This window comes from Massilia sp. 9I (assembly GCF_902506415.1).
In the GTDB taxonomy this organism is placed as follows: domain Bacteria; phylum Pseudomonadota; class Gammaproteobacteria; order Burkholderiales; family Burkholderiaceae_D; genus Telluria.
Genome location: NZ_LR733275.1, coordinates 1,581,572 through 1,639,242, shown reverse-complemented (window position 1 = coordinate 1,639,242; position 57,671 = coordinate 1,581,572). Strand labels below are relative to the sequence as shown.

Annotated in this window: 47 protein-coding genes (2 of these 47 running past the window's edge); 28 read left to right on the top strand and 19 right to left on the bottom strand. The window is 65.7% G+C overall.

All coding sequences use genetic code 11. The features are described from left to right. The 3 genes in view from tssM to GV068_RS07450 are tightly spaced (at most 39 nt apart) and all read left to right on the top strand, a layout consistent with a single transcriptional unit that may run on beyond the window. Positions 1–763 carry the end of a type VI secretion system membrane subunit TssM gene (gene tssM / locus GV068_RS07460; protein ID WP_159696729.1) on the top strand. The gene continues 2,768 nt to the left of window position 1, outside the view, so 763 of the gene's 3,531 nt are visible here — the last part of the coding sequence; the start codon falls outside the window, past its left edge; the stop codon is at positions 761–763. Continuing rightward, entirely contained in the window at positions 760–1,398 is a 639-nt protein-coding gene (tagF, locus tag GV068_RS07455; protein WP_159696728.1) for a type VI secretion system-associated protein TagF, read from the top strand. Before tssM ends, tagF begins: the two co-directional genes overlap by 4 nt. Before the next feature lie 39 nt (positions 1,399–1,437). Beyond that, a complete protein-coding gene (locus GV068_RS07450) occupies positions 1,438–1,929 on the top strand; it encodes a hypothetical protein (protein WP_159696727.1) in 492 nt (163 codons plus the stop codon). A gap of 3 nt (positions 1,930–1,932) precedes the next feature. Here GV068_RS07450 and GV068_RS07445 read toward each other — a convergent pair whose 3' ends face one another. The 4 genes from GV068_RS07445 to GV068_RS07430 form a co-directional block, all read right to left on the bottom strand. Next, the gene (locus tag GV068_RS07445; protein ID WP_159696726.1) at positions 1,933–3,054 is read right to left on the bottom strand and encodes an aldose epimerase family protein; all 1,122 of its coding nucleotides are present in this window, start codon (positions 3,052–3,054) and stop codon (positions 1,933–1,935) included. Continuing rightward, positions 3,044–3,880, bottom strand: coding sequence for a PP2C family serine/threonine-protein phosphatase (locus GV068_RS07440; protein ID WP_159696725.1), 837 nt, complete (start codon positions 3,878–3,880; stop codon positions 3,044–3,046). Before GV068_RS07440 ends, GV068_RS07445 begins: the two co-directional genes overlap by 11 nt. A gap of 74 nt (positions 3,881–3,954) precedes the next feature. After that, positions 3,955–5,130 carry a GAF domain-containing protein gene (locus tag GV068_RS07435; protein WP_159696724.1) on the bottom strand — a complete coding sequence of 392 codons (1,176 nt, stop codon included), beginning with the start codon at positions 5,128–5,130 and terminating at the stop codon, positions 3,955–3,957. Next, entirely contained in the window at positions 5,127–6,131 is a 1,005-nt protein-coding gene (locus tag GV068_RS07430) for a serine/threonine-protein kinase (RefSeq protein WP_159696723.1), read from the bottom strand. Before GV068_RS07430 ends, GV068_RS07435 begins: the two co-directional genes overlap by 4 nt. Positions 6,132–6,269: 138 nt before the next feature. Here GV068_RS07430 and GV068_RS07425 point away from each other — a divergent pair, with 138 nt between their 5' ends. The 4 genes from GV068_RS07425 (at position 6,270) to GV068_RS07410 (ending at position 11,006) form a co-directional block, all read left to right on the top strand. Next, positions 6,270–6,833, top strand: a complete 564-nt coding sequence (locus GV068_RS07425) for a DNA-3-methyladenine glycosylase I (protein ID WP_159696722.1) — start codon at positions 6,270–6,272, stop codon at positions 6,831–6,833. Continuing rightward, positions 6,830–8,482 (top strand): FAD-dependent 5-carboxymethylaminomethyl-2-thiouridine(34) oxidoreductase MnmC, encoded by a 1,653-nt coding sequence (gene mnmC / locus GV068_RS07420; RefSeq protein WP_159696721.1) that lies wholly within the window; start codon positions 6,830–6,832, stop codon positions 8,480–8,482. Before GV068_RS07425 ends, mnmC begins: the two co-directional genes overlap by 4 nt. 116 nt (positions 8,483–8,598) lie before the next feature. After that, positions 8,599–9,300, top strand: a complete 702-nt coding sequence (locus tag GV068_RS07415; protein ID WP_159696720.1) for a sensor histidine kinase KdpD — start codon at positions 8,599–8,601, stop codon at positions 9,298–9,300. After that, positions 9,297–11,006 carry a response regulator gene (locus GV068_RS07410; protein ID WP_159696719.1) on the top strand — a complete coding sequence of 570 codons (1,710 nt, stop codon included), beginning with the start codon at positions 9,297–9,299 and terminating at the stop codon, positions 11,004–11,006. The genes GV068_RS07415 and GV068_RS07410 overlap by 4 nt, the downstream gene beginning before the upstream one ends. A gap of 4 nt (positions 11,007–11,010) precedes the next feature. On the opposite strand, the gene GV068_RS07405 is transcribed toward GV068_RS07410, so the two are convergent. After that, a complete protein-coding gene (locus tag GV068_RS07405; RefSeq protein WP_159696718.1) occupies positions 11,011–11,910 on the bottom strand; it encodes a LysR family transcriptional regulator in 900 nt (299 codons plus the stop codon). A 100-nt stretch (positions 11,911–12,010) separates the two neighbouring features. Here GV068_RS07405 and GV068_RS07400 point away from each other — a divergent pair, with 100 nt between their 5' ends. Continuing rightward, complete coding sequence (locus tag GV068_RS07400; RefSeq protein WP_159696717.1) at positions 12,011–12,886, top strand: aldo/keto reductase family oxidoreductase; 876 nt, start codon at positions 12,011–12,013, stop codon at positions 12,884–12,886. Here GV068_RS07400 and GV068_RS07395 read toward each other — a convergent pair. After that, positions 12,883–16,137: a patatin-like phospholipase family protein gene (locus GV068_RS07395; RefSeq protein ID WP_201303255.1), complete on the bottom strand. Its 3,255-nt coding sequence runs from the start codon at positions 16,135–16,137 to the stop codon at positions 12,883–12,885. The genes GV068_RS07400 and GV068_RS07395 overlap by 4 nt on opposite strands. A gap of 341 nt (positions 16,138–16,478) precedes the next feature. Between GV068_RS07395 and GV068_RS07390 the strand changes: the two genes are divergently transcribed. The 4 genes from GV068_RS07390 to GV068_RS07375 are packed head-to-tail and all read left to right on the top strand — an operon-like array spanning position 16,479 to position 23,401. Then, complete coding sequence (locus tag GV068_RS07390) at positions 16,479–17,477, top strand: hypothetical protein (protein WP_159696716.1); 999 nt, start codon at positions 16,479–16,481, stop codon at positions 17,475–17,477. Between the two features lies 1 nt (position 17,478). Next, positions 17,479–18,228: a M12 family metallopeptidase gene (locus GV068_RS07385; RefSeq protein WP_159696715.1), complete on the top strand. Its 750-nt coding sequence runs from the start codon at positions 17,479–17,481 to the stop codon at positions 18,226–18,228. Then, the gene (locus GV068_RS07380; protein WP_159696714.1) at positions 18,228–20,522 is read left to right on the top strand and encodes a caspase family protein; all 2,295 of its coding nucleotides are present in this window, start codon (positions 18,228–18,230) and stop codon (positions 20,520–20,522) included. The genes GV068_RS07385 and GV068_RS07380 overlap by 1 nt, the downstream gene beginning before the upstream one ends. Further along, a complete protein-coding gene (locus GV068_RS07375; protein ID WP_159696713.1) occupies positions 20,522–23,401 on the top strand; it encodes a CHAT domain-containing tetratricopeptide repeat protein in 2,880 nt (959 codons plus the stop codon). The genes GV068_RS07380 and GV068_RS07375 overlap by 1 nt, the downstream gene beginning before the upstream one ends. A gap of 218 nt (positions 23,402–23,619) precedes the next feature. Here GV068_RS07375 and GV068_RS07370 read toward each other — a convergent pair whose 3' ends face one another. Then, entirely contained in the window at positions 23,620–23,958 is a 339-nt protein-coding gene (locus tag GV068_RS07370) for a hypothetical protein (RefSeq protein WP_159696712.1), read from the bottom strand. Between the two features lie 105 nt (positions 23,959–24,063). On the opposite strand from GV068_RS07370, the gene GV068_RS07365 reads away from it, so the two are divergent. Continuing rightward, complete coding sequence (locus GV068_RS07365) at positions 24,064–24,582, top strand: hypothetical protein (RefSeq protein WP_159696711.1); 519 nt, start codon at positions 24,064–24,066, stop codon at positions 24,580–24,582. 9 nt (positions 24,583–24,591) lie between these two features. Here the strand turns inward: GV068_RS07365 and GV068_RS07360 are convergent, their stop codons facing one another. Together GV068_RS07360 and GV068_RS07355 are read right to left on the bottom strand one after the other, a co-directional pair. Continuing rightward, positions 24,592–24,990 (bottom strand): GFA family protein, encoded by a 399-nt coding sequence (locus tag GV068_RS07360; protein ID WP_159696710.1) that lies wholly within the window; start codon positions 24,988–24,990, stop codon positions 24,592–24,594. Positions 24,991–24,992: 2 nt separating this feature from the next. Next, positions 24,993–25,688 (bottom strand): PhaM family polyhydroxyalkanoate granule multifunctional regulatory protein, encoded by a 696-nt coding sequence (locus GV068_RS07355; protein ID WP_201303254.1) that lies wholly within the window; start codon positions 25,686–25,688, stop codon positions 24,993–24,995. A gap of 125 nt (positions 25,689–25,813) precedes the next feature. Between GV068_RS07355 and GV068_RS07350 the strand changes: the two genes are divergently transcribed. The 8 genes from GV068_RS07350 (at position 25,814) to GV068_RS07315 (ending at position 38,725) form a co-directional block, all read left to right on the top strand. Beyond that, complete coding sequence (locus tag GV068_RS07350; RefSeq protein WP_159696709.1) at positions 25,814–26,914, top strand: DUF3108 domain-containing protein; 1,101 nt, start codon at positions 25,814–25,816, stop codon at positions 26,912–26,914. 1 nt (position 26,915) lies between these two features. Continuing rightward, entirely contained in the window at positions 26,916–27,668 is a 753-nt protein-coding gene (locus tag GV068_RS07345) for a DUF3108 domain-containing protein (protein WP_159696708.1), read from the top strand. 166 nt (positions 27,669–27,834) lie between these two features. Next, a complete protein-coding gene (locus GV068_RS07340; protein ID WP_159696707.1) occupies positions 27,835–29,202 on the top strand; it encodes a hypothetical protein in 1,368 nt (455 codons plus the stop codon). After that, positions 29,195–29,902: a hypothetical protein gene (locus tag GV068_RS07335; RefSeq protein WP_159696706.1), complete on the top strand. Its 708-nt coding sequence runs from the start codon at positions 29,195–29,197 to the stop codon at positions 29,900–29,902. The genes GV068_RS07340 and GV068_RS07335 overlap by 8 nt, the downstream gene beginning before the upstream one ends. 9 nt (positions 29,903–29,911) lie before the next feature. Next, positions 29,912–32,734: an ATP-binding protein gene (locus tag GV068_RS07330; RefSeq protein ID WP_159696705.1), complete on the top strand. Its 2,823-nt coding sequence runs from the start codon at positions 29,912–29,914 to the stop codon at positions 32,732–32,734. Positions 32,735–33,027: 293 nt separating this feature from the next. Continuing rightward, on the top strand, positions 33,028–34,047 hold the full coding sequence (locus GV068_RS07325; protein ID WP_159696704.1) for a chemotaxis protein CheB: 1,020 nt from the start codon (positions 33,028–33,030) through the stop codon (positions 34,045–34,047). A 117-nt stretch (positions 34,048–34,164) separates the two neighbouring features. After that, positions 34,165–38,295 carry a CheR family methyltransferase gene (locus GV068_RS07320; protein ID WP_159696703.1) on the top strand — a complete coding sequence of 1,377 codons (4,131 nt, stop codon included), beginning with the start codon at positions 34,165–34,167 and terminating at the stop codon, positions 38,293–38,295. 175 nt (positions 38,296–38,470) lie between these two features. Beyond that, positions 38,471–38,725, top strand: a complete 255-nt coding sequence (locus tag GV068_RS07315) for a hypothetical protein (RefSeq protein WP_159696702.1) — start codon at positions 38,471–38,473, stop codon at positions 38,723–38,725. Between the two features lie 221 nt (positions 38,726–38,946). Here the strand turns inward: GV068_RS07315 and GV068_RS07310 are convergent, their stop codons facing one another. Further along, positions 38,947–39,468, bottom strand: coding sequence for a hypothetical protein (locus tag GV068_RS07310; protein ID WP_159696701.1), 522 nt, complete (start codon positions 39,466–39,468; stop codon positions 38,947–38,949). Between the two features lie 152 nt (positions 39,469–39,620). Here GV068_RS07310 and GV068_RS07305 point away from each other — a divergent pair, with 152 nt between their 5' ends. Further along, positions 39,621–39,776, top strand: a complete 156-nt coding sequence (locus GV068_RS07305) for a hypothetical protein (RefSeq protein ID WP_229463864.1) — start codon at positions 39,621–39,623, stop codon at positions 39,774–39,776. 70 nt (positions 39,777–39,846) lie between these two features. On the opposite strand, the gene GV068_RS07300 is transcribed toward GV068_RS07305, so the two are convergent. The 3 genes from GV068_RS07300 to GV068_RS07290 all read right to left on the bottom strand — a co-directional run bounded on the left by GV068_RS07300 (position 39,847) and on the right by GV068_RS07290 (position 47,110). Continuing rightward, a complete protein-coding gene (locus tag GV068_RS07300) occupies positions 39,847–40,704 on the bottom strand; it encodes a PEP-CTERM sorting domain-containing protein (protein WP_159696699.1) in 858 nt (285 codons plus the stop codon). Between the two features lie 194 nt (positions 40,705–40,898). Next, entirely contained in the window at positions 40,899–45,329 is a 4,431-nt protein-coding gene (locus GV068_RS07295) for a translocation/assembly module TamB domain-containing protein (protein ID WP_159696698.1), read from the bottom strand. Then, positions 45,329–47,110 (bottom strand): autotransporter assembly complex family protein, encoded by a 1,782-nt coding sequence (locus GV068_RS07290; protein WP_229463862.1) that lies wholly within the window; start codon positions 47,108–47,110, stop codon positions 45,329–45,331. Before GV068_RS07290 ends, GV068_RS07295 begins: the two co-directional genes overlap by 1 nt. Before the next feature lie 213 nt (positions 47,111–47,323). On the opposite strand from GV068_RS07290, the gene queC reads away from it, so the two are divergent. After that, on the top strand, positions 47,324–48,034 hold the full coding sequence (gene queC, locus GV068_RS07285) for a 7-cyano-7-deazaguanine synthase QueC (RefSeq protein WP_159696696.1): 711 nt from the start codon (positions 47,324–47,326) through the stop codon (positions 48,032–48,034). A gap of 4 nt (positions 48,035–48,038) precedes the next feature. On the opposite strand, the gene GV068_RS07280 is transcribed toward queC, so the two are convergent. Beyond that, the gene (locus GV068_RS07280) at positions 48,039–48,557 is read right to left on the bottom strand and encodes a hypothetical protein (RefSeq protein ID WP_159696695.1); all 519 of its coding nucleotides are present in this window, start codon (positions 48,555–48,557) and stop codon (positions 48,039–48,041) included. A 203-nt stretch (positions 48,558–48,760) separates the two neighbouring features. Between GV068_RS07280 and GV068_RS07275 the strand changes: the two genes are divergently transcribed. Continuing rightward, complete coding sequence (locus tag GV068_RS07275; protein ID WP_159696694.1) at positions 48,761–49,219, top strand: hypothetical protein; 459 nt, start codon at positions 48,761–48,763, stop codon at positions 49,217–49,219. 6 nt (positions 49,220–49,225) lie between these two features. On the opposite strand, the gene GV068_RS07270 is transcribed toward GV068_RS07275, so the two are convergent. Beyond that, entirely contained in the window at positions 49,226–49,627 is a 402-nt protein-coding gene (locus GV068_RS07270) for a RidA family protein (RefSeq protein ID WP_159696693.1), read from the bottom strand. Between the two features lie 114 nt (positions 49,628–49,741). Here GV068_RS07270 and GV068_RS07265 point away from each other — a divergent pair, with 114 nt between their 5' ends. Next, the gene (locus tag GV068_RS07265; RefSeq protein WP_159696692.1) at positions 49,742–50,659 is read left to right on the top strand and encodes a LysR family transcriptional regulator; all 918 of its coding nucleotides are present in this window, start codon (positions 49,742–49,744) and stop codon (positions 50,657–50,659) included. An 18-nt stretch (positions 50,660–50,677) separates the two neighbouring features. Here GV068_RS07265 and GV068_RS07260 read toward each other — a convergent pair whose 3' ends face one another. The 3 genes from GV068_RS07260 to GV068_RS07250 form a co-directional block, all read right to left on the bottom strand. After that, the gene (locus GV068_RS07260) at positions 50,678–50,929 is read right to left on the bottom strand and encodes a hypothetical protein (RefSeq protein ID WP_308637004.1); all 252 of its coding nucleotides are present in this window, start codon (positions 50,927–50,929) and stop codon (positions 50,678–50,680) included. 220 nt (positions 50,930–51,149) lie between these two features. Continuing rightward, a complete protein-coding gene (locus GV068_RS07255) occupies positions 51,150–53,786 on the bottom strand; it encodes an EAL domain-containing protein (RefSeq protein ID WP_159696691.1) in 2,637 nt (878 codons plus the stop codon). Between the two features lie 105 nt (positions 53,787–53,891). Next, complete coding sequence (locus GV068_RS07250; protein ID WP_159696690.1) at positions 53,892–54,269, bottom strand: hypothetical protein; 378 nt, start codon at positions 54,267–54,269, stop codon at positions 53,892–53,894. A 261-nt stretch (positions 54,270–54,530) separates the two neighbouring features. On the opposite strand from GV068_RS07250, the gene GV068_RS25160 reads away from it, so the two are divergent. From GV068_RS25160 to GV068_RS07240, 3 genes are all read left to right on the top strand, one after another. After that, positions 54,531–54,761, top strand: a complete 231-nt coding sequence (locus GV068_RS25160) for a hypothetical protein (protein ID WP_229463860.1) — start codon at positions 54,531–54,533, stop codon at positions 54,759–54,761. A 91-nt stretch (positions 54,762–54,852) separates the two neighbouring features. Further along, the gene (locus tag GV068_RS07245; protein WP_159696689.1) at positions 54,853–55,356 is read left to right on the top strand and encodes a hypothetical protein; all 504 of its coding nucleotides are present in this window, start codon (positions 54,853–54,855) and stop codon (positions 55,354–55,356) included. Positions 55,357–55,457: 101 nt separating this feature from the next. Next, positions 55,458–57,395 carry a GAF domain-containing protein gene (locus GV068_RS07240; protein ID WP_159696688.1) on the top strand — a complete coding sequence of 646 codons (1,938 nt, stop codon included), beginning with the start codon at positions 55,458–55,460 and terminating at the stop codon, positions 57,393–57,395. 186 nt (positions 57,396–57,581) lie between these two features. On the opposite strand, the gene GV068_RS07235 is transcribed toward GV068_RS07240, so the two are convergent. After that, positions 57,582–57,671: the final stretch of a response regulator gene (locus GV068_RS07235; RefSeq protein ID WP_159696687.1), read on the bottom strand. It continues 1,416 nt past the right edge of the window; the window shows 90 of its 1,506 coding nt (coding positions 1,417–1,506); its start codon lies beyond the right edge, outside the window; its stop codon occupies positions 57,582–57,584.

Sequence of the window (57,671 nt, the reverse complement as noted above, 5' to 3'; positions counted from 1 at the left end):
GGGCGGCATGCTGAAGTCGATCGACAGCGGCGGCGCGGGCCTGACCTCGGGCAGCGAACGCGAACGCCTGAACACGCTGTGGACCGCCGGCCCCGCCCAGTTCTGCCGCCAGGCCGTGGCCGGACGCTATCCGGTGGTCCGCACCTCAAGCCAGGACGTCACCGCCGACGACTTCGGCCGCCTGTTCGGACCGGGCGGCCTGATCGACGACTTCTTCCAGAAAAACCTCGCACAATACGTCGACATGGGCGGCTCCCGCTGGACCTGGCGCGCCACCGCCAACGACGGCTCGCTCGGCATCCCCCAGGGGACCCTCGACGAATTCCAGCGGGCGGCGCGTATCCGCGACGCCTTCTTTGCGAATGGCGGGCGCCAGGCCTCGATGCGTTTCGACCTGAAGCCGGTGGCGCTCGATCCGAATATCGCCAAGCTGGTGCTCGACATCGACGGCCAGGTCTTGACTGCCGCGCCGAGCGCGCTGGCGCCAGCCTCGTTCCAGCTCCCGAGCGGGAAGGGCGGCGGACAGGTGAAGCTGGACGTGACGCCGGCCAGTGCCCGTTCCAGCATGCACACGGAAGGTCCATGGGCCTGGTTCCGCATGCTCGATAAGGCGGTCGTCGAGCCGACGCCGCAGGGTGAGCGCTACAAGGTGACCTTCGACGTCGACGGCCGCAAGGCCGGGCTGGAGCTCACCGCGAACAGCGTCGTCAACCCGTTCCGCCGCGCCGTGCTGGAACAGTTCCGCTGCGTGGACAAGCTGTGACGGGTTACTTCGGCAAGGTCAGCACGCATGGGGACTTCGTCAGCCGGCGGCTGCCTGCGCATCTGGTGCAGGCGTGGGATGGGTGGCTGCAGGAGTGCATACAGGCCAGCCAGGTCAAACTTGGACCTGCGTGGCTGGAGCGGTATCTCAACAGTCCGGTGTGGCGCTTTGCGATTGCGCCGGGTGTGATTGGGCCTGAGGGCATTGGCGGTGTGATGATGCCTAGCGTGGATCGCGTCGGCCGTTATTTTCCGCTGATGCTGGCGGCGGTGGGGGCGCCGCCCTTGCTGGATTGGTTGCATGGGCAGGCCAGTTGGTATGATGCCATCGAAGATCTGGCACGCGAGTCACTTGATCCCGCCTTCACTCTCGAGCGGCTCGACAATGCGCCTCTTCCGGATCTGGTCGAAACGCCGGCGCCCGTTGAAAATGGAAGCGCATGGCGCTTGCCTCCGGGTGAGGACGTATCGGCAGCGATCGCCAATGTCGTCACGCAGGGTTACAGCTTGTGGTGGACCGAGGGCGGACCTTTTGTCGAGGAGTCGACGCTACTGTGTAGAGGGATGCCGACGAAACAAACATTCGCTGCAATGCTGGACGAAAAATGGAATATCTGGAGCCGTGCGCTGTGTTAGCCCGAAAATATGTAGACCGACCTCGTTCAAAGGAAGCGCATGCTGAAGCTGTACTGCTATCACGGTGGGAAGACGCGATATTGGGAGACCTGGAGGGACGAAGACGGAAGCTGGGTAGTGCACTGGGGCGAACTGGGCACGTTAGGCGAGTCGAAGAAGATCAAACGGGGATTGTGGCGCAATCCCAAGATTGCGATCGATAAAGAGATCAACCGTCTACTGTCAGAAGGCTTTGCACCAATCGATTCCGATGCGCATTCCGTCTTGATGGTTGAATATGCAGTTGAGGGAATGGGTTCGGCCGCGGACCTCGATAAGCGCCACCGGTTGGAAGAGCGGATGGGCGAAATACTGGGTTGGAGCGGGTTGGGCGAATGCGACGGTGGAAGTATCGGCAGCGGAACGATGGAAGTCTGCAGCTTCGTCGTCGATTTTGATCTTGCTAAGAAGGTGGTTGAAGAAGGCCTGGCCGGTTCAGAATTCTCAGACTTCACGCGTATCTATATGGAAGATCCGCAGAAAGCCACCTGATTGCTACTTTCCTAATTCCGTCGTAAACCGAAAGACCGTTGTGCTGTGCAAAGGCGACGCTTGTCGGACAACCGTGCTCGGAAAAGCAGGGATATTTGGACTGTTAGGAAAGTGTTGTGTCTCCAGTGCCAACCCGCCGCCCTTGAGCAAGGGGCGTCCTTCACCATCGCGCATGCTGCCAGTCCAGCCGTTGGCTGAAAAGACGACGAGTCCTGGTTCCGATGTGATCACGTCGAGGACGCGGCCCGAGGCCGGATCGGTCAGCGTTGCTGCATGTGACCCGGTGAGAACGAAGGTGTGATCCAGTCCGTTGTTCGCCTTGATCACCTCTTCGCTGGAATTGGCGACAGCGCCTAGCTTGCGTCCGATACGCAGGTCCATGGCGCCTGTAACCGCAGCGATCTCTCCAGTCGGCACGCGCTTGCTGTCCGTTGGCAGCCACCGATTCGCATTCACCTGCAGTACGTGGTCATAGACGTCCGGCGCGTCGGAGAGATTGAAGAAAGCGTGGTGGGTCAGGTTGACGACGGTCGGTTTGTCCGTCGCTACCGTGTAGTTGATGCGCAGGTCTGCATTCTCAACCAGGAACCCGGCTCTCACCTGAAGGTTCCCAGGGAAGCCATTCTCTCCATCGGGACTGGTCAAGGACAGGTCGACGCCGCAGTCGGCCGCGGAGGAGGTCCATTTGCGGCTGCCGAATCCGCCCGGTCCTCCGTGAACCGTCAGGCCATCCGGCCGCGCAACGAGGTCGTAGCGCTTTCCATCCAGCGTGAAGCCGCCGTTGTTGATCCGTCCTGCGAACCGCCCGATGATCTTCGAGAACGTGGCATTGCTCTCGTAATCGGACAGCTTCTCCAAAGTACGCACGACATTCCTGACCTTGCCCTCGCGGTCAGGCACTTTGATAGAGTGGATGATCCCGCCATAGTCCAGGATCGTGGCCTCGATGCGCTCGTTGCGGATGGTGTAGGCGGTAACCGCTTCGCCGGATGACAGCGTACCGAAGGGACGGGATTGAACGCTGCAGTTCGCCGCCGTCCTTGCCGGCGGGACGGCGCAAGCGGTCAATGCGGAGACAAGGAAAAGCGCGCCGGCTGTACGTACTGCTTTTGTATTAGTACCCATCCGCCAATGCTAACACCGCCGTGATGTTGTCCCGGCTCCCGTGCGCCTTGGCCAGCGCCACCAGCTCCTCGCAGCAGGCATCCAGCGACTGCGCCGAGGCGCGTCCCAGGACTTCCGCAATCGCCCCGTGCGGCGTGTTCCCGTACAGCCCATCGCTGCACAGCAGGTAGAGATCCCCGCGCTTCACCTCGCAAACCTTGACGTCCGGCGCCACTGCCGCCGTTGGGCCGATCGCCTGCAGCAGCAGGTTCCGCGGCGGCAGGTCGTCGCACACGCCGGCTTCCAGGGCCTGCTGGTACAGGGTCTGGTCGCGTGTCAGGATCGCCAGCTCGCCTTCGCGATAGCGGTAGATGCGGCTGTCGCCGACATGGAAGAGGGCCAGCGGGCCGTCCGGCATCCACTGCCAGAAGCCGCTCAGGGTGGTGCCCATGCCGGCGCCTTCGCCGTGGCCGCTCTCCAGGTTGGCGCCGTAGACTTGGTCGTTGGCGTGGTCGACCGCCTGGTGCACGGCCAGCACGGCGCACATGTGCTCGTCCTGCCAGGTGGCGTCCGGATCGAGCATGGTGCCGTGGGCGGGGAGGGCGCAGCGGAAAGGGTCGGCATTGAGCAAGGAAGCGCGCAGCGAGCTGAGAGCCAGGTGGGCGGCGACTTCGCCGCCGGCGTGGCCGCCCATGCCGTCGGCCACTGCGACGATGCGCAGTTCGGGATCGATCAGGAAGTTATCCTCGTTCGACTGGCGCACCAGGCCGACGTCGGTGAGTCCATAGGCCGAGCCGAAGGCAAGGCGGTGGTAGATGCTCGGGGTGAGCTGGGTCCAGGTACTCATCGGCTGGTCTTATGGTTGTATGCCCGGGTGAATGACGTCATCCTAACATGCGCTTTCGCTGAAAAATCCCCCCATCAAGGCAGTCGCATGACGCCGCTGACGGTGAAACGGATCTCGCCGGGACGTTCGCCCGGCGCGGTGTCGATGCGCAGGTCGGACAGGCCTTGCTGGTGGCTGCCGGCGACCAGGGCGGCGACTGCGTCCAGCAGCTGCGACTGCTGCGCCGCGCCGAGCGCACCGGCCGGCGTCGCCACGGTGGGTGGACCGAAGTAGTGATCGAGCATGGCGGCGAAATCGCGTCGCGTGGTCACGCAGAACACCGGGCGCGCGTCCGGGAATGCTGCGGCGATGCCGCCACCGAGCCTGGCCTGTTCCGGATCGACGCAGGCCACGTAGACGCCGCTGTCGTTGCGTGCGACCGGTAGCCATTGCTGATTCGCCGCCAGCGTGCGGTCGATCGCGGCCAGCAGCTCTTGTGGCACGCGCCGCTCCGGATGGTGGCTCAGGTAGGGCACGGCGAAGTGGTCGGCCAGAGCGCGTCCGACCACCGGCAGCTTGAGGCGGAAGTCGTCGATCAGAACGTCCTCGATGTCCTGCCCGCTGGCGCACGCGTGCTGCAGCGCCTGTTCCACCTGGCCGCGCGGCAGCACCGTCTCGCGGATGGCGTCGGCAAAGCCGCCGCGTTCGCGCACTTCTTCCTGGCTGCGCTGGGCGAAGGCCACGGCGAGGGTCTCGCACAGCGAGGTGGCGCCTTCGACCACGGTGTCGGAAAAGGCGCCGCCCAGCAGGTTGTTGATCAGCTGGAAAACGCCGATCACGGTGTCCTCGTGGAGGATCGGGATCACCAGCATCTCGCGCGTGCGGTAGCCGGTGCGGCGGTCCACGCCCTGCTGGAAGCGCAGGTCTGGGGCGTAGCGGTGCAGCTCGTCCTCGTCGTAGACATCAACCAGGTTCAGGGTACGGCGCGACAGGGCCGCATAGCCGGCCACGCTCATCGCGGAAATCGGCAGGCGCAGCTGGCGAAACGATGACAGGCCGGTCTTGACCTTCGAGACCAGGCTGGCCTTGTCCTCGCCGACCACGTAGATGCTCAGGCGGTCCGCGCCGAACAGGCTGCAGATGCCGCCCGAGACGTCGAGCATGATCTCATCGACGTTGCGGGTGGCGTGGATCTGGGTCGTCAGCTGCTGCAGCTGGCGGAAGAATGCGCCGCGCCTGCCGGGATCCGTTTCCCAGGCCTGGGCGCTCATGAGGCCAGGCGCGGCGCCAGCACGGTGGCGTCGGCGTCGGAGGTGGGGGCGTTGGCGGGAGCGAGGCGGGTCGCGTCCGGATCGGCGCCGTGACCGGCGTGCGCCGCCGTGGCCAGGTGCCACACCGGCAGCGCCGGCGCCGGCTGCGGCGCGATGCTCTCGCCGTTCAGGGCGCGCTGCAGGTCGTCGCGGAAGGCGGCGGCGCTGGGATAGCGGTCTTCCGGACGCTTGGCCAGCGCGCGCGCCACGATGCGGTCGAAAGCGGGGCTCAGCAGCGGATTGAGCACGCTGGGCGGCACCGGCTGGTCGTACAGGATCTTCTGCTGGACCGCGAACACCCCGCTGCCGCGGAACGGACGCTCGCTGGTCAGGAACTGGTAGAGGATGATCCCGGCCGCGAACAGGTCGGATTGCGGGCCGACCAGCTGGCCGGTGATCTGCTCGGGCGACATGAAACTGGGCGTGCCGACCATGCCGGCATCGGTCTGGTCGACGTTGACGGCGGCCATGCGCGCCACCCCGAAGTCGGTCAGCTTGACCCGCAGGTCGTGGCTCAGCATGACGTTGGCCGGCTTGACGTCACGGTGGATCACGCCGTGCTGGTGGGCGTAGCCGAGGGCTGCCAGGAGTTCGCACATCATGCGCACCCCGTCCTCGAGCGTGAAGTCGAGGTGGAAGTCCTGGGTCATGTCGAAGTAGGCGGCCAGCTCTTCGCCGCGCACGAGCTCCATCACCATGTAGGCGACGCCATTCTCTTCGCCGAAGTCGTAGAGCCCGACGATGTGCGGGTGGTTCAGGCGGGCGACCGCCTGGGCTTCCTGGATGAAGCGGGCCGAGTAGGAGGCGCGCAGTTCGCTGTCGGCCAGGGCCGCGGTGGAGATGACCTTGATCGCCACCTTGCGCTCCAGCCGCGGGTCCAGTCCCTCATACACCAGCCCCATGGCGCCGCGGCCGAGTACCCGCACTACCTGGTATCTGCCAAACTGGGTCGGTTCGTTCATGGGGCGGAAGGACGCAAAGCTTGCAATGGAGATAACGCGAGTGTAAAGCAATCGTCGCCGTCGGACACCGTCATCGGCCAAAAAATAATGCGAAATGCCACATTTTTGCCAAGGCGCGGCGCGGTTTATACTGACGCCATGAACCCGACCCGCTGCAGCTGGGCCAATATGGCCAATCCCCGCTACATCGCCTACCACGACCACGAGTGGGGCGTGCCCTGTCACGACGAGACCACGCTGTTCGAGATGCTGAACCTCGAAGGCGCGCAGGCCGGCCTGTCGTGGGAGACCATCCTGAACAAGCGCGAGACCTACCGCGCCGCCTTCGACAACTGGGATGCGAAGACCATCGCGGCCTACGACGAGGCCAAGGTGGCCGAGCTGCTGGCCAATCCCGGCATCGTGCGCAACCGGCTGAAGGTGGCGGCCGCGATCACGAACGCGAAAGCCTACCTGGCGATGCGCGAGCAGGGCCTCACGCTGGACGCTTACCTGTGGGGCTGGGTCGACGGCAAGCCGATCGTGAGCAGCTGGCCGGACGGCTCGCGCCCGGCCAAGACCGAACTGTCGGACCGCATCTCCAAGGACCTGTCCAAGCGCGGTTTCAAGTTCGTCGGCTCGACCATCATCTACGCCTACCTGCAGGGCATCGGCGTGGTGGACGACCATGACCGGGCGTGCTTCCGCCACGCCGGACGATGATTGATTCGGGCGCGCACTGGCGCGGCCGCGAACGCTACACGGTGTTCGACACGGCCCATGACGACGCCAAGGTGCGCAAGCTGCAGGACGCCTGGCGCGCCGACCCGGACCGGCCCGCGCGCCTGCACATCGTGGCGCTCGCCCCGGATCTGCAGCCGGGCTTCCACCGCATTCCCCAGGATGACCCGCGCCTTACCCTGACCCTGCTCGCCGCGCCGCTGGATAGCGCGCTGGCGCAGCTCGGCGCGCAGCCGGATGCCGTGTTCCTGCACGGCGTCGCGGGCACCGCCTTCGTGCGTCCGCTGGCGCGCATCGTGGCCGCCGACGCGCGCTTGGTTGCCTCCCCGCTCGACGCCGAACAGCGCACCGCCCTGCAAGCGCAGGGTTTTGTTTTCGACGGCGACACCGGGCAAGCCGTTTTCGCCAGCCGCAAGCCGCGCCTGCCAGTCGCGCCGCTCCCGGAGCGCCGCGCCATCGTCGTCGGCGCGGGACTGGCCGGCTCCGCCGCCTGCGCCAGCCTGTGCGCACGCGGCTGGCAAGTGAGCCTGGTCGAGCGTCATCCGGCTCCCGCGATGGAAGCCTCAGGCAACCTGGCCGGCATCTTCATGCCGCTGCTCTCGCGCGACGACAACATCCCGACCCGCCTGACGCGCGCCGCCTACCTGTTCGCGCTGCGCGCCTGGCGCCAGCTGGGCGGCATCGGCGCAGCCATCGAGGGACAAGCCTGCGGCGTGCTGCAGCTGGCGCGCGATGCGGAGCACGCCGCGGTCTCGCGCGCCATCGCGGCCGAAGCGCACTATCCGCCGGAATTCGCGCGCTGGCTCGAATCCGAAGAAGCCGAAGCCCTGCTCGGCCTGCCGGCCCCCAGCGGCGGCTGGCTGTTCCCGCAGGGCGGCTGGGCGCGTCCCGGCAGCGTGTGCGCGGCGATGCTGGATGCCTGTGGCGAACGTTTGACGCGCCGCTTTGGCGTCGGCAGCATCACCCTCGAGCGCGTTGGCGAGGAGTGGCTGGCGCGGGCGGACCACGGCAGCGTGGTAGCGGAGGCGCCGACCGTGGTGCTGGCCAATGGCGCCGGCGCCCGCAGCCTGGCGCAATCGCGCGAGCTGCCCCTTAGCGCGTTGCGCGGACAGGTGACCCATCTCGCCAGCGGCAGCGTGCCCGCCTTGCCGCTGGTGCTGTGCCGCGAGGCCTACCTGACGCCCGCTTCAGGCGGGATCACCTGCGCCGGCGCCACCTATGACCTTGACGCCGATCCACAGCTGCGCGCCTCCAGCCAGGAAGAGAACATCGAGCGTCTGCGCGGCCTGGTGTCCGACCCGGCCGCCGCAACGGGCGCGCCGCTGGCGGGCCGGGTGGGTTTTCGCTGCGTGGCGCCGGACCGCTTGCCGCTGGTCGGCCGCCTGCCGGACTTCGACGCCGCCGGCAGCACCGAGCGCCTGCGCGACGTGCCGCGCCATCCCGGCTTGCACGCGCTGCTCGGCTACGCCTCGCGCGGCCTGATCTGGGCGCCGCTGGCCGCCGAACTGCTGGCCGCCCAGCTGGAGGGCGAGCCGCTGCCGCTGGAGGCGGCGCTGGTCGATGCGCTCGACCCGGCGCGCTTCGTGCTGCGCTCACGCCGCACTCCACGCGGCCCCCAGGCCGCTGGCTAGGTTCCAGCGCATTGTTGCGTTTGCGCAATAAGTGACATTCCGACAGAAATCGTCAAATTTCCAGCGGTATAATTAACGTACAGTAACTTTTCTCGGCCAGCAGCCCGGCCAATCCGATGGAAGACCCACACTCGCAACTGTCCATGTTCCTCGCGTCGACTGCGCACGACATGAAGAATTCGATCAGCGTCCTGTCCGGCACGCTCGAGCGCCTGCTCGTCGACGCCTCGCCCGAGACCGAGAAGGCCTATCCGCAGATGGCGCAGATGCTGTACCAGACGCGCCGCCTGAACGACAACCTGATGCAGCTGCTGGCGTTGTACAAGCGCGTGGGCACGCTTGAATATCCGTTCGACGTCCAGCCGCTCGAAGTCGGCCAGCTGGCCGAGCAGGTGGTGGCGCTGGGGCGGGTGCTGCTGGAATCGCGCGGCATTGCGCTCGACCTCGACATCGATCCGGAGCTGGTGTGGCACTTCGACGAAGACCTGATCGTCGGCGTGGTCTCGCACGCGGTCAACAATGCGGTGCACTACACGCGCGACCGCATCCTCTTGTGCGCGCGCGAACGCGAAGGCTGGCTGGAGATCCGCGTCGAGGACAACGGCGCCGGCTACCCGGCGAGCCTCCTTGCGGCGGGCAGCGCGGCGATGGACGGCCTGGCGAGCGGCGTCAACTTCCTGACCAACAGCGCAGGCCTGGGCCTGCATTTCTCGCGCGAGGTCGCGCGCATGCACCGCCACCGCGAGCGCAGCGGCGCCGTGCGCCTGGAAAACGGCGGGCGGCTGGGCGGCGGCTGCTTCATCCTGACGCTGCCATGAACGCCCTCGTCAACGCCATGGCGCCCCAGGCCAGCGAGCAGGTCGACTGGGCGTCCAAGACCTACCTCGTGGTCGACGACTTCGTCGGCATACGCCAGCTGCTGCGCGAAGCCCTGCGCAGCCTGGGCGCGCGCAACATCGACCAGGCCTCCAGCGGCGGCGAGGCCATGGGCCTGCTGAACAAGACCCGCTACGACGTGGTGCTGTGCGACTTCAACCTGGGCGAAGGCAAGAACGGCCAGCAGGTGCTGGAAGAAGCGCGCATGCGCAACCTGCTGCTGCCCTCGAGCGTGTTCCTGATGGTGTCGGCCGAGAAGAGCGTCGAGTCGGTGATGGGCGCGGCCGAGCACCAGCCGGACGCCTACCTGGTCAAGCCGATCACGGAAGGCGTGCTCCTGAGCCGCCTGAACCGGGTCTGGCGCAAGAAGCAGGTGTTCAGCCTGATCGACCAGGCCTATGCCGAGAAGGACTACCTGCGCGCCGCGCGCCTGTGCGACGAGCAGATCGGGGTGAACAAGGCGCACGAGATCGACCTGCTGCGCATGAAGGCGCGCCTGATGGAGAAAAGCGGCGAGCCGGGCAAGGCGCGCGAGACCTACGAGCGCGTGCTGGCGCAGCGCGAGTACCAGTGGGCGCGTTCGGGCCTGGCCAAGATCCGCATGGCCGACGGCGAATACGAACAGGCGCGCCAGATGTTCCAGACCGTGATCGCCGAGAACCGCTACTACATCGACGCCTACGACCAGCTGGCCCTGAGCTACAAGAACATGGGCAAGCACGAGGAAGCGCTCGGCATCCTGGAGCGCGCCGCCAAGCTGTCGCCGAACTCGGTGCCGCGCCAGCGCAACCTGGGCCAGGCTTGCCTGAAGCTGGGGAACGTCGGCATGGCGGAAAAGGCCTTCCGCAAGTGCATCGCGATCGGCGAGTACTCGATCCGCAAGACGCCGGACGCCTACCTGGGCCTGGCGCGCGCGTGCGGCCTGAAGAACGACCCGAAGGAAGCGCTGCAGCTCCTGATCGCGGCCCAGCGAGAATTCGGCGCCGAGCACCCGGACATCGAGCTGCGCACCAAGATCACCGAGGGCCTGGTGTACCACGAGAGCGGCGACTACCGCCGCGCGCGCAAGGCCGGCGACGAACTGGAAGCGCTGCTGCAGGCGACACCGGAGCGCCCGGACGTGGCCACCTGCCTGGAGATGGCGACCCTGCTGTTCGCGGTGGGCGTCAAGGAAGCGCCGGTCGACCTGCTGTGCTACGTGATCCGCAATAACCACGACAACACGCTGCTGCAGGACGAGGTGCAGCAGATCTTCGAGAAGGCGCGCATGGGCGAGGAAGGCGAAAAGCTGATCCGCGGCGCGCGCAAGGAAGCGATCGACCTGATGAACCAGGGCGTGCTGCTGTGGAAGACCAACAAGCTGGCCGAAGCCGTGGAGTGGATGCGCAACGCACGCGCGGCGCTGCCGCACAACGTGCGCATCCTGTTTAACTCCGCGCAGATCCTGATCTCCTACATGCAGCAGCGCGGCTATAACGAGCAGCGGATGGAAGAGGCACAGAGCGTGCTGGCCCACGTCGACCGCGTCCAGCCGGGGCAGCAGCGCTTCGCGCAGCTGATGGAGCAGCTGATGCTGCTGGTGCCGAAGCCGGAGGCGCCGGCGGAGGAGCCGGCCAAGGACGCGGACGCCGAACCGGCCGCCGCCTGAAGCGTCACGCTTCGCTGCGAATGAAGTCCACGAAGGCGCGCAGCGGCGCCGGCAACAGCCGGCGTCCCGGGTAGTACAGGTAGGGGCCCGAAAATCTGGGCCACCATGGTTCCAGTACCGGCTCCAGCTCACCACGCTCCATGCAAGGGCGCAGCCAGTCCTCGAACAGATACACGATGCCGGCGCCGGCGCGCGCCACGTCGACCATCAGGTCGACCGCGCCGCCGACCTGCACCAGCAGCGGGCCACGCGGTTCGATCGTCACCATCTCGTCACCCTGCTGGAATTGCCAGTCGATCCGCGCGCCGCTGGGAAAGCGCGCACGCATGCAGGCGTGCTGCAGCAGCTCGCGCGGATGCACCGGTCTTCCGTGCCGGTCCAGGTAGGCAGGCGAGGCGGCGGCCGCGAAGCGCTGGCTGCGGGGACCGATCGGCACCGCCACCATGTCCTGTTCGAGCCGCTCCTCGTAGCGGATGCCCGCGTCGCAACCGGCGGCGATTACGTCGACGAAACTCTCCTCGGTGACGACCTCCACCTGGATCTCCGGATAGGCCGCCAGGAAGCGGGGCAGGATCGCCGGCAGCACCAGGCGCGCGGCGCTGACCGGCACGTTGATACGCAGCGTGCCCGCCGGGCGGTCGCGAAAACCGTTGACGACGTCGAGCGCGCTCTCCACTTCGCTGAACACCGGATCGAGCCGGGCCAGCAGGCTGCGCCCGGCCTCGGTCGGCACCACGCTGCGCGTGGTGCGGTGGAGCAGGCGCACGCCGAGGCGCGCTTCCAGGCGCCGGACCGCGTCGCTGAGGCCGGAGGCGCTGCTGTCGTTCAGGCGCGCCGCATCGCGAAAGCCGCCGGCGCGCGCCACCGCCACAAAAGCGGAAAGATCTCCCAGGTCGATTTTCATTGTTCGTTTTTCCGTACAGCCCATCCAGACTATACCGGATTGTCCGACAGCGCAGTCGCGATTACTGTGTCCGAACTGTCCATCAACCAGGAGAAACGACATGTCCCACCACGACAACAGCGGCACCTATCCTCTCGGCGGCCGCCAGGTGCGCCGCCTCGGCTACGGCGCCATGCAGCTGGCCGGACCGGGCGTGTTCGGCCCGCCGAAAGACCTCGATGCCGCCAGGGCCGTGCTGCGCGAAGCGCTGGCACTCGGCGTCGATCACATCGACACGTCGGATTTCTACGGCCCGCACGTCACCAACCGCCTGATCCGCGAAGCGCTCCACCCCTATCCGGAGGCGCTCACCATCGTGACCAAGATCGGTGCGCGCCGCGACGACAAGGGCGGCTGGCTGCTCGCGGCTTCAAACCAGGAACTGGAACAGGCGGTGCACGACAACCTGCGCAACCTAGGTCTCGAACAGCTCGAGGTCGTGAACTTTCGCAGCATGCTCGACGTGCACGGGCCCGCCGAAGGGTCGATCGAAGCGCCGCTCGCCGCGCTGGCCCGCCTGCGCGAGCGTGGACTGGTCCGCCACATCGGGCTGAGCAACGTAACGATGGCGCAGGTCGAGGAGGCGCAGCGCATCGTGCCGATCGCCTGCGTGCAAAACATGTACAACCTGGTGCACCGGAACGATGACGCCATGATCGATGCGCTGGCGGGAAAGGGGATCGCCTACGTGCCCTTCTTCCCGCTGGGCGGCTTCAGCCCGCTGCAATCGGACGCCCTGTCCCGGGTGGCGCAGCGGCTGGAAGCAACGCCGATGCAGGTGGCCATCGCATGGTTGCTGCAGCGTTCGCCGAACATCCTGCTGATCCCCGGGACCTCGTCGGTCGCGCACCTGCGTGAGAACCTGAAGGCGGGCGCGCTGCGCTTGGATACGGTGGCGCTGGCCGAGCTGGAGGCGATCGCCGGCGTCGCCGCCTAGCGGCACTGGCCGCGCACGTCAGTGCAGGGCGCAGGCGCCTGCGCGCCCTCATCTTCTCCGTGGCGCCGGCGCAGCTCCGCGCACAGGGTGTCCACATCCAGTCCGCCGTCGCGGCTGCGCGCGGCGTCCATGGCGCCGCCCAGCGCGCACTCGCCGATGTACTGGCCCAGCGCCCGGTAACTCTCGAACTGGGTCTCGTCGAACCACTGGTCGACCGAGCTTTCGTGCGGATAGGCCGGGTGCACCTTGCGGTAGTTGAGCAGGTCGGCGTTCTCGCGGCCGACGATGGCCGGCTTCACGTACAGCAGGGTGCCGTCGACGCCGCCCTGGTCGACCTGGCTGTAGCGCAGCGTGCCGACCGCGCAGCTGGCGCCGCACAGGCCTTCGCCGCCGCGCTGCGCCATCTTCGAGACATCCAGGTCGATGCGCACGTGCAGGTCGGTGCCGCACTTGCGGATCGCGTTGCCCAGGTCTTCGAAGGACAGGCGGCCGTCGCTGGCCCCGTCCACCGCGATGATCAGGCGGCAGCGCCGCCGCACCAGCTCGTAGATTCCAAGATTATCGAAATGTCCGCCGTCCGACAGGTAGACGTAGCTGGCGTCGGCATTGGTCAGGCCGAACAGCTCGGCCAGGAGGCTGAACAGCCCGACCGGCGGCGAGGACTGCTGCCAGGCGTCCTTGCGCGGGTTGGGGCACCAGCGCCCCAGGCGCACGTTAAACATCGTCATCAGGAAGTTCAGCGGCGGCGAGGAGTGCGCGCCCATGTTGGGGCTGGCCGCCGCACCCGAGACCGCGATCGCCATCCCGAGCCGCACGCCGGCATCGTCGTCGGCCCCGGCGCCCGAGCGCGAGCCGTAGGCGTCGGTGGGCCGGTAGCAGCCGCGCGCGGCGTCCGCCCCGGCCGCGCCGGCTGCCGTGCTGCCGGTCGAGCCGGGCGGCAGCTCGAAGCCGCAGTAGCGCGGCGTGAAGGTGAACGAGGCCGCCTTGCGGGTGCGCCAGGCCAGTTCCTCGCCGCCGACCAGGTTGAGCGAGGTGTTGATGATGTGGCAGGGGCGCTGCTGCTTCAGTTCCGCCAGCAGCGGGTCGTCGCCTGGATCGAAGCCGGTGAAGGGGTGAGGCTTGCGTGCACGGCTGCTGGCGCCGAAGTAGGCGCGCACCAGTCGGTTCCGGTACAGCATGTAGAGCGAAAACTTGTTGATGTCCACGCGCCAGCCGAGCAGCACGGCGGCGCCCAGGAAGAAGGCGAAGGCCCCGGCCAGATGGCTGCCGCTGGTGCCGAGGGTGGCCCTGGCGTGGGCGCCGTAGACGCAGGTGAAGGTGACCGGCTGCGGGCAGGCCACCAGCGGCGGCGCGACGGTGGCCTGCACCAGCGCGCTCAGGAGCGCGAACACGCCGGCCGTGAACACGTAGGGCGCGAGGCGCGCCAGCAGGTCGAGGCGCGAGTCGCTCGCGTGGATGCCGGTGATGCTGGTGCCCGTCTTGCTGCTGCTGCCGGCCTTCAGGCCGAACCAGGTCATGGCCAGCCAGCCGAGGGCGGTGGTGATGTGCGACCACGGGTTGTAGGTCAGCCAGGCCCAGTGCAGCAGCGGCGCCAGGAAGAAGGCGACGCCGAACATCGTCACCCAGGACAGCGCGAAGATCCAGGCCCAGGCGCCCTGGCGGCTCCACCATTCGCGGCTGGCGTCGCTGTACATGCGGCCGATCAGGCCGATCATCAGGGTCATGGTGCCGGCGAACAGCGCCATCATCAGCGGCATGCCAAAGCTGGTGAGGGCGATCGCGTTGTTCAGCACCGGATGCTTGCTGGGCTCGGGCAGCAGCGACAAGCCGCCCAGCAGCAGCACCGTGCCGATCGTGAGCGCACCGATGGCGCACAGCAGGTGCGCGATGCCTTCGACCAGCTCGGGGCTCGTCAGGTCGGCCGACGGTGGGCGCGGCTGCAGGCGCTGCAGCACGCCGAGGGCGATGGCCAGCAGCACCAGCACCGCGCACAGGGCCAGCAGGCCGTTGACCACGTGTTCGTAGGTAGCCGGCTCCACCAGGTGCAGCATCATCTCGGGTGCGAAGGCGCGCGCGGCGGCGCACAGCACCGCCATCACGGCCACGAAGGCCGCCGTGCACAAGGTGTAGCCGACGCGCCGGTAGACGCTGGTGCGGTCGTGCGCCACGTACCAGCCGCAGGCCCACACCACGAAGTAGACGAAGCCCGGCGCCAGCAGCCAGTACGCGCGCCCCTGCAGCTGGACCGGCAGCGTGCCCAGTTCCCAGAACGGCAGCTCGCCGCCATGGCGCCACAGGCCCACGCTGCCCAGTAAACCCGCCAGCAGCAGCGGCAGGTTGATCCACCAGAGCACCGCGCCCTGCGACAGCGGGAAGCGGCGCTGCCCGCGCGAGCCGGACGGCTTGCTGGAAATGGACAGGGCAATGCAGAACACCGCGAACAGGAACAGCAGCACGCCGGCCATCCAGGCCAGGTCGGCATACACGGCCCAGGGACCGCCGGGATCGACGATGCGGTGAACAGCCCAGACGGCGGCGCGCGGCAGCAGGAGCAGGGCGCACAGCCAGGCCACCAGCATGGTCAGGTTCAGGCCCGTGTTGCGGACGTAGGTGCCGATCAGGGTCCAGGTGTCGGCGCTGAACATGCCGCCGCGCGGCGACAGGTAATTGGTATACAGGCGCAGGAAGCGGATCTCCGGCGCTTCCGTGCTGCCGCTCTCGTTTGCCACCCTTTGGGCGAGCATGGCTTCGACCCGGCGCACGTCGCCGCCCTGTTCGTGGATGCACTTGGACAGCCAGCCGCCGATGAAGCCGCCGCCGGAGACGGTCGACAGGTAGTCGAGATGGCGCAGCATGCCGTGTTCCGCCATCGCCTGCAGCACGCCGAGCCCGAAGGTGGCGCTGCGCACGCCGCCGCCGGACAGGGCCAGCCCCACCATCCCGGCCTTGTGAGCGCGCGCCGGCAGCTCGGTATCGGGAGCGGAATCGGGATCGGGGCGCAGCAGGTCGAGTTCGTCGCGGAAGACGTCCTGGAAGGTGGCGCCGCTGACTTCGTTCAGGCGCTGCAGGGTGATGGCATCGAGCACGCCGCGGCCGGCGATGCCCTGGCGCCGGCGGAATTCCACGACCGCCTCCGACAGCTCGCCCAGCGTGCACGCATGCGCCGGCGGACGGCAACCGGCCGCCTCCAGTTTGCGGCGCAGATCGGCGATTTGCGCCGGCGCCAGGCTGGAAGGATCGAAGGTAGGCACGGGCACTCCTGCTGAAGACTGAGTCCAGTTCAGCACGCCAGGCACGCAGACGCTACCGAATGGATCAAGAGTGCGAAGTTATCTAAGTCTCGTAGTCTTGCTTATATTAAAAGCATCGACTCTGCATAGGGGCCCGCACATGCTGTCTCACCCGCCATGCCTGCATATCCCTGAGCAGGCGCCGCTCTGCCAATGGTCAGAGTAGATAGCATTTTTTGCAACGATATGCCGGATAAATTTTATTTATCCGACAACAAGACCTGTTTTACCAACAATTACAATGCTATATTTACAAGCGGCGGCAGAGTGGTCTGCTGACTTAACTAACGGGGGCGTTTTCGATGAAAAGTCTGATATATCTGGCCGCAGTCCTTGTAGTGCTCAGCGGTTGTTCACAAACACCGATTGCAAAAATCAGTTATTACCCGGCGAAATCGAGTTTAAGCGCAAGGTTAGTGCGGACGCTTGGCTGCGACAAAAACAACCTGCCCATCGTCGCGACCACCCCGACCGTGACAACCACTTTTTCAGCAGATACGAGCAAGCTCCTGTCGCTGGACCTGAAGGAGCTCGATGGGACGATCGCCAATAGCGACATCAAGCTCGAATTTTATGCCGACAGGCGCCTCAAGTCGGTCAATGCAACAACGACTGGTCAGGGAGAACCCATCATCAAGTCGGCCGTTTCCCTGCTGGCAGCAGCGGCGCTTGAGCAGAGCTACGATGCTTCAGTCGTCGAGAAATGTCAGGAATTTAAAAAGCACTTCGGCGAGCAGACGCTCACTCTGATTTACATAGCGGAACAGCCTTTCGATAATTTCGACGACGTTCGGTTTGCAGCGGATACCCAAAGCGCCCGCTACGCGAACCAATTCAAGAAGCTGGTCGGAGATGCTTGCTTCCGTGTCAAGGCTGCTACAGCAAGCGCGCCCGTCACCGCCGGGAGCGGGGGGCGCGTTGCCATGTTGGGGGCACGGCAGCCCGCAATGGTTCCGGCGGCGGTTTCGATTGGGCCTGTCGGTGCATGCGAGGTCAGCACCATCTGGAGCGGTTATGTGCCTGTCGGGCAAAAAGGCGCTGACTACATGATCCCGATCCCCTCCGCTGCCGTGTTTGGCAAGCAAGTATTCGCCGCCGCGTTCGACGAAGCTGGCGCATTGACCTCGGTTCAGTACGGGAAGGAGAGCGGCGCTGGCGCCGCTATCAACGCGGCCCAGTCTACCTTCGATGCGCTGCATACGACCGACACCGAAAAAACTGCCCAGCTAAAGGCCGAGGCCGATGTCATCGCGGCACAGCAGCGCCTTGTGAAGTGCAAGACCACGCCGATGAGTTGCTGATATGTGGTCCCCACCCGGGCGCCGTCTCGTTGCCCTGACACTGATCGTGGCAGGCGCATCTGGCGTGCTGTATGCCCAGGTCCGTCAGGACGTCCATCAGAACAAGGCTGATCTGGCAGCGGCGGCCGTACGGCTGCGGGGGGAGGTCCCGGGTGTGCAGCCGGTCTTGGGTACCAAGGGCTGGGCGAAGGTGTCAGCGAAATGGGGTTCGCCAGTCATCAACGTCTGTTGGGAGGCGATGGCCCCGGAACATGCCTCTGCGCGTGCTTGGGTTGCTGACGCGGTCAACGGCGCATGGCCCAAATCCTCGGCGGTGCGGTTTGTCGGGTGGGGAGCCTGTGTATCTGGAGCTTCCGGTATCCACATCGCCGAGGGAAATTATGTCGCGCTTACAATTGGCCTTGGAAAAGAGGTGAACCAAGTGAAAAATGGGCTGCGGCTCAACTTCACTTTCCAGGAATGGAATCAGTGGTGTGCGCGCGACGAAGCCACTAGACAGAAGTGTATTCGTGCCAACGCTGTGCATGAATTTGGGCACGCCCTAGGATTTGTTCACGAACACAATCGTCATGATCGCCCGGACAGTTGCACGGAAGTGCCTGACACCAGTGCGGGCGAAGAGATCCTTACCCCATGGGATCCGGAGTCTGTCATGAATTATTGCAATACGAATCGGATGCTGGCCGCCGGACGTTTGTCCGATGGCGATAAACATTCAGTCGCGGCCCTCTACCCGGGGCGGCCACTGTGATGTGCCCGCTTGCCGAGGGGCGCCACCTCGCCGCCTGGCCTCGCCATATCATCGCTCTGCACGCAGCGCTGCAACGATGCGGCCATCGTTTCCTCAACGCTTTGCTGATAGCAGTAATTGCTGGTTGCCTTGCATCGCCAGCCACCGCCGCAGAGACGCAGCGCCATGCGCTCATCGTGGGTGTGTCGGGCTATGCAAACCCCGTCGCACCACTTGCGGGACCTCGGAACGACGTTACACTGCTGGTCAACACCTTGGTCGAGGCCAAGTGGGCGAAACGCGACCATTTCCGGGTTCTGGCAGACGATCTGGCCGCTTCGTATTACCCGGATAAGGTAAGCGCGGATGGCTTGCCGACAATCGCTGAGATTCGCAAAGGGCTGGCCTGGCTGGTGAATATTGCCGCGCCGGGAGGCGAGCTGATCATCTACCTGTCGGGGCACGGTAGCTACGTTCCGGCCATGGGCTTGACGGGCGAGGCTGCCGAGTCCGACGGTGTGGACGAGATCTTTCTTCCGCTTGACATCGGCGAATGGAGCGACACGCTGCACGGGATCGAAAACCAGCTGACGGACAACGAGATCGGTGCCTACCTCGCGAAGATACGTGCGAAAGGCGCCAAGGTATGGCTAATCGCTGACTCATGCAATTCCGGCAGTCTGTCGCGCCAAGCCATCGCCGTTCGCAGTGTCGACCCGATCGCTCGGCTCGGCGTTTCTCCGCGCGCATTCAGGCGCGGAGCAAGAGCGCATGTCCCAAGGGTTCGCAAGCTGGCGCCGTCAGGGCCGGGGGACAACAGCTTCGTTGGCTTCTATGCCGCACAGCCGTCGCTTGATGCTATCGAGGCGCTGGTTCCGTTGTCCGGCAGCCAGCCGCAATCGCGCATCCACGGCGTGTTTACCTGGTATCTGGTCCGGGCTATTCGTGCCGGGCAAACTGCGAGCTTCGAGCGCATCGCCCAGACCATCATCTCGGGCTATTCGGAGTGGCAAGGCGCGGCGCCCATTCCAATGTTCGACGGCGACTTGCGCATTGCAACCGGCTTCGCGGGCCAAGCAGGCCGACTCTACTCCTTGGCCACGTCTGGTCCGCAGCTGATGGTGAAAGCAGGCATGCTCGACGGGATTGATGCGGGCACCCGTTTCAATCTTGTCGATCTGCGCGGCGATGTGCCGAAGACAGTCGCCGTCGGTCGCGCCACAAGCAGTGCTCCCGACCGCACGGTGATCGAGATACTTCGTGACGGGCAGTCCGGGAGCGAAATTGTAGTTAAAGAACTTCACAGCTTGCCACATGCGTTCGCGGCGCAGGTGACTTCGCTTGGGGTCTCGCTTGGATTGAGCGTCGCACTCGATCCTCTGTCGAACGGCTCAAATGCGCGGGATCACCAGCTGCACGAACGTACTGCGTCCGCCCTGGCGGCATTGCTGGCTGCACCGGCACAGAATCAGACGATCGCGCTGATGCCAGCTGTGACGCCCGCTGGCGCAGATGTCCGACTGATTGTGAAGGATGGCCGTGTGTGGCTGGCCCCCCCCAGCGGCGACACCGTGCTTCCAGATGGGGGCGAACCGCCGTCCCTGGCCGCGGCGGACATCAGTTCGACCAGTCTGGGCGGACTGCTCGCCCAGATCGGCCACGGTCGCAACCTCCTGAAGGCCGTGCATATTATCGAAAACACCCAGATCGCCCGTTCCGTGCAGGTGACCTTGCTCAGGGCAGCGCAAAAGCGCAGGCAGGGACGCTGTCCGGCCCGGGTGCCGGCGCCCGCCAAACCTCACGGTCTGAACGTGTTCGACAGCAAGGCGGCCAAGCACCAACCTGTGACACTTGCCGACTGCGATCTCGTGACCATCGTCGTCAAGAACCAGAATCGTGGTGCGATTGGCGTAACGCCACTCTATATCGATGCCTGGTCGCATATCGATTTCCTGTACAACTATGAAGGGTCGTCGCATAGCGCACTGATCATCGATCCCGCTCAGATTGGCGTCATCACGTACACCGAATCAGTGCCGACCGGGGCGCAAGCAAAGCGTTCGGGCCGCGGTAACATTGTGCTTTTGATGACGGTCGTTGACGGGGCAGAGCCTATCGCACCCGACTTTCGGTCTCTTGCCACCAACGCAGCGCCGCCCCTGCGCGCCGACGCTCTCGACTCCAGCGCTCCTGACTTCCTCTTGCTCGCGGCGGGTGCGGGCGGTGGCACCTTGCGCAGCGCCACCAAAGACTCCGATACCCAAGTGGGCGCTGTCACCGTTCCCCTGTATCTTGCTGCGCCCGGAAAGAAATGATGAGCGGCAAAGGCCTGCGGTCGCGTTTCGTCCTGCGCATGGTGCTTTTTCCGCTTGCGCTGTTGCTACCCATGGTGCCGGGGGGCGCCAGCGCGCAAGATGATGAGAAGCCATCAGATGCGAAACTGCTCGCCCAGTTTCGTGTGCTCTGCCCCGCGCAGGGCTTTGCTGCGCCGATATCGCAAAGTGAGGCGGGCGGGCGCGGCGCACCTGCCGCAAGTGCATCGGTCCTGGACGGTGACGAGGATTTCGATTTTGCTCTGAGCAATAGCAAATTGTCCCAGGCCCAGAACCTCATCGCCGAAGGGAGATGGGAAATGGCGACGTCCTTGCTCTGTGACGTATTGCGCACCCGTTATAACCGCCTTGGCCTGCTGGACCTGGGGACCCTCGCCGTACTCAATAATTTTGGCGTCTTTCTTAGAAAGAGCGGCCGCGGCGCCGATGCTCGCTTCTTGCTGGAGGAAGCCATCGCGTTGGCAAACGCCTTGACGGTGACGGGAAGCGGACCGCTCGGCGATCGCCTGACAGGCCCCCGCTTTAAAATGCGGCTGAATCTGGCACTATCGCTCTACGAACTGAGGCAATACGAGGCGGCGGCCGAAATTCTGACAGCGCTGGTAAAACAAGCGGTCGATCAGCCCTCTGTCGACGCAGAGAGCCGTAGTATTGCGGCAGCCAGTCTGGGCCAGACTTTGGGAGCGCTTGGCCGCTTGGTCGAGGCGGAAAGGTACTTGCGTGCTGCACTGGACATCCGCTTGGAGACAGCTCCTTACAGCCAAGGTGTGCCAGCGACGATGACTGAGCTGGGCGCAAATTTGTCGGCGCAGGGCAAATACAAGGCGGGCGAGATGCTGCTGCGACGGGCACGGCAATTGCGGGTCGCCATGTTTCAAGTTGATCATCTGAACACGGCCTTCAGCAATAAGCATTTGGCGAGCAACTTGATCGCGCAAGGCCGATATGCCGAGGCACTGCCGTTTGCCAAGCAGGCACTGGCGACGCAGCGGGCCAGGCTCCCGTCCTTGCATCCGGACCGCGTGCTCAGTCTTACCGTCCTCGGGAACGCGCGTCTGGGGCTTGGGGATGCCAAGGGCGCGCTTGCGGCTGCGCGCGAGGCAGCCAGCGCGCAGTTGTCGCGTTCCGCTTCCGAAACTGCCCAGGCGAAACCGGACCCTCTGATCTCACCATTACGGCGCTACCAGGATCCGCAGCGCCTATTGCTGCGCAGTGCTTGGGCATCCCTACCGGGCGGGCGACGCACATGGGAGAGTGCGTCCGTCCCTGAAGTTGTTGGCGAATCGTTTCTTGCAGCGCAGCGCCTGATCTGGTCCAGCGCAGGCGATGCCATTGCGAACGCGGCAGCGCGGCGGGTGGCGACCCAGCACGGCCTTGGTGAGTTGGCCGCACGCCTGGAAACGCTTCGTGATCGCGTCGAACAACTCGATGCCGCTGTGGGCGCGGCGGCCGCTTCGAACCTGCCAGCAGGCGCCGCCGCGCTGTTGTCCTTGCGCGAACAGCGTGAGCAGACGAACCAACAGCTCGGCGAACTGGTCGGCGAATTGCGAAGCCGCTTCCCAGCGTTCTTCGCCTACCTGAATCCCGAACCTATTCCTCTGGCAACGCTCCAGAAATTGCTCAAGACTGGTGAGGTCCTTATTTTTATCACTCCTGGGCAGAACGCCGAACACGGGTTTGTGTGGGCGGTCACTCGCGAGCGCGTCGCGTGGGTCCAGATTCCGCTTTCCGGCGATACGTTCGTGCGCATGGTGCGCAGTCTGCGGCTGGTCATTGATCCCAAGGGTGCGCGCTCGCCTGACCAGGACGACCGCTCAGTGCTTGCCGCCGGCGCGCGTGGCTTCGATCGCAAGGCCGCCTTTCGGCTCTACAAACATTTGTTCGGCGATCCCGCCATCGCTGCGCTCGTGACGAAAATGCCTAGATGGCTAGTCGTAACGCAGGGAGAGGCAGTCGCCCTGCCTCTGGCAGCCTTGGTCGCTGCCGAACCGCACGGCGGACAAAGTGGGGACGTCGATCCCGCGACACTTCGGTCCACGCGCTGGGTCGCTTTCGAGCACGAACTCGCGCTTTTGCCCACCATCTCAAGCTTCGCTTCGCTGCGCCTGACTGCAAATGTGCACGCGAGCGGGCGTCGTCCGTTCTTTGGCTTGGGCGATCCTTCTTTTCAGGGCAGCAACGCATCGCCGCAGGAGACCGGCAGCTATTTTTCAGATGGTGATGTCCGTCTGGGCGAATTGCGTAAGCTGGCGCCGTTGCCTGGTACGCGCACCGAGATCGAATCACTGGCCCGTACGCTTGGGGGTGGTCCAGACGATATTTTGTTGGGTCCGGACGCTTCCGAATCCAGGCTGGGGGCGCGTCCGCCGACACGCGGCCTGAATAATTATGCGATCCTGGCGTTCGCCACGCATGGTCTAGTGACTGGAAACCTCGGCAATACGCTCGCAGAACCCGCGCTCGCGCTGGCGCCACCGTCGATGCCGGGGCCTTCGGATGACGGTCTGCTGACGGGCTCCGAAGCCGCGCTGCTTCGTCTGGACGCCGACTGGGTGCTTTTGTCCGCTTGCAACTCGGCTGCTGGCGGCAGCACTAATGCCCAGGGGCTGACCGGACTTGCGCGTGCCTTTCTATTAGCTGGGGCACGCGCGGTCCTCGTCTCCCACTGGCGGGTGAGAGATGACGCGGCGCCGCGCATTACCGGGCGGACGATCCAGCTGATGCAGGGCGGGCTGAGCAGAGGAAAAGCCCTTCAGCAATCGATGCGGGAACTCATGCTGGACCCAAGCTTTGATGCGACTGGTTCCTCGTTCGCGACGCCTTCGGCCTGGGCGGCGTTTACGCTGGTCGGCGTTGACTGATCCTCGCACTGGGGCCATCCTTTGCCCCATTACTACGCGCTCGTAGACGTGCCGATGATGCGCGCCATTTTCAACAGCAGATCCGCTTTCCCGGCCATGACCATTCATGATGGCGTGCCTGACTCTTCTCGAAGGTAATCTTGCCTATGGAAAAAAGGATTGGGCTGGCCGCGGGTAATTCCTCCCATGCTAGATCGACCGCGCGAGACTTGACCGGGTCATCTCCCTGTAATGGCCGTCAAATCTTTTCCTGAGCCCGGCACGCTCATCTCCGAGTAGATCTTCGCCCTTGCCTGCTTCAGGCCGGCCTGGGGCAGGAATTGATCCGAGATCGTCAGGATCGCGTGCAGGCTGTTCCTCAGCTTGTCCAGTTCGATGTCGCCCGGCTTGAGCGCCGTTTGCAGCAGGTGGATCGCCATATCTGCCAGCAGCAGGCGCTGCTTGTCGGGCCAGGCGTCGCTGCCCCTTGTCGCGGGATGTCGAAGCAGCTGCTCCTCAATTTGACCGTGCAGTTTCCATCCGGTGGCGATCATGTCCGCCTTTGTCAGCTCATCCATTCATATCTCTAATAATTGCATGTTGTTAAATATCATGTACATACGGTAGAGTGCATGCGCGTGTCGACGCAAGCTTCCCACAACCTTGTACTCACCGGCGTGTTCATGAAACTCAAACCTTCGTTTTTCTTCTGGCTTGTCGTTGTCTTCTTCATCACCAATCTTCTGCATGAGGGCGCCCACTGGCTGATGGGCACTGCCTTCGGCTTCGACATGCAATATGGGCTGAATATCGTGCGCTACCTCTCGCCGGCCGAACCGTGGCAAAGGATGATGTGCGACGCGGCGGGGCCCGTCCTGACGATCCTGCAGGCCCTGGTGGCGTATGCCCTCGTCCAGCGCAAGGCGTCGACGATCGCGTTTGCCTTCCTGTATACCGCGATGTTCTCGCGTCTGACCGCAGGCCTGGTCAGCTTCCTGCATCCGAACGACGAGGCGCGCGTCAGCATGTACTTCGGTCTCGGCAAATGGACCTTGCCGGTCCTGGTGGCCGGCGGCCTGATCGTGCTGGTCGTAAAAGCGAGCAAGCGCCTTGGACTGAACTGGAAGGATCAAGTCCTGTGCTACCTGGTGGCCTCGCTGGCCGTGTCGGCCATTGTCGGCCTGGACCGGTTCGTACTGTAAGCGCCCTGTTCAGCCTGTGCGGTCGCCGGGGGCGGCGGGTTCACGGTTGTGCTCGTAGTGCTTCGCGAGCGGGAAGGGCGGCAGCCATGATTCGCGCCGGACGATCCAGTTTTCGTAGGTCGGCACCAGCTGGTTCGGCGCGTCCAGAGCGCCCAGGTGCACTTCGATTTCGTCTCCGCTGCGTGCGAACACCGATGACCCGCAGCGCGGACAGAAATGGCGGTTGGCGTAGTGGCGGGTCTCGCCGCTGATGCTTACCGCATCCTGCGGGAAGATCGCGGCCGCATAGAACAGGGCGCCGTGGTGCTTGCGGCAGTCGAGGCAGTGACACAGGCCGACCCGGTAGGGACGGCCGGTCGCTACTAGCCTTACATCGCCGCACAGGCAGCCGCCGGTGACCTGGTTCACGCTCAGCGCTTGGCCGGATTGACGCGTGGATTGCGTCCCACCCGCTTGGACGACACTTCCGGCTGCGGCGCACCGCCGGAGACGTCCAGCGGCGAGCCGCCTTCGGCTTTCGGTTCCGCCGGCGCTGACGCAGCCGCGCCATCGCTGCTTGAGGCGTCCGGCGCTGCGCCCCCAGCCGGTATGGCGCTGGTGACTGCCTGACGGAACTGCTCTTGCAATAAATTCCACCAAGCGACCGCGGCCGGCATCGTGCCGTTGGCGCCGGCCTGGTCCGGGTTGGCCGGCTGGTCCGGCGCCGCCTTGGCGCTCTCTGCCGGTGGCGCCGGCGGGGGCGGCGGCGTGGGCGCGGCGGCCGATTGGGCGAAGAACTGCGAGAAGGGCGCGGCCATGGCCGGATCGGTGCCGGCGCGCTGCATGGCCTGGGCCATGCTGTCGCCCATGGCCTTGAGCGTGGCGAGGGTGCCGCGCTGGACTTCGAGCGCCTGGATGGTTCCGCGCAGCATGCCCAGGTTCAGGTTGAGCCAGGATTCGACCGCCTTGAGGTCGGCGATCTTCTTGTCCAGGTCGTCGGTGGACAGGCTGGAGGTGGTCATGCCCGGCATGCCGACGCCGGGGATGTTCATGCCACCCCACAGGTTCTTGACGAATTCCAGGGTATCGGTCATTCCGGCAGCGTTCGGCATGGGAGGCTTGAGCATCGATGTTCTCCAGTGGTGGACACCTTAGCGTAGCAGATAAATAACACGCTACAAAGCCTGGGCAGCAAACGCGGCCTTTCAGGGCGCCGCCTGCGCCGCCGGCGCGCACAGGCTACACTAGCGGCATGAGTTCCGCTTTACTCCCCCAGCGGCGCCGCGCGCTGGTGCTGGGCACGCTGGTCGTGCTGCTGCACTGGCTAGCGCTGAACTGGCTTACCTCGGGCACGCTGGGCATTGCGCTGCCGGCGCGCGATGGCGACTCGGCCGTCAGCATGGCGCTGCTGCCGGCGCTGCCGTCCGCCGCCCCGGCGCCTGAACCGGTGCCGCCGCCCAAGCCGCAGATGGTACAGCCGCCGCTGCCGGATTTCGCGCCGCTGCCGACCATCGCCATCGCCCACGACACGGTGGGCGAACCCGCGCAGCCAGGGCCGCCCGCGCCGGCGACCAAACCGCCGGTCGAGCCCGCACCGGCCCCGCCGCAGCTGGCCGCCGCCGAAGCGCCAAGCCCGCCCGCGCCGGGCGAAGCGCCGATCGTGCATACGATCCGTCGCTACAAGGTGGACGTGCCGCCGCCGGCCGACCTGACTTACGACCTGGCGCGAACCGACGCCGACGGCACCAAATGGACTGGCCAGGCCCTGCTGTCCTGGAAGCCGGACCAGGGCGGCTACCAGATGCGGATCGAGATGGGCATCAAGATCGTGTTCGCGCGGGTGAACCTGCTGGTGCTCACCAGCGAGGGGCACCTCGGCAACACTGGCCTGGCGCCGGTGAAGATGACGGAAAAGCGCCGCGGCCGTTCGCTGACGGCGACGCACTTCGACTGGCCCGGCAACAAGGTGACTTTCTCGGCTTCGCAAAACAATTACGCGCTGCTGCCTGGCGCCCAGGACAAGGCCACGGTGCCGCTGCAGCTGGCGGCGATCGCACGCGGCGACCAGTCGCAGCTGTCCGGCGATATCGACATGTTTGTCGGCGAAGACCGCTGGGGCAGCGTTTATACCTTCAACGTCGTGGGACCGGAGGAGATCGACACCCCGTTGGGCCGCCTGCAGACCGTGCGCGTGGCGCGTCCGCCGAAGCAGGGCTCGTACAAGACGCGGCTCGACATCTGGCTCTCGCCCGCGCATGGCTGGCTGCCGGTGCAGATCCGCAGCAGCGAAGCCAACGGCGCGGTGACCACGCAAACGGTCAACAAGATCGCCATGACCCAACCAGGAATTTGATATGCAACGATTTGCTGTACCCAAATCCGCCGCGGCGCTCCTGCTCGCGCTTGCCCTCGGCCCCGCAGGCGCACAGGACTCTCCGGCCGCCGTCAAGCGTGCCTTCGAGCTGCCGCCTTCGGCCGACCTGCACTACGAGCTGCAGGCGCGCCAGCGCGGCTTCGGCCTGAAAGGCGAGGCCATCGTCACCTGGCGCGCCGGTGACGGTAAATACAGCGTCAACGCCGATTCGAAAGTGGCGGTGCTGGGCACCATCACCGAGGACCGCAGTAGCGGCGCCGTGGATGCCTACGGCTTGGCCCCCGCCGAGTTCGTCGAGAAGCGCATCCGCAAGGACCCGACCACGGCGACCTTCGACCGCGAGGCCAAGGCGCTGCGCTTCAGCGAGAGCAAGCAGGTCTATCCGCTCAAAGGGGGCGAACAGGACCGCGCCTCGATCACCTGGCAGCTGGCCGCGGTGGCGCGCGGCGCCGGCGAGAAGTTCAAGCCGGGCTCCGAGTGGCCCTTCTTCGTGGCCGGGCGCCGCGATGCCGAAACCTGGGTGTTCAAGGTGGTCAAGCGCGAAAAAGTGCGCACCGGCCTGGGCGAGGTCGACGCCATCCTGGTGTCGCGCCAGCCGCTGGCGGACAAGAAGGACCAGACCCTGGACGTCTGGCTGGCGCCGCAGCACGAGTGGTATCCGGTCAAGCTGCGCTACGCCGACGGCGAGAAGGAACAGATCGAGCAGACGCTGAATACGGTGACAAAACGCTAATTCCCTGTCACTTTCTTGCAATGTCGAATTGTAATTAAGACAATAGCCGGGTGTGTCTTTCCTGCAATCAGGCGGTCTTTCGATCTCCTAATTGCCCATCCTAAACTGTTATACTGGCGCCCCCGCGGACGGTTCAGCCTGTCCGCGCCAGAGAACGGTATTTAAGATGATCGACCACCTTGCCGGCGCGGCGCTCGCCGACGACTCCCTGACGACTCCCCCGGAAGACGACCCGCTGCAGGCGCACTTCCAGAGCGGCGTTGCGCCCGACGAGATCGAGCAGGTCTACCACCTCAAGCGCGCGCAGCCGATGCTTTCGGCCTTCACGGCGCTGTTCCACGGCACCCAGGACGGCGTGCTGGTGCGCCTGCTCGTCCTGCGCGAACTGGCCAGCGACACCGCCAGCTCCGCCTTCTCGCGCGCCGACATCAACAACAAGCTGGCCTACCTGACCGCGGAAAGTCTGGAGACGGTGCTGAACCGCCTGCGCGGCCATGGCCTCCTGGCCTGGGACGGCCCGGGTGCCGTGTACCGCATCACGCCGCTGGCGCGCAACGTGCTCTCCGCGCTCGACACCCTGATCGCGCTGGCGAAGCCGGAAGAAGACGATGCCGAGATGGGCTTCCTGCTGTCGCAGGTGGCTGGCGCCCAGGCCGTGGGCGGCGTCACGGTGGAGCAGCTGCGCCACCTGCTGGGCCGCCTGGTCGAGCTGACCGAGGAATTCCGCGACGCGATCGCCTCCGGTTCCGAATTCCGCCTGCGCACCTCGCAGGCCAAGTGGCACATGGCCTGCGACTGGGTGGAGAAGGGCTCCGTCATCCTGCGCGCCATCACGATGGATCCGAGCGCCGATTCGGCCACCCACAAGGCGGCGCAGGCCATCGGCCGCGCCCAGAGTGCGCTGCTGAACATGCAGGGCATGTTCTCGCGCGCGCTGAACCAGATCGAGCGCCAGCGCGTGCACCTGGGCCAGTCCGGCCTGTCGACCACCGACGTCAAGCGCTGGCTGCTGGCCCACGAAGACCTGGCCAGCCTGGCCTCGGAAGCGATCGACCGCCCGGTGGTGCCGCTGTTCGGCACACCGGCCGAGATGATCGACGTGGCCGAGACCGAGCTGCTGCTTGAACGCGTGACCTCGACTGGTCCGAAAGGCCTGCCGACCGGCACGGATGCGCCGACGACGGTGAACGACAATCCGGCCATGCAGGCCGAACTGAACGACTGGATCAACAAGCTGGCCGACTTCGCCAACCTCGGCAACTTCCCCGAGTTTTCGGAGAGCGGCCCGAAGAAGGTGGCGCTGCACGAATCTCTGCTGCCGGCCAGCTTTGCGGTCGCGTCCTATCGCGCCTCGCTGCTGCCGCTGCTGGGCGACGCGGCCGAGGCCAGCCTGCAGGGCGCGACCGCCGAGCTGGCGCGCCTGCCGGTGAAGTTCGAGCCGACCGACGCCATGATCCAGCTCGACGATCCTGAAGTGGCGGCGATGTCGATCGCCACTCTCTCACTGAATACTGAAAGCCCTTCCGATGAATGACGACGCACAAATCCTGATCGCGCGCCTGCTCACGCACCAGACCCTGCGCCGCGACGACAAGATGGTCAAGCGCGCCCTGTCGGACGAAGCCTTCCGCATCGAAGTCGACAAGCGCCTGCTGGAATCCGGCCTGAAGCTGCTCGACAACGTGTATGCCGACCATGTGACGATCGCCCTGCACCGCAACGTCGAGCCGAAGATCTTCGGCGCGAAGGACATCTGGCAGAACAATAACTTCGGCCTGACCCGCGATGGCGTGGCCCTGCTGGTGGTGCTGTGGGCCCAGATCATCCTTCCGAAGCGCGAGCGCCAGGAGACCCACGTCACGGTGGCGGACGACCAGACCGACATGTTCGGACAGGACGCGCCGATCCCGCGCGCCGAAGATACGTCCATCGGCATCTCCTACACCGCGCTGCTGTCGGACTTCGGCGACAAGCTGGGCAAGAAGACCCGCATGGACATGAACCTGGGCGTGCTGTCCAAGCTCGGCTTCATCGAGCGCCGCGGCGACGTGATCCTGGAAGGCCCGCTGCTGGACCTGATGATGGACACCGACCTGCTCAAGGAACGCATCATCAACGGCGCGCTGGCCGACGTGTTCAAGCGCGCGCCGCTGGCTGCGGTGCCGCGCAAGGTCGATGCCGCCAACGATGCCGTCGTCGAAACGACCGACGACGCCGCCGATACCCCGAATTAAGGCAAGCCCATGTTCCACATCAAATCACTCGAACTGGTCCACTGGGATTACTGGCAGCGGATCAAGAACATCCCGCTGGACGCCAAGATCATTACGATCGCGGGCCAGAACGGCTCCGGCAAGACCACCTTGCTGGACGCGCTGCGCACCCTGTTCGGCCTGGACTGCTCGATGGGCCGCACCTATAAACACTATGCGCGCCACTCGGGCCAGCAAAGCGCCTGGCTGCGCGCCGTGGTCGACAACAAGCCGGTCGGCAAACAGCTGTCGAACCGCCCGTTCCGCCATTCCGGCTTCTTCTCGGACGACGAAGTGACGCTGTTCTGCCAGGTGCAGAAGAACGGCGGCGACTGGAAGCGCCAGTACCTGATGCGTCCCGGGAACGTCGAGATCGAGGAAGTCACCGAAGCCACCGACTGGCTCGGCGTCGAGAACTACAAGAAGCGCCTGGCCTCGGCCGGCCTGTCGCCCGCCATGTCGAAAGTGCTGGCGCTGGAGCAGGGCGAGACCGACAAGCTGTGCGAATACGCGCCGCGCCAGCTGCTCGACCTGGTGTTCCAGGTCTTTGGCGACAAGGAAGTGCTGGACGCCTATGACGAAGCCAAGCGCCACCAGCGCGACACCGAGACGGAACTGAAGCGCTTCGAGGCCGAACTCGAGATCTCGCGCATCAACCTGGAAGGCCTGCGCCTGCGCGTGGCCAACTACCACCAGTGGGAAGACCTGCACAAGGAAAAGCGCGAGCTGCAAGAAGAAGTGCTGCCGGCCCTCGAATACCACGAGGCGCGCGAAAAGTCGGCAACCATCAGCCGCGCCATGCGCGAAGCGAGGAAGCCCCTGCTGCAGGCCGATTCGATCCTGGCCGAGAAGCGCCAGCAGCTGGCCGCCCAGCAGCGCGCCCTGACCGAAGCGCAGAAACAGGAAACCCAGCTGGAGCAGGAAGCCACCGAACTGGCCAGCCGCCTGACAGCGATCAACCAGAAGCTCAAGCCGCTGGAAAGCCTGGCCGAGCAGAAGGAGCGCCTGCAGAAGCTGTCCGCGGACGCCGGCGCCGACCTGGCCGAGGTGGCCAACCAGCTGAACGAAAAAGAAGCGGAACTCGCCAAGCAAAAGCAGCAGCGCGACAACGTCGCCGCCAAGATCGCGGGCGAACTGGCCACCATCTCGGCGCTGCAGGGCAAGAGCGCGATGCCGGAGCCGGAAGCGCAGCGCCAGATGCGCCGCGCCCTGCGCGACGAGGGCATCGCCCACGCCATGCTGTCGGACATCGTCGAGGTGACCGATCCGAAGTGGCAGGGCGCGGTCGAGGGTGTGCTGGGCGGTTACGCGTCCGTGGTGCTGCTCGAGAAAGCCAAGGATGCCCCGGCGGCCTACCGCCTGGCGGAGAAGGAGCGCTATCGCCACTTCATCGTGCCCGATTGCGTCGAGGCGCCGGTGGTGAAGGACAGCAGCCTGCTGTCGGTGGTGCGTTTTTCGAGCAAGGCGCCGGGCTGGCTGATCGACCAGCTGGAGCGCATCGAGCGCGTGGAATCGGTGGACGCCGGCTTCAAGTCGGATTCCGATGAGTGGATCACGCCGGACGCCTACCACCGCGAACGCCGCGGCGGCCGCTCGCTGTTCGTCGAACCCTCGCGCTACCGCTTCGGCTCGGCCGGCAAGACCCAGCGCCTGGAAGCGATCCAGAAGCTGCTGCCTAGCCTGGAAGCCCAGGAAGACGCGCTCACGCTGGCGATCAGCAAACTCGCCGCCGAAGTCGGCGCCCTGAAGGGCCGCATCGCCGGCGTCGACGCCGCCAAGGAACTGTCGGCGCGCCAGGCGGAGTTCGAGGAAGCCGCACGCGCGCTGCAGCCGCTGCGCGCCGAGCGCCTGGAAGTGGGCGCGCGCCTGGGCGAATTGTCGATGCTGACCAAGAACGCGACGGTGGCGCGCACCCGCGCCGACACCGTGTGGCAGAACGCGCGCATGGCGCTGTCGGAAGCGGAAGCGGGCATGCGCCTGAACAACCGCCGCACGATCGAGCAGCGCAGCGAGCACGCGCAGGCCCTCCTTGGCTTGCGCAAGAGCTGGCGCCACGTGCCGCAGAACTGGAAGAACGCGAACTGGCGCGGCGCCATCGTGGCCAAGCACCAGAATGCGCACCAGGTCAACCTGCGCCTGTCCTCGCTCGAGCACGCGCTGGGTCGCGACGACTGGGAACAGGATGCGACGGTCATCGACCAGTACGCGCGCCTGAACGACCAGCTGAGCGGCCGCCAGAGCGAGACCGAGGAACGCCGCTACCAGAACAACCGCGCGATCGAGGCCACGGCCAACGCGCGCGGCGCCTACATCGAGCGCCTGCGCTACACCATCAAGACCTACTCCAAGAACATCAAGGAGCTGGGCGAGCTGGCGGGCATCGACGTGCAGGCCGACCCGGTACGCCTGGAGAACGACGACGTGCAGCTGGCCCAGGCCGGCCTGCACGTGCGCTTCAAGTTCGACGGCAAGGACCAGATCGGCATGAACGACGGCGAGGCCTCCGGCGGCCAGCAGGTAATGAAGTCGCTGGTGCTGCTCATCGGCCTGCTGAAGTCGGAAGAAGGTTCGGGCGGCTTCGTGTTCATCGACGAACCCTTCGCCCACCTGGACATCCGCAACATCCAGCTGGTCGGCGAGTTCCTGAAGAACACCGACGCCCAGTACCTGATGACGACGCCGCTGACGCACAACACCGACGTGTACGACCCGTCGGAGCTGACGCTCATCACCAGCAAGAAAAAGAAGGACGTGCAGTGGGCGCAGCCGATCTTCGTGCTGCAGCGAAGGAAGGACGAGGCGAAGGCCGCGTAAGACAGGAGGGAGCCGCCGGCTCCCTTTTTTTCGGCCGCGCCGGGTAGGGTTCTGGGAATATGAAGTCGAAAATGGCGGAAACGTCCGCCATACTGTTGCATTACTTCTAGCAGGAGCCTTCTTCGGCTGTGACGGAACCGATGCTGGGCGCGAAATGATGGTCCGCCTTCCGCCGTAGATGAACGACCGGCAAGAAGCGGCGGGCACTCGGATGCATGCCTGAACCGGTAGCCAAACGAACTGGTTTTGTGCAGGTACGCGCTACAATGGGTTCCAATTGCAAAGGATCCCCAATGGACAAGCTTCAACACGGCATCAGACGAAACATTGTTGTCGTTGGCGCGTCCGCAGGCGGCGTCGAAGCCCTCCAGGCCTTATTTGCGTGTATGCCGCCAGATACCGGAGCGAGTTTCTGCGTTGTATTGCATGTTTCGCCACATTCTCCGAGCCAGCTGCCCCGTATCCTGCAAAGGGTCACATCGATGCATGTGACCTTTGCCGACGACCGACAGGAGATCATGCCTGACACGATCTATGTCGCGACACCGGACCGTCATTTGTTGGTCGAAGGTGATCGGCTGAGGGTAACGCGTGGCCCCAAGGAGTGCCGCGTCAGGCCGGCGATCGATGCGCTGTTCCGCTCGGCCGCACTGGCGTTCGGCCCGCGAGCGATCGGCGTGATCCTGACCGGCGCGCTCGACGATGGAACGGCCGGACTCTGGCAAATCAAGGACCGCCAGGGACTCGCGTTCGTCCAGTCCCCCGAAGAAGCGCAGCACAGGTCGATGCCCGACAGTGCCATCGAACACGTTAACGTGGATCTCGTCGGAACGATCCAGCAGCTCGGCGCCGCGATCGCACGGGAGACCACGCGTGAATCGCCACTACCGGTTTTGCCTGCGCCGCGGATGAGCCAGGAAGTCGAAAACGACGTTGCACTGGAGGAAAGCGGAATGTATGCCGGCGTGATGGGTCTAGGGAAGGTGTCGAATTACACCTGCCCGGAATGTCATGGTGTGCTGGTGCAGATCGAAGAAGGCAAGCTCGTGCGCTTTCGCTGCCATACGGGGCATGCCTACTCGTTCAAGTCCTTGCTCGCCGAGGTCAACGATGCCGTCGATACCAGCTTGTGGTCGACGGTTCGGGCAATCGAGGAACGGATACTCATCCTGAAGCAGTTCGCCGGTGTTGCGGAGGCGGCTGGCAAGATGGCCGAGGCATCGAGGCTGCGAACGAAAGCAAATGAAGCCGAAGAGAAATGCGCACCGCTGCGTGCCCTCGTGCTGGATGCCGATTTTTTTGCCCTGGACTGAACCGAGTGCGCGTCGATGCCCGGCGCAGTGTCCGCGGCAATATAAAATTTTTATCAGTTCTGTCGAACCGCCAGGTGAATCCATTACACTTGTGGATTGATCGATCTGATAACTGACATGCACGATACCGCCGACTCGCCCAACCCGCCGCCAACCGAGCCTGGCGTGGTGCCGAGCGCCATCCAATTTCCTGTTGTCGGCATCGGCGCATCGGCGGGCGGCCTGCCTGCCTTGCAGCGCTTCTTCGAAAACATGCCGCAGAACAGTGGCATGGCGTTCGTCATCATCCTTCACCTTTCTCCGAAGCACGCTTCCACGACCGACCAGGTGCTTCAGCGGGCGACGCGCATGCCTGTGATCCAGGTCCTCAAACCCGTGCAGATCGAGGCCAATCACGTCTACGTCATTCCGCCCAACCAGCACCTGACGATGATCGACAGCTTCCTCAGCCTGAAGCCGCTGGAGCGTCCGCGGGGCAGCCACATCGCCATCGACCTTTTCTTCCGCACGCTGGCCGAGGTGCACCGCGAGCGCTCGGTGGCAATCGTCTTGTCGGGCACCGGCTCGGACGGCGCGGTCGGTCTCAAACGCATCAAGGAACAGGGCGGCGTCACGATCGTGCAGCTGCCCGCCGACGCCGAGCACGACGGCATGCCGGGAGCGGCGATCGGCACCGGCATCGTCGATTTCGTGCTGCCTGTGACCGAGATGCCGCAAAAGCTGATCGACCTGTGGGAAAACGCACGCATCATCGAACTGCCGCCGACCGGCGACGGCGAGGGACCGATCGCGCACCTGCCGCGCCAGGATGACGTCCAGCTGGCCGAGGAAGCGCTGCAGCGCGTCGTGTTCCTTCTGCTGAACCGCACCGGTCACGATTTCAAGCAATACAAGCGCGCGACGGTGCTGCGCCGGATCGAGCGACGCATGCAGGTGCGGGCCGTGCACACGCTGCCAGAATACTGCAGCCTGCTAGAAACGGATCCGCGCGAATGCCACGCCCTGCTGGACGACATGCTGATCGGGGTGACCAATTTCTTCCGCGACCGTGAAGCCTTCGAGGCCCTCGAGCGCGACATCATTCCGGAGCTGTTCAAGGACAAGGGCGCGGGCGACGAAGTCAGGGTGTGGGTGGCGGCCTGCTCCACCGGCGAGGAGGCGTATTCGCTGGCGATGCTGCTGGCCGACCATGCTGAGGAGATGGCGCATCCGCCCGCCTGCCAGATCTTCGCATCCGACATCGACAACGACGCCATCGCCCGGGCGCGCAGCGGCGTCTATCCCGCCTCGATCCTCACCGACATCGCGCCCTCGCGCCTGCGGCGCCATTTCACCAAGGACGACGACCGCTACAACATTCGCAAGGCCATCCGCGACCGCATCCTGTTCGCTTCGCACAACGTCCTGCGCGACCCGCCGTTCTCGCGGCTCGACATGGTCTCGTGCCGCAACCTGCTGATCTACCTGAACCGCGAAGTCCAGATCCGGGTACTCGAGATGTTTCACTTCGCCCTCAAGCCGGGCGGCTATCTGTTCCTGGGCAGCTCGGAGTCGGCCGAGTCGGTCGCGGATTTCTTCGTCCCGGTGGACAAGAAGAACCGCATCTACCGCGCCCGCCCGACCTCGCGCACCATGAGCTCCGGCACCCAGGTGCCGAGCCATGTCAGCCGGCTGCCGGAATCAGTCCTGTATCCGCCGCCGCGGCGCCAGTTCTCGTATGCCGAGGTGCACCAACGCGCGCTGGCGCTGGCAGCGCCGCCGTCGCTGGTGCTGGACCGCGAAGCGAACATCGTCCACATGTCGCAACGCGCCGGACAGTTCCTGCGCATGGGCGCCGGAGAGCCGTCGCGCAACGTGCTTGCATTGGTCATGCCCGAACTGCGCCTTGAGCTGCGCAGCGCACTGTACCAGGCCCAGCAAGGAAACACCGCCATCGACTGCCGTCACATCTCGATCGAGTTGCAGGGACGGAGCGTGATCATCGGCATGAAGGTATCTCCATTCCGCGACGAGGACAGTTCCGAGAATTTCATGCTGGTCGTGTTCAACGAGGTGTCGCCCGAAGTTGCCCCCGTCCCAGCCGGCGCCTCGCGCGACGACATGGTCCTGACCCAGCTCGAGACCGAGTTGCAGCGCACCAAGGAGCAGTTGCAGGAGACGATCGAGCATTCCGAGATCTCGACCGAAGAACTGCGCGCATCCAACGAGGAACTCCAGGCGATCAACGAGGAACTGCGCTCGGCTACGGAGGAACTCGAGACCAGCAAGGAAGAGCTGCAGTCGGTGAACGAAGAGCTCATTACCGTCAACTACGAGCTCAAGGTGAAGGTCGAGGAAACCGGCAAGGCCAACGACGACCTGAACAACCTGATCGCCTCGACCGACATCGCCACGGTGTTCGTCGACAGCGGCATGCGTATCAAGCGCTTTACGCCGCGCGCGACCGACATCTTCAGCGTCATCGCCTCGGACCTCGGCCGCTCGCTGCTGGACCTGACCCACCGCCTCGACTACGACCAGCTGGCCGATGACGTCAGCGCCACGTTCGCGACACTGCGTCCGGTCGAGCGGGAGGTCCGCAGCTATGACGGCCGCTGGTATATCGTGCGCCTGCTGCCCTACCGGACCACGGAAGACAGGATCGAGGGCGCGATCATGACCTTCTTCGACATCAGCGAACGCCGCCAGGCCGAAGAACAGGCGCGCGCGCATGAAGCACGCATGCAGATGGTGGCCGAGAGCACCCATGACTATGCCATCATCTCTCTCGATGCCGAGGGACATGCCACCAGCTGGAACAAGGGTGCCGAGCGCCTGTTCGGCTACACCGAGGCTGAAATGCTGGGCCAGTCGCTCGAAGCCCTGTACACACCCGAGGACCGCGAGCGTGGTGCGCGCGAGCAGGAAATGCGGCGCGCGCGCGACGATGGGCGCTCCGAGGACGAGCGCTGGCACCTGCGCAAGGACGGCAGCCGTTTCTACGCCAGCGGCGTCACCAATCCCCTCGGCGAACGCGCCGCCTACGGCTATGCCAAGATCGCGCGCGACGAGACCCAGCGCCTGCGCCTGATGAGTGAACGGGACGCGGCGTTCAGCCATGAGCACCGTGAGCGCACCGGCGCCGAACATGCAGTGGCCGTCAAAGACCAGTTCCTGGCGATCATGTCGCATGAACTGCGACAGCCGCTGAACATGATCGGCATTAATGCCGACGTACTGGCGCGCATTCCCGAAGTGCGGGCCTCCAGCCTCGCCGTGCGTTGCGCCGAAACGATTCGCACCTCGGTCGTCAGCCAGGCCAAGATCATTGAAGACCTGCTCGACATGTCACGCGTCCGTACCGGCAAGATGGCGCTGTCGGTGACGCCGGTCCAGGCCAGCAAGGTGGTCCGCGCCATCGTCGACGTGGCGCTGGCCGACCCGTCTGCACAGGGGTTGAGTTTCAAAACGAGCATCGACGACAGCTTGGTGGTGATGGCCGACGCCGTGCGTTTCGAGCAGATCGCGATGAACCTGCTCAGCAACGCGATCAAGTTCACGCCGCAAGGTGGCGAGATCGCGGTGAACCTCGGCGCCGATGCCGGCATGATGCGGCTCGACGTGGTGGACAGCGGCCAGGGCATCGCGCCCGGCAGCCTCGCCAAAGTGTTCGAAATGTTTGGCCAGGCGAACTCGGTCACCACCCGCGCCAAAGGGGGCTTGGGCATCGGCCTGGCGCTCGTGCGTGAACTGGTCAGCCTGCATGGCGGACGAATCGAAGCCTATTCGGAAGGCGTCGGCAAGGGCGCCCGCTTCACTGTCTGGCTGCCGCTCGTCGAACAGGACTGCCATGAGGTCGGCACGCTAGCCGATGCGCAACTCGACATTGCCGGACTGCGCATCCTGCTGGTCGACGACGTCGAGGACGCCGTGATGATGATGCAATCGCTGCTGCAGATGTACGGCGCCGAGACATTTGGTGCGACCAGCGCCCGGCAAGCTCTCGACATCCTCGGCCGCGAGGACGTCGAGCTGCTGGTATCGGACATCTCGATGCCGGATATGGACGGCTACGGACTATTGCGCGAGGTGCGCAAGATGCCACGCTACTCGACCATGCCGGCCGTGGCCGTGACCGGGCTGGGCCGGGAGCAAGACATCGCCGCAGCGCGTGAGGCGGGCTTTTCGGCCCATCTCGGCAAGCCGCTAGTGGTCGATCGCCTACTGTCGATCATATCGGGCTTGCTCAAGCGACATGCAGGGCCCTAGGTCATGCGCAGCTCTCCCGGTGGCGCAGATAGCTGACATGTTGAGGGCGGGTGTGCGTAAAGCTTCCAAGCTCTCCGCGAAGTCGAAAACCCGTTGAGAATCCCAAGTGGGTCTGCTGTCGGCCAGAAGCGAGCTGGCGTTAGACAACGACGTCGTCACGGAGTAGTACCACAAGATGATGAAAATTTACGGTGAAGCCGCTGAGGTGCAGAAGCACATGGACTTTATGGAAATGTCTAGCATCGCAATCTCGCTATCGCCGGAAGCGATGGAAACTTTTGCGAGCTTTGTGATGCATGCGGCTTCAGAAATGAAACGCATAGGCCCAGGCTACGACCACGTCCACTTCATGGACTTCTGTAAAGACTGGGACCCTGCCTGGCCGGATATCCAGTTAACGCAGGTATACGAAGACCCACAAGATTCGTAGTTTTGTCGCTCGTTAAATTGGCGAAGGTACGTCAGCTTGGGTCGGCAGCGGTCCTTTGCAAGTAGACTGCTCTCGGCCAGAAGCGGACCTTGAACAACTGCAGGGCGAAGTACGGGCCGGACCGCGCAAGGCCGGCGAACGCTGGGCCGTGCACGTGCTGCCGGCCGTCGTTACAGCGCTGGTAGCCGAACGCTTGGAGCGGCAGCGCGGCTGCTGACCGGTTATTCGACGTCGATCGCCTTGCGCAGCTTGCGGCGCCACTGCAGCAGTCCCATCGAGTACCACTCGAAGTAGCCGGCGGTCAGCCCGACGCACAGCATGGTGATCGCATCGTCGGTCAGCTTCGGCGCCGGGATGCCCTTGCCCTGGTTGGCATAGATCTCCACGCCCAGGTAGAAGATGCGTGCCACCAGGATCATCGCCATCACGATACCCAGCCGCGCGGGCGGGGTAAAGTAGTAGCCCTGCGGTGTATCCTCGAAGCGGGTCTTCGTCAGCGCATACACGCTCCAGCCGAAACCGACGGCCGACCCGAGCATCAGCGCGGCCAGGTTGGGCAGGCGGTCGAACAGCTGCAGCAGCGGCACCACGATCATGGCCCCGAACACCAGCACGCCGGTGTAATGGCGCGAGACGATCGAGCGCTGGCGCGTCATGCGCGCTTTGATGCGGTTGTAGACACGCCAGACCAGCAGGGGCGTCAGGACGAGCAGGGCGAGGGTGGTGATCGAGAGGTCTTCCATGGTGCAATGAATTGGTTCTGGCCCGCCATTGTAGCCGCCTCGCACAGGAGCGGCGGCGAACGGCGGCGCCCGGGGCATTCTGGTATGGTGTCCACTCCGCTTTTGACCAGGAGATTCCCGCCATGAATGCAGTGTTTTCTGCGCATGTTCCGATGAAAGCGCACCGTGCACCGGACCCGGCCCCGATCGAGGAACCGGCCCCCGAGCCCTTCGATACGCCCCATCCGCACCACCAGCCCGGCCATTCCCACACGCCTCAGGCCGACGACGATCCGGTGCCCGATCACAAGCCCAGCATGCTGTCCTGAACACGCCGATCCGGGGCGTAAAAAAACCGCAGGGCGCGAGGCGCTGCGGTTTCCGGGGAAACGAAGTGGATCAGCCGCGGCGACGACGCGCAGCCAGGCCGGCAAAGCCGAGGCCCAGCAGGGCCAGCGAGCCCGGTTCCGGGACGTTGCCCTGGACGTCGCCCGAGATATCGACGGTCCAGCCTGGGCCGGCCGAGGCGCCGGTCTGGCCGTAGGTGATCTTCATGAACAGGTCGTGCATGCCGCCGTTCGGGTCTTGCTGCAGGTTCGTGTCGAACAGCTTCTTCAGCGAGCCGCCGGTCACGTCCAGGAAAGCCTGGCCGCCGCCCGAGATCGTGTTGTTGGCGTAGTTCGAGGAATAGGTGTATTCCGGATCGCCGCCCAGCACGCCCGGCGCGAACACGGCCGACAAGGCCAGCGTGCCGCCGATATTGGTGATGCCGCGGTAGCCGAACTCGCCCTGGCGGCCGTTCGGGCCGAAGCTGGCGTTGTAGTTCTGGCCGGTCAGGTACATGTTCAGCCAGCCGCCGGTGCCCAGCGCCAGGGTGCTCGGCGACTTGGAGCCGCTGACTTCGACGTAAGTGTCCTTGATGCCGCCGAACATGCCGGTCAGGTATTCGCCATTGGTGCCGGCAGTAAAGATCAGGCTGCCGTTCGACACGCGCGAGATGCTCTGCACCGAGAAGATGCCCCAGGTGTCCTCGCCGCCGTAGGCGTTGACCGCCGGCTTGGTCGCGACGCTATTGCACTGGGCGATCGATTCGCACTTGGTGCCGACCGTGTTGCCGTAGCCGATGGTGCTGGCGTCGAAAGCGTTGATGGTGATTTTCAGGTCGCCCGTGACCAGGGTAACTGCCTGCGCAGGAGCGGATGCGCCCACGGCCAGCGTTGCAGCAATTAAGGTAGCGGACAGTTTGTTGAGGATCATGGCGCTTCTCTCAGTTATCTAAACGTAAGGTTTGCTTTCGTTTAATATCTAAGCATGAAACGTGCCAGTCTTGCAGGAAACTTCAATTTCCCCTTAGAAATCAATTAATTGCACTAATGAATTTAAAGTTATTAGTGGGAAATTTCAGGTTCCGGCAGGGACTGTAAGATTTCTCGACAATCCCTGCGGTCGCATTAATCGAAGGCCCAGGAGTACAACACGTCCAGGGCCGTGTTCGTACCCGTCTGGAACTGCAGCGTGATCTTCGGGCTCCATTTGTAGCGAAGGCGCACTAGACTCGAGGCCGTGGTCGCGCCCTGTTCGAAGCTGAGGTAGGCGCGCGAGGAGATGCGCTTGCCGACCGTGACCACCGTGCTTTCCAGGCCGGTGGCGGTGCCGTTGGCCTGTTTCAGGCCCAACTCGTCCACGCCGAGCGAGGTCGCCAGCTTCTGCGTGATGCCGCCGGTGCCGCCCTTGCCGCCCAGCAGGGCAGCGGCGGCGGCGGCCAGCACATCCTTCTCGTTGCCGCTGGTGCCTTCCATGCCGTGGCCCAGCACCAGCCAGGACAGCTTTTCGCTGTCCGGCACGTTCGGGGTCGACACCAGCTTGGCCTGTGGCGACTGCGCGGTGCCGCGTACCTGCACGCCGGCTTCCACATTGGTTTCCGATAGCTGCTCGCCCTCGGGACGCTTGCGCACCGCCAGCACGTCGAGCGAAGGATTGTCGTACGGTCCGCTGAAGGTGATGTTGGCGCGCTCGATCGCCAGCCGCTGTCCATAGGCCGCGTAATCGCCTTCGACCGCGCGGATGGTGCCGTTTACGCGCGGCGCGCCGGCACCGACCTTGCGCACGCGGACGTTGCCGGCGAGCGTGGCGTCGATGCCCAGGCCACGCAGGTGGAATTCGTCCCCGAGGTCGGCGCGCAGGTCGATCGTCAGCGGCAGCTCTTCCTTCTTGTTGGAAGGGACCGGCTTGGCGCCGCCCTGGCCCAGCACAATCACGTCGTCCGACATGGTGGGGCGGCCCTGGGGCGCGAATTCGATCAGGGCGCGGTCGGCGCGGATATTCCCTTCCAGCGCAAAGCGCTCGGCATCCCGCACCAGGGACGCCTTGCCGCTCAGGACCACGGTGCGGTCCGGGCGCGACAGGGCTTCGAGCTTGTCGAGCGTCAGGCGCAGGTCGGCCGCGGCCAGGCCGCTGGAAAAGCGCAGCGAGCCCTCGGCCGAGGCGCTGCCCTGGCGGCCCTGGAAGTACAGGCGCTGCAGCTGCAGCTGGTCGCCGGCGAGACCCGCCCGCAGTTCGCCATTCTGCAGGCGCAGGCCTTGTTCGGGCCAGCGTACCGCCAGCCGGTCGCCCTGCACGGTGCCGTCCAGGCGCGGCGTGCCGATGGTGCCGGAGCCCTGTACCGCCAGGCGCAGGGCGCCGTCCAGTTCCAGTCCGGATTGGCCGGCAAACGAGGCCAGCCAGGCGATCGAGCCCATGTTGGCGTCCAGGCGCATGCGCATCGGGCTATCGCGATCGAGCCGTCCCTGCAGCAGCTGGGCCGAGCCTTCCAGCTTGGCGCTGCCGGTGCGGGTGCCGTCCAGATTGACGGCCACGCGCAGGGCGCCCCCCTGGACGTCGGCGCGCGCATCGAGCGTGCGCAGGCCGAGCGGGACCGGTTGGTCGCTGCCGGCGATGACGTCGCCCTTTTCGCGGAAGACGTGGACCATGCCGTCCAGCGCCGGCGCGCCGCCGGTGGCGGTCGCGGTGCGCAGGTCGAGCGCCCACTGGGCGCCCAGGGTCAGGTCGCCGCGCGCGTTCTCGCGGATCGCCGGCGAGAACTGGGACAGGTAAGTGAGCGGCACGTTGTCGGCGTGGCCGCGGCTGTTCCAGCGTGAGCCGTTCTTGACCAGGGAGTCGACCGTGATGCTGCCGGCCGGCAGGCGGATCACTGCGCCATTGAAGGCCAGCGTTTCCGGCTTGGCCAGTCCCATCACGCCGCTGCCCTTGGCGCCGCTGATGCGCAGCGGGACCGGCGCCTGCAGCGACATCGCGTAGCGGCCGCGGTTTTGCAGGGCGGCCAGGGTGCCGCTCCAGGTGTCGCCCGACCAGCCGCCACGTACTTCCAGGTTGGCGTCGAACGCTTCGCCCACGGCGGCCGCGCGCAGCGTGTGGGCGCCGCGCGTGCCTTCGGTCTTCAGGCTGGCCGAGGCCACGCGGGTCTCGCCGCTGACGTATTCGGTGATTTGGATGTCGCTGGCCAGCGCATCGCGCGCGCCGCGGCCGGAGCCGAGGTTGGCGTTCGCGCGCAGGGAACGGATGCTGTGGGTGCCGAGCAGGCGCAGGTTCTGGCCTTCCAGCGAAGCGGTGAGCGAAGGCGTATCCATGGTGCCGGACAGGGTGCCCTGGCCGCGCAGCACGCCGCCGAAGTCGGGACCGAGCGCGGCCAGCTGGGGCGCGTCGATGCGCCAGCCCAGCTGGTCGGAACCAAGGCCGAAGCTGCCCTTGGCGGCGACCACATTGGCGCCGACGTGCAGGTCGACGTCGGCGTTCGAGACGTGGCGGCGGTCGGCGCTGAGCTTGGCATGGCCCCACAGCGGGGAGTTCGACAGCGTCGAATCCTGCACGCGCAGGTCGAGCGCGCCGCGCCAGTCGGCGCCACTGCGGCCGCTGGCATCGAAAGCGCCGTTGATCGAACCGGCCAGCGGCGAGCCGAAGGCGGCCGGGTTGAAGCGCTGCATCGCGCCGCTCACCTTCGCTTCGACGAAGCGCGCTCCCTCGCCGCCGGCCAGCCAGGCTTCGCCGCTGGCGCGCAGGCTGCCGTTGGCATTCTTGCGCTGGGCGGCGACCCAGCCGAGGCCATTCGCATTGAGGTCGAACGTGGTGCGCGGCGCGGCCATGGTGCCGGTGGCGACGCCGCTGGCCGTGACGGCGCCATACAGGTCGCTGCGCACCGCCGACAGCTGGCGGCCGTCCAGGCGCCACTGCAGCTTGTCGCCGGCGCCGCCAAAGGCACCGGAAAGCGCCACCGTGTTCTGGCCCAGCGCCAGGTCGGCGTTGATGCCGCTGATGCGTTTCGCATCGGCGTGCAGCTTGCCTTCGCCCGACATTGCCTGGTTCATCAGGCGGCTGCGGCGCACGGCGAAGTCGGCGTCCACGCGCCAGGCCGGGGCCAGGACGCCGGCCACGTTCACGCTGGCGTTGATGTCGGCTTCCGGGAAATCACCGAAGTCGGCCGGGTTGAAGCGGCTGGCGCTGGCGCTGGCCTTGAAGGCCTTGTCTTCCAGCAGATTCATGTTGCCGGTGACGTCCACGCGGCTGCTGCCGCTTGAAAGCCGCGCTTCGCGCACCGTGACGAGGTTCTTTTCCAGCGTCGCCAGCGCGGCCAGGCGCAAGGCCTTGTCGGCCAGGTTCGCCTGCAGGGTCTGGACGGTGCCGGCATTCGTCACCTGGATGTCGCCGCGGATCGCGGTCGGCTTCATGGTGGAGTAGATGTTCTTGAGGTCGAAGCGCTCGGTGTGCAGCGTGAAGCGCGCGGTGCCGAGACCTTCCTCGTCCTTGTCGCGCTGCACGCCGCCGGTGCCGGTAAAGCGGCCGGCCGCGCCGAAGTCCATCAGCACGTCGGACACCTGCAAGGCATTCAGGTTGCCGCCCAGCTGGCCACGCATGCTGCGCAGGGGCAGGCGCTGCTGGTCGATGGTGCCTTCCGGGCCGTCGTTGGTGATGCTGACGCTGCCGCTGATGTTGCGGTTTGGGTCCAGCTTGCCCGCGATGGCGAAGGTCAGGTCGGCCGTCGGCAGCGCCGGGTTGAAGAAGCCCGGGTCGACGTTGCGGCCATTGATGCGCAGTTCGCGCAGCGGAATCTCGGCATAGGGCGACAGCGCGAAGTGGGCGTCGCCGACGGCGCGGCCGGCCTGGCCGGTCGCGTCCACGAGCGTGGTCTCCAGGTCGCCGCCGACCTTCAGGCGCAGCTGGGCGGCGCGCGCACCGGCTTTCGCCTGGGATTGCGTCAGGCTGGCACTCGCATCGAGCTTGAACGGGCGCTGGGCGCCGATGCTGCCGTTTGCCGCTACGTCGCCCCAGGGCGTCACGGCGGCGGCGTCGCGGATCGTCCAGCTCTGCTTGTCCCCATGCAGGCGCAGGCGGATGTTATCGATGCGCGTTTCCGCGCCCTTGCTCACGAAGACCGCCTGGTTCAGGCGCGCGTCGTCGATCGAGACCGGGAAGGGCGGCGCCAGCTTGGCCGGCATCGGCGAGCGCTCCTCGGTTTCCTTGAGCGTTTCGACGCGCAGGTTGGCGGCGTGCAGGCTGTCGACCAGGATGCCGCGCGAGACGATCTGGCTGGGCGACCAGCGCAGGTCGATCTTGTTGGCCACCACCAGCTGCTCGTCGGTGCGCCACACGACGCGCTCGATGTGCATGGTGCCGTACAACGAGCCGGTGACGCCGGTGAGGGTCAGCTTGCCGCCGGTGGAAGCGGCCACGCGCTGGGCAATCATCTGCAGCGTCGTTTCGCGGCCGAGGTACCAGAGCGTGCCGCCGACGATCACGCCGGTCACGACGACGCCGATGGCGACGCGGCGCGGCCAGCGCCGTGGTTTCGGCGCCGGCGCCGGGTCCTTGGAAATGTCGTTCGTGTCCATCAGAAGGTGAATCCCAGGGAGAAGTGCAGGCGCGCTTTCTTGACGGCGTGGCCATACGCGACGTCGACGTTGATCGGGCCGACCGGGCTGCGCCAGCGCGCGCCGACGCCGAAGCCGGATTTCGGCTTCAGGTCGCCGACCTTGTCGGCGGCGTTGCCGACGTCGTAGAACACGGCCACGCCCCAGGGTGGGCGGAAGTAATACTGGTATTCGGCGCTGGCGGTGAGCAGGTATTTGCCGCCCACGATGGCGTCGTTCTCGCGTACGCCCAGTTCACGGTAGCCGTAGCCGCGCACCGACTGGTCGCCGCCGGCGCGGAACAGGAAGGTCGAGGGCACGCCCAGCTTTTCCTTGGCCGCCACCGCGCCGAATTCGCCGCGCAGCACCAGGGTGCCGGCTTCGCCCAGCGGCTTGAACATCTGGCCGCGGGTGTACAGGCGCAGGAACTTTTCGTCGGTCAGGATCGGCAGCAGGGCGCCGCCCAGCTGGCCCTGCAGCACATAGCCATTGGTCGGCTGGATCAGGCTGTCGAGCTTGCGCTTGGTGATGCTGTAGGTGAGCGGGAGGCTGCGCGTGGTGGTCGGTTCGCTTGGCGGCACCTCGCGTTTTTCGACCAGCGCCTCCAGCGTGAGGCTGCGCTCAAGCAGCGGCGTGCCCCACTGGCGGCGCGCGGCGACCGTGGCCAGGGTGGTGATCTCGCCGCGCACGTCGTTGCGCTCGACGCCGGCGCCGACGCTGTCGTTGTAGCCCTTGGGCGTGGTCGGCCAGAAGAAGTCGACGCGCGCGGTCTGGCGCTTCTGTTCGTAGATCAGGTCGGACTTCATGCGCTTGCCGAACACGTTCAGGTCGTCGTAGCTGGCCTGGGCGCGCGCGCCGGTGTCCGTCGAGAAGCCGAGGCCGACCTCGACGTTCTTGCGCTTGTTCTCGGTGACGCGCACCAGCACCGGCAGCACGGTGGGGCCGGTGGGCGGCTCCGGCGTGGCCGGATTGCCGTCGGCGTCCTGGTCGCCGTCCTTCAGGTCTTCGATCTCGGCATTGAGCACGGCGCGCATGTCGGCGCTCACTTCGACGCTGCTGAAGTAGCCGGTGTCCTGCAGGCGCGACTGCAGCGCCTGCAGCGCGGCTTCGCTGTACTCGTCGCCCGGATTGATCTTGTTCAGGTTGGTGATGACTTCGCGCGGATAGCGCTTTAGGCCGCGGATGCGCAGCTCGCCGAAGCGCATCTCGGGGCCGCTGTCGATGACCACGTGGAGCAGGGCGCGGCGCTCTTCCGGATCGACGGTGGCGCTGGTCTCGACCAGGCGGGCGCGCGGGAAGCGCGTCTGCGCCACTTCGCGCAGCAGCTCGCGCTTGGCCGCTTCCCAGTCGGCCTGGCGGAAGCGCGCACCGACCGGCAGCTGCCAGCGCTGGCGCAGCGCGCCCGCGTCGAACGGCGCGCTGCCCTTGTCGAGCTGGGCGAAACCCTGCAGCACCAGGTCGACGTCGCCGACCACGGTGGCGGGGCCCGGATCGACGATGACGCGCGCGACCGGCCGGCCGCCGCTGGTATCGAGGCCGGCCGAGATCTTGGGCGAGTAATAGCCTTCGGTGGCGATGAAGGTCTTGGCCTGGGCCGGGGCTTCCTTGACCAGGCGCTGCAGCTGCTCCATGTCGACCCGCGGATTGCCGCGCCAGCGCATCAGGTCGAGGTTCTCCTCGAGCATGTTCTCGATCTGGCGCGGGGCGTCGATGCGGACCTGGTAATCAATTCCCTGGGCATGCAGTGCTGTGGCAAATACCATGGCCCCAATACCTGCTAGCAGGCGGGGCAGGGGACGCAGGCAGCGGGGATTCGATCTTGCAGGAAACATGGCGCTCCGAAGGTAAAGTTCATGGCAATCTTAACGGATTGGCAAAAACGATGACGGACGCCTGGCCCAGCCGTGCGGCTCCGAAGATGTACGTTTGACCCGGTTTTGTGCCAGAATTCGCGGTTTCCTCGAACGGCATCGATCATGCAAACCAACGACACCGCGCTCGTCCTCTTTAGCGGCGGCCAGGACTCCACTACTTGCCTCGCGTGGGCGCTGCAGCGCTATGCGCGCGTGGAGACGATCGGCTTCGACTACGGCCAGCGCCACGCCATCGAACTGGCAGTGCGCCCGACCGTGCTGTCGAAGATGCGCGCGCTGAACCCTGAATGGGACGCGCGCCTGGGCGAGGACCACATGATCGACCTGGGCCTGATCTCGAAGATCTCGGATACCGCGCTGACCAGCAACGTGGCCATCGCGATGCAGGAAAACGGCTTGCCGAACACCTTCGTGCCGGGCCGGAACCTGCTGTTCATGACGGTGGCGGCCACCGTGGCCTACCGCCGCGGCCTGAACGTGCTGGTGGGCGGCATGTGCGAGACCGACTTCTCGGGCTATCCGGACTGCCGCGACGACACCATGAAGGCACTGCAGGTGGCGCTCAACCTCGGCATGGCGACCCGCCTGAAAGTCGAGACACCCTTGATGTGGATCGACAAGGCGCAGACCTGGCAGCTGGCGCAGGACTGCGGCGGCGAGGCGCTGGTGGACCTGATCCGCTTCGATACCCACACCTGCTACCTGGGCGAACGCGGCGCCGCGCACCCCTGGGGCCACGGCTGCGGCACCTGCCCGGCCTGCGCGCTGCGGGCGCGCGGCTACGAGCAGTACGTGGCGAACAAGGCCGCCTGAGGCTCTATTTGGCGGCGCGCAGGAAGTCGGCTTCCTGCTGGCCGTCCATCAGGCCGGCCGGGACGTGTGGCAGGAGATTGGTCCTGATGATCTTGCCGTCCTTGGCGTAGACGAGAAAGGTCTCGCCGGCGCCATGATCGCCCGGATTGGTGTCGCGAATCTCCCCACCGCAGCCGATCATGATCCGGTTCTGGCTGGTAACGAATTCGAGGGGCTGGTCGTCCTTGTACCTTCCTTTGATCTGCTGCACGTTGCGGAAATGGGCCTGGTTGACGTGCACGATGATGGGAATGCGGGCATCGGGCTCGCGGGTTTCCTCGCGATAGGTCAGCTTGCCCAGGTAGCCAACGAAGACCTGGTCGGCCTCGTCCATCAGCGCGCGCACGTCGGTCTTCATCTTTTCCAGGCCTTCCTTGCGCTTCTGGACGACCTGCTCGGGGGACAGGACGGCGCAGGCCATGGCCGGAGCCGCGCTGGACAGGACGAGCACGGACAGCAGCAGGGAGCGTGCGGAGCGTTTCATGGCATGGCCTCGGTCTCAATGGGATACCTGCATGATGCCAAAGAAAATCCGCTGAAAGTCCGCGAATCCTCACCTTGCTCAACACGGAGCATCGGTGCAGCACCGCACTGATCCAGTTTTGTTACCGACGTATGTTCACAAGTAATCGAAACGGGCGAGCTTGATCGCGCGTCCATTACTGTCACTTTTTGATCGGAAGTCTCATGCAAAAGTACAAAGCAGCCATGTTGGGAGGCGTGGTCGCCGGCGTCGTAACGACCGCTGTCATGGTTGCAGGCCGCAAGACCGGACTGCTGACCAAGACGCTGGACCGCGACGCGGTCGACTGGATCGACCGCATGACTGGATCGCGCGACGTGATTGGGGACGCCGGCACGAGCGCGGTCGAATTCGTCAATCATCTGGGCGCGTCGGCGGCCTTCGGCGCGGCCCTGCCCAAACTGCGCGAGTGGGCTCCGGACCTGTCGCCGGCCGCACTGGGCGTGCTATATGGTACTGCGCTGTATGCGGTGAATATCGGCGGCATTGCGCCGGTGCTCGGCATCACCGAGGGCGAAGTACAGGCCGGCCGCCGCAAGGCCAGCGAACGTTGGGCCGTGCACGTGCTGCAAGCCGTGGTCACTGCGCTGGTGGCCGAACGGCTGGAGCGCCGGCGCGTCTGATGAGCTTTACGTACCCTGTTCGGGCAGCTTCGCCACCACCTTGATCTCGAACTGGAAGCCATACAGCCAGGTGACGCCGACCGCCGTCGCGTTGGGGAAGGGCGCCTCGCCCCAGTAGGGGCGCGCCACTTCCCAGATCCGTTCGAAGTTCTTCTCCGGATCGACCAGGAACATGGTCACGTCCACCACGTCGGCGAAGCTGCAGCCGGCCGCCGCCAGCACCGCGTTCAGGTTCTCGAAGGCGCGCCGTACCTGGGCGTCCAGCTCGGGCTCGGGCGAGCCGTCCTCGCGGCTGCCGACCTGGCCGGACACGAACAGGAAGCCGCCCGAACGCACGGCCGGCGAATAGCGGTTCTTTTCATACAGGGCCTGGCGGCCCGCGGGAAATACGACGTCACGAACTTGCATGCTGCTCTCCTTGGTGGTCAATGCAGCCACTCTAACGCCATCATTTGTTGCGATAAACAGGAAAATCGCTGCAACACTGTTTGTATAATCCTGATAATCACAGGAGGGCAGATAGTGGACAGGTTCGACGGCATGCGAGCATTCGTGCGGGTGGTGGAGGCAGGCAGTTTCACGAAAGCGGCCGAGACCCTCGGCATGAGCCGCACCAGCATCACCCAGCTGGTGCAGCAGCTGGAAGCCCACCTACGCCTGCGGCTGCTCAACCGCACCACGCGCAAGGTCAGCGTCACGGCCGATGGCGCCGCCTACTACGAGCGGGTGGTGCGCCTGCTGGCCGATCTCGACGACATCGAGAACAACCTGCCCGGCTCCTCGCCGGCGCCGCGCGGCCTGCTGCGCGTCGACGTGCCCAGTCCCTTCGCCAACCTGATCCTGGTGCCGGCCCTGCCGGCCTTCCACGCGCGCTATCCGGAAATCGAATTCGACCTCGGCGCCAGCGACCGCAAGGTCGATCTGATCGGCGACCGGGTCGACTGCGTGGTGCGCGGCGGCGCGATCACCGACGGCTCGCTGGTGGCGCGCCACGTCGGCGACCTGCAGCTGGGCGTGTACGCGGCGCCCGCCTACCTGGCGCAGGCTGGCACGCCCACGCATCCGCTCGAACTGCAGGACCCGCGCCACCGCATCGTGCGCTACCGCTGGACCAACGGCCTGCCGTATGCGATGCACCGGGGTGGGGAGAGCGTCAAGATCGCGGGCCGCTCCATCCTGAGCATCGACGATGGCAATGCCTACCTGACGGCCGGCCTGGCCGGGCTGGGCGCGCTCTGGCTGCCCGACTACATGGCGCGCGAGCACGTGGCTGGCGGCGCCCTGGTGCGCCTGTTCGGGGGCTGGACGATCGACCCGATGCCGCTCTACGTGGCGTATCCGCCCAACCGCTACCTGAGCAAGGCGCTGCGTGTGTTCATCGACTGGGTGATCGAACTGACGGCCGTGCACGCGCCGCGCGTGAAGGCTGCGAAGGCTTGAGGAGACAGGCCCTTGCGATCACGGCATGCTCAGATCCAGACCGAGCCGCGTGGCAAAGAAGTAGGTGAGCAGTCCCAGGCTCACGAGCAAGACGATGAAGATGGCGGCCACCTTGCCGCCCGCGCGCAGCACCGCGCGCTGCTCCGCCTTCTTGTCCGCGTTCTTCTTCCCCTGGTCGTAATGCCACTTGATGGCGAAGAACATGCCCACGCTGAGCGCGAGCAATTTAAAGGTAAAGAAGACGACGGGGAACCATTCCATATCCATCATATTGAGTATTTCCAGGTAATGCTTGAGATCGGGCGCAGCGATGAACGGGTGCGGAGGAGTGAGGAAAAAATGCCGGCGGCTGTCATGCAGGAATGGCCTGACTGCGGGTTCTGAAGCATTCTACTGAAAAGGAATACCCATGCACTGAGACAAAATGTCTCAGTTGAAAACCGTACAAGACGAAGGCTTGCCAATCTGCCGGCGCGGCGGCCCGAGCCCTTCAGCGCTGCGGTGGTTTGACCGCGAGCAGGGCCGGCACCTCGTCGCGCTCCAGCGGCTCGCTGAACAGGAAGCCCTGGTACTCGTCGCAGGCCATGGCGCGCAGCACCGCCAGCTGGCCTTCCGTCTCGACCCCTTCGGCCACCACCTGCAGCTTGAGCCCGCGCGCCAGGTTGACGATGGAGAGGGCGATGGCGGCGCTGTCTTCGTCGCGCCCGAGGTCGCGCACGAACGCGCGGTCGACCTTCAGGCGCGATACCGGGAAGCGCTTCAGGTAGGCCAGGCTGGAGTAGCCGGTGCCGAAGTCGTCGATCGCCAGCTCGACCCCGAGCGCGCGAATGTCGTGCAGCAGGATGTCGACTTCCTTCTCGCGGCTCATCAGGGCGGTTTCGGTGATCTCCAGTTCCAGGCAGCCGGGCGGCACGCGGTGCTCGGCCAGGCTGCGCCGCACCGTGTCGAGCAGGGATTTCTGGTACAGCTGGCGCGGCGACAGGTTGACCGCCACCTTCACCGGCCGGCCCAGCTGCTGGGCCCACTCGCCCATCTGGCGGCAGGCCTGTTCCAGCGCCCAGGCGCCGATCGGGATGATCAGGCCGGTGCGCTCGGCGATCGGAATGAAGCGCGCCGGCGAGATCACGCCCAGTTCCGGACTGCTCCAGCGCAGCAGCGCTTCGAAGCCGACCACCTGCTGGCCCTCTACCGTGACCTTGGGCTGGTACACCAGGCGCAGTTCGCCGCGTTCGAGCGCGCGCCGCAGGTGGGCTTCCATCGTGAGGCGCTGGCCGAGTTCGGTGTGCAGGCTGGCCGAGAAGAAGTGCACCGCTTCGTCGACCTCGATCCCGGCGCCGCTGGCCGCGCCCTGGGCGCTGCGATACAGCTCGTCCGTGCTGCGCCCGTCCTGCGGATACAGGGCCACGCCCAGCACGGGACTGAGGAAGAAATCGCGCCCGTCCACCTGCAAGGGGCCCGACATCAGCGCGTGCAGCTGCAGCGCGAAGCGTTCCACGCCGGTGCGCCCGCTCCCGGCGTCGAGCAGGAAGGCGAATTCGGCGCCGCGGATGCGCGCCGCCACGGCGTTGTCGCCGCAGGCGTCGCGCAACAGGTCGGCCACCTGGCGCAGCGCGCGGTCGCCGGCGTCGTGGCCGAGCAGGTCGACGATCTCGTGCAGGCGTTCCAGCACCAGCGCCACTGCCGCCAGTTCGCGCCCGCTGCTGGCGCAGGCCGCCATGCGCGCCTCCAGCAGGCGCCAGAACTGGCTCTGGTTGGGCAGGCCGGTGATGGCGTCGAATTCGGCCAGCCAGGCCAGGCGCGCCTCGGCCCGTTCGCGCTCGGTGATATCGGTCAGCACGTTGACCAGGTGGGCGGTGCCGTCGTCGCCGGTGAGGCGCGAAGTCAGCTGGATCACGGTGCGGCTCTCGCCGCTGCCGTCGTGCATGGTGCCGGTGGCGTCCAGGGTGCCGCCGTGGGCCAGCACGGCGTCGTAGCGGCGCTCGCGCTCGGGATCGTCACCCGGCAGGACTGCGCGCTCGTCCAGGCCGGGCAGGCTGTCGCGCGCGCGGCCCACCAGGCGCGCGAAGGCTTCGTTGGCGAGCACGATGCGGCGCGCGCCGTCCAGCACCCAGATCGGGGCGCCGACCGCGTTCACGATCGAGGCCAGGTAGTCGAAGCTCTTGGTCAGGCGCGCCTCGCTGGCCGAGACCATGTCGATCAGCTTGAACTGGCGGCGCGTGTCGCGCGCCACGCGCCAGGCCAGCAGCACCAGCACCGCCGCCAGCAGCAGGTAAAAAGCGAGGGCGGTCCACAGGCGCCCGTACCAGCCGGCCAGCGCCACCTTGCGTGCCATGCCGGTGATGATCACCAGGTCGGCGCCTTCCACCGTGTCGTAGCCGTACAGGCCGGGCGCACCGTTGATCGGGCTGATCGCCTGGAAGCTGCCGCGCGCGGCGCGCGGCAGCTGGTCGCGGAACAGCGGGGTGTCGGCGAAGGAGTGGCCGATCCCGGCCGGGAAGCCAGGGCCGCGCACCAGCATGGTACCGTCGCGGTGGAGCAGGGTGACCGAGCCGCCGGTCCCCAGTTCGACCAGGTTGTAGAGGCGCTCGAAGCCCTGCGAATCGACCTGCGCCACCAGGGTGCCGAAGCGGCGCCCGTCGCGCTCGCGCGCCGGGATGATGAAATTCAGGATGCCGCGGCCGGTGGCGCGGTCGATGCCGGTGATGGTGATGCGGCGCGGCGCGTCCGCCGCGGGCGCGGCCGGCATCGGGGGCAGGTCGCGCTTGTCGCCGGCAGGCAGGAGGCTGCCGAGCTGGCGTCCGTTGCTGTCGAACAGCACCACGCGCAGCAGGAAGCGGTGCGCCGCCAGGCCCGGCGCCAGGCCGTCGTCGCGCCGCAGCATGATGTGCGCCGACTGGCGCGCGGCGCTGTCGATCGCCTGGGCCGCGCCCGCGGTCTGGGCGGCAAAGGCGATGGCCACGTTGCGCAGCGTGACTTCCTGCTCGCGCAGCGCGTCCTGGTAGCTGGCGTAGAGCATCGAGCCGGTGATCAGGCCGAGCGCCGCGATCAGCCCGGCCGTGACGATCACGAGCCGCGACAGGGGATAGGGGTGGATCGGGTGTCCGCTGCGCGGGGACGGGACTTGCATGAGCGCTTCCCAGGGATGGCTTGTGCCGATTCTACCTGTTCCGCCCGGGCCCGGAAGCGCAAGCGGCCGGGAGGTCCCGGCCGCTTGAAAGGGGTGAGGCTGGAATCAGGCGGCGGGCGCCACCACGCGGGTCTTGCGGCTGCGCGCCACCAGGTACCAGATGATGGCGACCGGCACCAGCAGCGGCAGCAGCAGGGGCGAGATCGCCAGGGCCACGGCGACCGCCGCCACGCCCAGGGCGCCCAGCAGGATCACGCCCACGCCGGCGAACACCACCGCCAGCACCACGCTCACCACCAGCACCACCACGCCGGCGATGATCACGCCGCCACCTGCGAACAGCAGGCCGAGGAAGGCGCCCAGCGGGCCGCTGACTTCGTCGCCGTCGATGTTGAAGCTCATGAAATCGGAACTGTCGACAGCGAGGTCCCACAGCAGCAGGGCAATCAGGAACAGGATGGCGATCTTGGCGAAGTTTTTCATGGCGGGCCTCTCTTTTTCAGTGGTGTGTTGTGCGCATATCGTTGCGGTATGGTTGAACTGTAAGCGCAGGCCGCCACACGGGCCATCGCTTTGCGACAGGCTGCATTTTTCGCGCGCCGGGACGCGTGCAGACGCGATGAATGGGTCGCGCAAGGATGCCGCGCATCATGCAACCGCGAGGCAACAAAGGTGGTCGATTTGGCCTTGCATTGGGCGAATCCTTTCCTATACTGACAGCCTGTTCTGAAGCAGGGGGATCCTATGCAAGCTGTCATCCAGAATATGGGGGACCACCTGGCCGTACTGCATCCTGCGTTGGCCAACAGCGGTCCCAAAGGCCCGCCATCGGCGCCACCCGCCATCCCGCCGATCATCATCAATCCGTTCAACCGGGAGGCGCCGTCTCCCGCCGTCGACCCGCGCCCGGCACCCGTGCGCCCGCCCGTGCGGCCGCCGCGCGGACCGGACTGGCGCTGTCCGCGCTACGCCTGAGTTTTTCTCGTCATTTCTTAAGCCAAACGGGCTTCTTCATGGGGCCGGTTTCCTCTATGATCTCTCCTTTGAGGCATAAGGAAACACGACCATGAACGACCATGACGAACACGAGCAGGACGGCGGGGAAGACGCCCTCGTCCAGGAAGCCCGCCTGTGGCAGGGCAACGGCTGGACCGCGCGCGTGATCAAGAACGACGACGACGAGGGCTGGGCCGTCGCGATGTACAAGGACGGCGAGCGGGAACCGGCCCTGGTCGGGCCCTGGACCATGGGCCGCGACAAGAAAAACCCGAAGCCGCTCGACGTCAACGCCTTCAATACGCTGATCAAGACGGCATCGGAGGTGATCCGCCGCCACGAGCAGCACCTGCACGCCATCCTGCACAAGAACACGACCGTGTCGACCGAGAACGGCGAGCTGAAGGTGACGCTCGACATCGTGCCGGACGACGACGACCCGTACGCGATCCTGGCCGCCACCGACGAGATGGGCGAGCAGGTGGCCAAGGTGCGGGTCTCGGCCGGTTTCAAGCTGACCCCGGCCTCGGCCCACGCCTGGATCGAAAACGATTTCCGCGCGCCACGGGGTTGAGCGGGTGAATACCTAACGCCACAGTCCGGAAGATAAGGCTTCGGCCGCCACGGCTGAGCTGTTAATATTTCCCCTATGCATTTAATTACTTTGGGGAAGTAATGGATCGTCTGGCAAGGCTGGAAGCGGTGCAGTCGATGCTGCTCGAAATCGGGCAGCTCTCGACCACCTGCAGCGACATCACCGAATTCATCGGCGCGGTGCACCGCGCCCTGGGCCGCATCATGTATGCGGCCAACTTTTATGTGGCGCTGTCGGACCAGGAAGACGGTTCGGTGCGTTTCGTCTACTTCGTCGACGAAGAGGACGAGACGCCGGATGCCTTCGAGCGCATCACCCTGGCCGCGCCGGAAGAGTCGCCCACCGCCTGGGTGCTGGTGAACCGCGAACGCCTGATGATCACCGCCGACGATTTCGAGGCGCGCGAGCGTGAGGGGATGAAGTGGGGCCAGGGCAGTGCCGCCGAGCACTGGATGGGCGTGCCCCTGCTCGACCAGCACCATCAGGCCCTGGGCGCAATGGTCATCCAGAGCTACACCGAGGGCATCACTTACAGCGAGGAAGACCAGGCGCTGTTCTCCCAGATCGCCAACCACATCTCGTTCGCCCTGCAAGGCCTGCAGAGCATGGACCGGCTCGAGCGCGCGGTGCAGGAACGCACCGCGGCGCTGGCGGTGGAAGTCAACGAGCGCCGCCGCGCCGAGCAGGTGCAGCACGCGCTGTACCAGATCGCCAGCCTGTCGGCCCAGGCGCTCGACACCGAGGGCCTGACCACCAGCCTGCACCGCATCATCGGCGAACTGATGGTGGCCAAGAACTTCCTGATCGCCCTCTACCATCCCGATACGCAGGAAATCAGCATTCCGTATTTCGTCGACGAGAAGGACGCCGAGGTGCCGGTCAAGCGCTTCCCGCTCGGCCAGGGCATGTGTTCCTATGTCCTGACCAGCAAGCAGGCCCAGCTCCACGACGCGACCAGCTTCCGCCACCTCGCCGCCAACGGCCTGGTCAAGCAGCAGATCGGCAACCAGGAAGTCGCCAGCTGGATGGGCGCGCCAATGCTGGTGCACGAGCAGCCCTACGGCGTGCTGGTGGTGCAGAGCTACGATCCGGAGGTGATCTATACCAAGGCCGACCTCGACCTGCTGGCCTTCATGGCCAGCCACGTCGCCGTGGCGCTGGCGCGCATGCAGGCCGACCGCAAGATCCGCAAGACCAAGGAAACCCTGGAAGTGCAGAACGCCGCGCTGAATGAAGCCCTGCACCAGCTGCAGGAAGCGCAGTCGGAACTGGTGCGCCAGGAGAAACTGGCCTCGCTGGGCGGCCTGGTGGCCGGCGTGGCCCACGAGATCAACACCCCGCTCGGCATCTGCGTCACCGCCACCAGCCACCTGGTGCAGGAACTCAAGCTCACGCGCGAGGAGCTGGCGGCCGGCCAGATGACGGAAGACAGCCTGAATTCCTTCCTGGACATCGTCGACCAGTCGCTGCGCATCATGACCACCAACACCCAGCGCGCGGCCGCACTGGTGCGCAGCTTCAAGCAGGTGGCGGTGGACCAGTCATCCGGCGACGTCCGCAACTTCAACCTGTGCAGCTACGTGAACGAGGTGCTGCTGTCGCTGCAGCCCAAGTTCAAGGGCCGCAAGGTGAAGGTGGAGGTGGACTGCCCGAAAGACCTGGTGCTGGACAGCTCGCCGGGCGCGGTGTCGCAGATCGTCACCAACATGGTCATGAATTCGCTGCTGCACGGCTTCGAGCGCGACCATTCGGGCACCATCACGATCCGCGCCGCGCTGGAGGGCGAGCAGGTGGTGTTCGACTACGCGGACGACGGCGTGGGGATGGACAAGGACACGCTGGGCAAGATGTTCGATCCCTTCTTCACCACCAAGCGCGGAACCGGCGGCAGCGGGCTGGGGGCGCACATCCTGCACAACCTGGTGACGGGGGCGCTGAACGGGACGGTGAAGGCGGAGAGCGAACCGGGGCAGGGCTTGCAGTATCACCTGCGGTTCCCGCGGTCGTTGAAGAAGTAAGGAACGGGCATCCTGATGACGCCCCAGTCCATCACCTACCTGTAAACGTCGTCCCGGCGAAGGCCGGGACCCAAGTTTGCCACTGTACCGGCTGCGGTTGCGCTGGTAGTACACGACGGAATTGGATCCCGGCCTTCGCCGGGATGACGGCTCAACTGTTACTGATTCAAGGAAGCGTACGGCCTATCAATCCGGCCACGCCTCATTGATCTCCAGCGCCTTGTCCATGTTCTTGATGAGCAGATCCACGTAATACGGATCCAGGTGATGCCCCGC

Excerpts from the sequence above, each read along its gene's own strand:
- GV068_RS07450 (WP_159696727.1), top strand. The coding sequence starts at position 1,438 with ATGCTGAAGCTGTACTGCTATCACGGTGGGAAGACGCGATATTGGGAG.
- GV068_RS07445 (WP_159696726.1), bottom strand. The coding sequence starts at position 3,054 with ATGGGTACTAATACAAAAGCAGTACGTACAGCCGGCGCGCTTTTCCTT.
- GV068_RS07440 (WP_159696725.1), bottom strand. The coding sequence starts at position 3,880 with ATGAGTACCTGGACCCAGCTCACCCCGAGCATCTACCACCGCCTTGCC.
- GV068_RS07435 (WP_159696724.1), bottom strand. The coding sequence starts at position 5,130 with ATGAGCGCCCAGGCCTGGGAAACGGATCCCGGCAGGCGCGGCGCATTC.
- GV068_RS07430 (WP_159696723.1), bottom strand. The coding sequence starts at position 6,131 with ATGAACGAACCGACCCAGTTTGGCAGATACCAGGTAGTGCGGGTACTC.
- GV068_RS07425 (WP_159696722.1), top strand. The coding sequence starts at position 6,270 with ATGAACCCGACCCGCTGCAGCTGGGCCAATATGGCCAATCCCCGCTAC.
- mnmC (WP_159696721.1), top strand. The coding sequence starts at position 6,830 with ATGATTGATTCGGGCGCGCACTGGCGCGGCCGCGAACGCTACACGGTG.
- GV068_RS07415 (WP_159696720.1), top strand. The coding sequence starts at position 8,599 with ATGGAAGACCCACACTCGCAACTGTCCATGTTCCTCGCGTCGACTGCG.
- GV068_RS07410 (WP_159696719.1), top strand. The coding sequence starts at position 9,297 with ATGAACGCCCTCGTCAACGCCATGGCGCCCCAGGCCAGCGAGCAGGTC.
- GV068_RS07405 (WP_159696718.1), bottom strand. The coding sequence starts at position 11,910 with ATGAAAATCGACCTGGGAGATCTTTCCGCTTTTGTGGCGGTGGCGCGC.
- GV068_RS07400 (WP_159696717.1), top strand. The coding sequence starts at position 12,011 with ATGTCCCACCACGACAACAGCGGCACCTATCCTCTCGGCGGCCGCCAG.
- GV068_RS07390 (WP_159696716.1), top strand. The coding sequence starts at position 16,479 with ATGAAAAGTCTGATATATCTGGCCGCAGTCCTTGTAGTGCTCAGCGGT.
- GV068_RS07385 (WP_159696715.1), top strand. The coding sequence starts at position 17,479 with ATGTGGTCCCCACCCGGGCGCCGTCTCGTTGCCCTGACACTGATCGTG.
- GV068_RS07380 (WP_159696714.1), top strand. The coding sequence starts at position 18,228 with ATGTGCCCGCTTGCCGAGGGGCGCCACCTCGCCGCCTGGCCTCGCCAT.
- GV068_RS07375 (WP_159696713.1), top strand. The coding sequence starts at position 20,522 with ATGAGCGGCAAAGGCCTGCGGTCGCGTTTCGTCCTGCGCATGGTGCTT.
- GV068_RS07370 (WP_159696712.1), bottom strand. The coding sequence starts at position 23,958 with ATGGATGAGCTGACAAAGGCGGACATGATCGCCACCGGATGGAAACTG.
- GV068_RS07365 (WP_159696711.1), top strand. The coding sequence starts at position 24,064 with ATGAAACTCAAACCTTCGTTTTTCTTCTGGCTTGTCGTTGTCTTCTTC.
- GV068_RS07355 (WP_201303254.1), bottom strand. The coding sequence starts at position 25,688 with ATGCTCAAGCCTCCCATGCCGAACGCTGCCGGAATGACCGATACCCTG.
- GV068_RS07350 (WP_159696709.1), top strand. The coding sequence starts at position 25,814 with ATGAGTTCCGCTTTACTCCCCCAGCGGCGCCGCGCGCTGGTGCTGGGC.
- GV068_RS07345 (WP_159696708.1), top strand. The coding sequence starts at position 26,916 with ATGCAACGATTTGCTGTACCCAAATCCGCCGCGGCGCTCCTGCTCGCG.
- GV068_RS07340 (WP_159696707.1), top strand. The coding sequence starts at position 27,835 with ATGATCGACCACCTTGCCGGCGCGGCGCTCGCCGACGACTCCCTGACG.
- GV068_RS07335 (WP_159696706.1), top strand. The coding sequence starts at position 29,195 with ATGAATGACGACGCACAAATCCTGATCGCGCGCCTGCTCACGCACCAG.
- GV068_RS07330 (WP_159696705.1), top strand. The coding sequence starts at position 29,912 with ATGTTCCACATCAAATCACTCGAACTGGTCCACTGGGATTACTGGCAG.
- GV068_RS07325 (WP_159696704.1), top strand. The coding sequence starts at position 33,028 with ATGGACAAGCTTCAACACGGCATCAGACGAAACATTGTTGTCGTTGGC.
- GV068_RS07320 (WP_159696703.1), top strand. The coding sequence starts at position 34,165 with ATGCACGATACCGCCGACTCGCCCAACCCGCCGCCAACCGAGCCTGGC.
- GV068_RS07315 (WP_159696702.1), top strand. The coding sequence starts at position 38,471 with ATGATGAAAATTTACGGTGAAGCCGCTGAGGTGCAGAAGCACATGGAC.
- GV068_RS07310 (WP_159696701.1), bottom strand. The coding sequence starts at position 39,468 with ATGGAAGACCTCTCGATCACCACCCTCGCCCTGCTCGTCCTGACGCCC.
- GV068_RS07305 (WP_229463864.1), top strand. The coding sequence starts at position 39,621 with ATGAAAGCGCACCGTGCACCGGACCCGGCCCCGATCGAGGAACCGGCC.
- GV068_RS07300 (WP_159696699.1), bottom strand. The coding sequence starts at position 40,704 with ATGATCCTCAACAAACTGTCCGCTACCTTAATTGCTGCAACGCTGGCC.
- GV068_RS07295 (WP_159696698.1), bottom strand. The coding sequence starts at position 45,329 with ATGGACACGAACGACATTTCCAAGGACCCGGCGCCGGCGCCGAAACCA.
- GV068_RS07290 (WP_229463862.1), bottom strand. The coding sequence starts at position 47,110 with ATGGTATTTGCCACAGCACTGCATGCCCAGGGAATTGATTACCAGGTC.
- queC (WP_159696696.1), top strand. The coding sequence starts at position 47,324 with ATGCAAACCAACGACACCGCGCTCGTCCTCTTTAGCGGCGGCCAGGAC.
- GV068_RS07280 (WP_159696695.1), bottom strand. The coding sequence starts at position 48,557 with ATGAAACGCTCCGCACGCTCCCTGCTGCTGTCCGTGCTCGTCCTGTCC.
- GV068_RS07275 (WP_159696694.1), top strand. The coding sequence starts at position 48,761 with ATGCAAAAGTACAAAGCAGCCATGTTGGGAGGCGTGGTCGCCGGCGTC.
- GV068_RS07270 (WP_159696693.1), bottom strand. The coding sequence starts at position 49,627 with ATGCAAGTTCGTGACGTCGTATTTCCCGCGGGCCGCCAGGCCCTGTAT.
- GV068_RS07260 (WP_308637004.1), bottom strand. The coding sequence starts at position 50,929 with ATGATGGATATGGAATGGTTCCCCGTCGTCTTCTTTACCTTTAAATTG.
- GV068_RS07255 (WP_159696691.1), bottom strand. The coding sequence starts at position 53,786 with ATGCAAGTCCCGTCCCCGCGCAGCGGACACCCGATCCACCCCTATCCC.
- GV068_RS07250 (WP_159696690.1), bottom strand. The coding sequence starts at position 54,269 with ATGAAAAACTTCGCCAAGATCGCCATCCTGTTCCTGATTGCCCTGCTG.
- GV068_RS25160 (WP_229463860.1), top strand. The coding sequence starts at position 54,531 with ATGCAAGCTGTCATCCAGAATATGGGGGACCACCTGGCCGTACTGCAT.
- GV068_RS07245 (WP_159696689.1), top strand. The coding sequence starts at position 54,853 with ATGAACGACCATGACGAACACGAGCAGGACGGCGGGGAAGACGCCCTC.
- GV068_RS07240 (WP_159696688.1), top strand. The coding sequence starts at position 55,458 with ATGGATCGTCTGGCAAGGCTGGAAGCGGTGCAGTCGATGCTGCTCGAA.